Origin of the sequence: Streptococcus dysgalactiae subsp. dysgalactiae, assembly GCF_900459225.1 — a bacterium.
In the GTDB taxonomy this organism is placed as follows: domain Bacteria; phylum Bacillota; class Bacilli; order Lactobacillales; family Streptococcaceae; genus Streptococcus; species Streptococcus dysgalactiae.
On record NZ_UHFH01000003.1, the window covers coordinates 1,591,960 to 1,649,630 of the forward strand.

General features: G+C 36.2%; 42 protein-coding genes and 9 pseudogenes (1 of these 51 running past the window's edge). 14 read left to right on the plus strand and 37 right to left on the minus strand.

The features are described 5' to 3' along the window. The 4 genes from DYD17_RS08220 to DYD17_RS08235 all read right to left on the minus strand — a co-directional run. Positions 1-253, minus strand: partial view of a cytoplasmic protein gene (locus DYD17_RS08220; RefSeq protein ID WP_115276454.1) — the 5' portion only. The gene continues 53 nt to the left of window position 1, outside the view; only the first 253 of its 306 coding nucleotides appear in the window; its start codon is at positions 251-253; its stop codon lies beyond the left edge, outside the window. 270 nt (positions 254-523) lie between these two features. Further along, a complete protein-coding gene (locus DYD17_RS08225; RefSeq protein ID WP_115253038.1) occupies positions 524-4,579 on the minus strand; it encodes an SspB-related isopeptide-forming adhesin in 4,056 nt (1,351 codons plus the stop codon). A 169-nt stretch (positions 4,580-4,748) separates the two neighbouring features. Beyond that, positions 4,749-7,031 (minus strand): C39 family peptidase, encoded by a 2,283-nt coding sequence (locus DYD17_RS08230; RefSeq protein WP_115253039.1) that lies wholly within the window; start codon positions 7,029-7,031, stop codon positions 4,749-4,751. A gap of 79 nt (positions 7,032-7,110) precedes the next feature. Further along, positions 7,111-7,404 (minus strand): hypothetical protein, encoded by a 294-nt coding sequence (locus DYD17_RS08235; protein WP_115253262.1) that lies wholly within the window; start codon positions 7,402-7,404, stop codon positions 7,111-7,113. Positions 7,405-7,473: 69 nt separating this feature from the next. On the opposite strand from DYD17_RS08235, the gene DYD17_RS08240 reads away from it, so the two are divergent. Then, positions 7,474-8,579 (plus strand): IS3 family transposase gene (locus DYD17_RS08240; RefSeq protein ID WP_115252702.1). Its coding sequence is split into 2 segments (ribosomal slippage): positions 7,474-7,750 and positions 7,750-8,579, totalling 1,107 coding nucleotides; the frame shifts between segments, so codons are not numbered across the junction. Positions 8,580-8,824: 245 nt separating this feature from the next. Here DYD17_RS08240 and DYD17_RS08245 read toward each other — a convergent pair. The 3 genes from DYD17_RS08245 to DYD17_RS08255 all read right to left on the minus strand — a co-directional run bounded on the left by DYD17_RS08245 (position 8,825) and on the right by DYD17_RS08255 (position 11,192). Beyond that, the gene (locus tag DYD17_RS08245) at positions 8,825-9,265 is read right to left on the minus strand and encodes a thioredoxin family protein (protein ID WP_115246288.1); all 441 of its coding nucleotides are present in this window, start codon (positions 9,263-9,265) and stop codon (positions 8,825-8,827) included. A gap of 157 nt (positions 9,266-9,422) precedes the next feature. Beyond that, positions 9,423-9,857: a helix-turn-helix domain-containing protein gene (locus tag DYD17_RS08250; RefSeq protein WP_115246289.1), complete on the minus strand. Its 435-nt coding sequence runs from the start codon at positions 9,855-9,857 to the stop codon at positions 9,423-9,425. 229 nt (positions 9,858-10,086) lie between these two features. Next, a protein-coding gene (locus DYD17_RS08255) for an IS3 family transposase (RefSeq protein ID WP_115276455.1) occupies positions 10,087-11,192 on the minus strand; the annotation gives its coding sequence in 2 pieces (ribosomal slippage) (positions 10,087-10,916 and positions 10,916-11,192; 1,107 coding nt in all). Between the two features lie 1,016 nt (positions 11,193-12,208). Here DYD17_RS08255 and DYD17_RS08260 point away from each other — a divergent pair. Next, entirely contained in the window at positions 12,209-12,574 is a 366-nt protein-coding gene (locus tag DYD17_RS08260) for a helix-turn-helix domain-containing protein (RefSeq protein WP_018366732.1), read from the plus strand. Beyond that, positions 12,571-13,455 (plus strand): ImmA/IrrE family metallo-endopeptidase, encoded by an 885-nt coding sequence (locus tag DYD17_RS10965; protein WP_176579753.1) that lies wholly within the window; start codon positions 12,571-12,573, stop codon positions 13,453-13,455. The genes DYD17_RS08260 and DYD17_RS10965 overlap by 4 nt, the downstream gene beginning before the upstream one ends. Positions 13,456-13,477: 22 nt before the next feature. Here the strand turns inward: DYD17_RS10965 and DYD17_RS08270 are convergent, their stop codons facing one another. The 17 genes and pseudogenes from DYD17_RS08270 to DYD17_RS08355 all read right to left on the minus strand — a co-directional run bounded on the left by DYD17_RS08270 (position 13,478) and on the right by DYD17_RS08355 (position 28,385). Further along, on the minus strand, positions 13,478-13,816 hold the full coding sequence (locus tag DYD17_RS08270) for a hypothetical protein (protein WP_115246290.1): 339 nt from the start codon (positions 13,814-13,816) through the stop codon (positions 13,478-13,480). Positions 13,817-13,818: 2 nt separating this feature from the next. Continuing rightward, a pseudogene (locus DYD17_RS11360) lies at positions 13,819-14,157 on the minus strand (hypothetical protein). Positions 14,158-14,176: 19 nt separating this feature from the next. Further along, positions 14,177-15,754 (minus strand): ATP-binding cassette domain-containing protein, encoded by a 1,578-nt coding sequence (locus DYD17_RS08280; RefSeq protein ID WP_115253040.1) that lies wholly within the window; start codon positions 15,752-15,754, stop codon positions 14,177-14,179. Between the two features lie 156 nt (positions 15,755-15,910). Beyond that, complete coding sequence (locus DYD17_RS08285) at positions 15,911-17,200, minus strand: radical SAM/SPASM domain-containing protein (RefSeq protein ID WP_018366728.1); 1,290 nt, start codon at positions 17,198-17,200, stop codon at positions 15,911-15,913. Positions 17,201-18,055: 855 nt separating this feature from the next. Beyond that, the gene (locus DYD17_RS08290; protein WP_003060484.1) at positions 18,056-18,784 is read right to left on the minus strand and encodes a hypothetical protein; all 729 of its coding nucleotides are present in this window, start codon (positions 18,782-18,784) and stop codon (positions 18,056-18,058) included. Between the two features lie 524 nt (positions 18,785-19,308). Then, the gene (locus DYD17_RS08295; RefSeq protein WP_115253041.1) at positions 19,309-19,821 is read right to left on the minus strand and encodes a GNAT family N-acetyltransferase; all 513 of its coding nucleotides are present in this window, start codon (positions 19,819-19,821) and stop codon (positions 19,309-19,311) included. 17 nt (positions 19,822-19,838) lie between these two features. After that, positions 19,839-20,225 (minus strand): annotated as a pseudogene (locus DYD17_RS08300) (histidine phosphatase family protein); the annotation flags it as partial. Further along, positions 20,216-20,296, minus strand: a pseudogene (locus DYD17_RS10950) (aminoglycoside 6-adenylyltransferase); the annotation flags it as partial. The pseudogenes DYD17_RS08300 and DYD17_RS10950, both read right to left, overlap by 10 nt. A gap of 338 nt (positions 20,297-20,634) precedes the next feature. After that, on the minus strand, positions 20,635-20,964 hold the full coding sequence (locus DYD17_RS08310; RefSeq protein WP_115253043.1) for a DUF1648 domain-containing protein: 330 nt from the start codon (positions 20,962-20,964) through the stop codon (positions 20,635-20,637). 416 nt (positions 20,965-21,380) lie between these two features. Further along, the gene (locus DYD17_RS08320; protein ID WP_115253045.1) at positions 21,381-21,800 is read right to left on the minus strand and encodes a hypothetical protein; all 420 of its coding nucleotides are present in this window, start codon (positions 21,798-21,800) and stop codon (positions 21,381-21,383) included. Positions 21,801-22,461: 661 nt separating this feature from the next. Beyond that, a complete protein-coding gene (locus DYD17_RS08325) occupies positions 22,462-23,805 on the minus strand; it encodes a sensor histidine kinase (RefSeq protein ID WP_115253046.1) in 1,344 nt (447 codons plus the stop codon). Next, positions 23,784-24,452 carry a response regulator transcription factor gene (locus DYD17_RS08330; RefSeq protein WP_115253047.1) on the minus strand — a complete coding sequence of 223 codons (669 nt, stop codon included), beginning with the start codon at positions 24,450-24,452 and terminating at the stop codon, positions 23,784-23,786. Before DYD17_RS08330 ends, DYD17_RS08325 begins: the two co-directional genes overlap by 22 nt. Before the next feature lies 1 nt (position 24,453). Next, positions 24,454-25,188, minus strand: coding sequence for an ABC-2 family transporter permease (locus DYD17_RS08335; RefSeq protein ID WP_115253048.1), 735 nt, complete (start codon positions 25,186-25,188; stop codon positions 24,454-24,456). Continuing rightward, entirely contained in the window at positions 25,181-25,936 is a 756-nt protein-coding gene (locus tag DYD17_RS08340; protein ID WP_115253049.1) for an ABC transporter permease, read from the minus strand. The genes DYD17_RS08335 and DYD17_RS08340 overlap by 8 nt, the downstream gene beginning before the upstream one ends. A 1-nt stretch (position 25,937) precedes the next feature. After that, positions 25,938-26,636 (minus strand): lantibiotic protection ABC transporter ATP-binding protein, encoded by a 699-nt coding sequence (locus DYD17_RS08345; protein ID WP_115253050.1) that lies wholly within the window; start codon positions 26,634-26,636, stop codon positions 25,938-25,940. Positions 26,637-27,006: 370 nt separating this feature from the next. Then, positions 27,007-27,981 (minus strand): tyrosine-type recombinase/integrase, encoded by a 975-nt coding sequence (locus tag DYD17_RS08350; RefSeq protein ID WP_232009579.1) that lies wholly within the window; start codon positions 27,979-27,981, stop codon positions 27,007-27,009. Positions 27,982-28,070: 89 nt separating this feature from the next. Next, on the minus strand, positions 28,071-28,385 hold the full coding sequence (locus DYD17_RS08355) for a hypothetical protein (protein ID WP_231871997.1): 315 nt from the start codon (positions 28,383-28,385) through the stop codon (positions 28,071-28,073). A 334-nt stretch (positions 28,386-28,719) separates the two neighbouring features. Between DYD17_RS08355 and DYD17_RS11330 the strand changes: the two genes are divergently transcribed. Continuing rightward, on the plus strand, positions 28,720-28,866 hold the full coding sequence (locus DYD17_RS11330; protein ID WP_115276456.1) for a putative holin-like toxin: 147 nt from the start codon (positions 28,720-28,722) through the stop codon (positions 28,864-28,866). A gap of 165 nt (positions 28,867-29,031) precedes the next feature. Here the strand turns inward: DYD17_RS11330 and DYD17_RS08365 are convergent, their stop codons facing one another. Genes DYD17_RS08365 through DYD17_RS08375 form a run of 3 tightly spaced genes read right to left on the minus strand, consistent with a single transcriptional unit; the run spans position 29,032 to position 30,019 of the window. After that, a complete protein-coding gene (locus DYD17_RS08365) occupies positions 29,032-29,388 on the minus strand; it encodes a hypothetical protein (RefSeq protein WP_115246292.1) in 357 nt (118 codons plus the stop codon). Positions 29,389-29,390: 2 nt separating this feature from the next. Next, entirely contained in the window at positions 29,391-29,729 is a 339-nt protein-coding gene (locus DYD17_RS08370; RefSeq protein WP_011285018.1) for a hypothetical protein, read from the minus strand. Then, positions 29,726-30,019, minus strand: a complete 294-nt coding sequence (locus DYD17_RS08375) for a type II toxin-antitoxin system RelB/DinJ family antitoxin (protein WP_000108711.1) — start codon at positions 30,017-30,019, stop codon at positions 29,726-29,728. Before DYD17_RS08375 ends, DYD17_RS08370 begins: the two co-directional genes overlap by 4 nt. Before the next feature lie 57 nt (positions 30,020-30,076). Here DYD17_RS08375 and DYD17_RS08380 point away from each other — a divergent pair. Beyond that, positions 30,077-30,226: pseudogene (locus DYD17_RS08380) on the plus strand (IS256 family transposase); the annotation flags it as partial. Between the two features lie 505 nt (positions 30,227-30,731). On the opposite strand, the gene DYD17_RS11250 reads toward DYD17_RS08380, so the two are convergent. Together DYD17_RS11250 and DYD17_RS11405 are read right to left on the minus strand one after the other, a co-directional pair. Next, complete coding sequence (locus tag DYD17_RS11250) at positions 30,732-34,937, minus strand: LPXTG cell wall anchor domain-containing protein (protein ID WP_374188673.1); 4,206 nt, start codon at positions 34,935-34,937, stop codon at positions 30,732-30,734. 81 nt (positions 34,938-35,018) lie between these two features. After that, a pseudogene (locus DYD17_RS11405) lies at positions 35,019-35,663 on the minus strand (alpha-like surface protein); the annotation flags it as partial. A gap of 243 nt (positions 35,664-35,906) precedes the next feature. Between DYD17_RS11405 and DYD17_RS08390 the strand changes: the two are divergent. From DYD17_RS08390 to aroB, 5 genes are all read left to right on the plus strand, one after another. Next, a complete protein-coding gene (locus DYD17_RS08390; RefSeq protein ID WP_115253052.1) occupies positions 35,907-37,100 on the plus strand; it encodes a YSIRK-targeted surface antigen transcriptional regulator in 1,194 nt (397 codons plus the stop codon). 682 nt (positions 37,101-37,782) lie between these two features. After that, complete coding sequence (locus DYD17_RS08395) at positions 37,783-38,739, plus strand: metal ABC transporter solute-binding protein, Zn/Mn family (protein ID WP_017643205.1); 957 nt, start codon at positions 37,783-37,785, stop codon at positions 38,737-38,739. A gap of 11 nt (positions 38,740-38,750) precedes the next feature. Continuing rightward, positions 38,751-41,258: a pneumococcal-type histidine triad protein gene (locus DYD17_RS08400; protein WP_115253053.1), complete on the plus strand. Its 2,508-nt coding sequence runs from the start codon at positions 38,751-38,753 to the stop codon at positions 41,256-41,258. Between the two features lie 689 nt (positions 41,259-41,947). Beyond that, positions 41,948-42,700 (plus strand): bifunctional 3-deoxy-7-phosphoheptulonate synthase/chorismate mutase, encoded by a 753-nt coding sequence (locus DYD17_RS08405; protein WP_115253054.1) that lies wholly within the window; start codon positions 41,948-41,950, stop codon positions 42,698-42,700. A 55-nt stretch (positions 42,701-42,755) separates the two neighbouring features. After that, positions 42,756-43,829 (plus strand): 3-dehydroquinate synthase, encoded by a 1,074-nt coding sequence (gene aroB, locus DYD17_RS08410; protein ID WP_115276458.1) that lies wholly within the window; start codon positions 42,756-42,758, stop codon positions 43,827-43,829. A gap of 657 nt (positions 43,830-44,486) precedes the next feature. Here aroB and DYD17_RS08415 read toward each other — a convergent pair. From DYD17_RS08415 to DYD17_RS08425, 3 genes and pseudogenes are all read right to left on the minus strand, one after another. After that, positions 44,487-45,383: a shikimate dehydrogenase gene (locus DYD17_RS08415; protein ID WP_003051980.1), complete on the minus strand. Its 897-nt coding sequence runs from the start codon at positions 45,381-45,383 to the stop codon at positions 44,487-44,489. Positions 45,384-45,505: 122 nt separating this feature from the next. Further along, positions 45,506-48,916, minus strand: a pseudogene (locus tag DYD17_RS08420) (glycoside hydrolase family 2 TIM barrel-domain containing protein). A 19-nt stretch (positions 48,917-48,935) separates the two neighbouring features. Then, a pseudogene (locus DYD17_RS08425) lies at positions 48,936-49,715 on the minus strand (helix-turn-helix transcriptional regulator); the annotation flags it as partial. Here DYD17_RS08425 and DYD17_RS08430 point away from each other — a divergent pair. Further along, positions 49,713-50,321: pseudogene (locus DYD17_RS08430) on the plus strand (glycoside hydrolase domain-containing protein); the annotation flags it as partial. The pseudogenes DYD17_RS08425 and DYD17_RS08430 sit on opposite strands and share 3 nt — an antisense overlap. A gap of 160 nt (positions 50,322-50,481) precedes the next feature. Here DYD17_RS08430 and DYD17_RS08435 read toward each other — a convergent pair. The 3 genes from DYD17_RS08435 to DYD17_RS08445 all read right to left on the minus strand — a co-directional run bounded on the left by DYD17_RS08435 (position 50,482) and on the right by DYD17_RS08445 (position 53,484). Then, the gene (locus tag DYD17_RS08435; protein ID WP_115276459.1) at positions 50,482-51,174 is read right to left on the minus strand and encodes a regulator; all 693 of its coding nucleotides are present in this window, start codon (positions 51,172-51,174) and stop codon (positions 50,482-50,484) included. A 385-nt stretch (positions 51,175-51,559) separates the two neighbouring features. After that, a complete protein-coding gene (locus DYD17_RS08440) occupies positions 51,560-52,702 on the minus strand; it encodes a glycoside hydrolase family 1 protein (protein WP_309543647.1) in 1,143 nt (380 codons plus the stop codon). Positions 52,703-52,749: 47 nt separating this feature from the next. Further along, complete coding sequence (locus tag DYD17_RS08445) at positions 52,750-53,484, minus strand: GntR family transcriptional regulator (protein ID WP_309543648.1); 735 nt, start codon at positions 53,482-53,484, stop codon at positions 52,750-52,752. Between DYD17_RS08445 and DYD17_RS08450 the strand changes: the two are divergent. The 3 genes and pseudogenes from DYD17_RS08450 to DYD17_RS11415 form a co-directional block, all read left to right on the plus strand. Next, positions 53,484-53,926, plus strand: a pseudogene (locus DYD17_RS08450) (glycoside hydrolase family 125 protein); the annotation flags it as partial. The gene DYD17_RS08445 and the pseudogene DYD17_RS08450 sit on opposite strands and share 1 nt — an antisense overlap. Positions 53,927-53,940: 14 nt before the next feature. Next, positions 53,941-55,374, plus strand: a complete 1,434-nt coding sequence (locus DYD17_RS08455) for a glycoside hydrolase family 38 N-terminal domain-containing protein (RefSeq protein ID WP_423247681.1) — start codon at positions 53,941-53,943, stop codon at positions 55,372-55,374. Then, positions 55,371-55,913: an alpha-mannosidase gene (locus DYD17_RS11415; protein WP_457922448.1), complete on the plus strand. Its 543-nt coding sequence runs from the start codon at positions 55,371-55,373 to the stop codon at positions 55,911-55,913. Before DYD17_RS08455 ends, DYD17_RS11415 begins: the two co-directional genes overlap by 4 nt. A gap of 109 nt (positions 55,914-56,022) precedes the next feature. Here the strand turns inward: DYD17_RS11415 and DYD17_RS08460 are convergent, their stop codons facing one another. Continuing rightward, positions 56,023-56,298 (minus strand): ParB N-terminal domain-containing protein, encoded by a 276-nt coding sequence (locus tag DYD17_RS08460; RefSeq protein ID WP_236593273.1) that lies wholly within the window; start codon positions 56,296-56,298, stop codon positions 56,023-56,025. After that, on the minus strand, positions 56,295-56,999 hold the full coding sequence (locus tag DYD17_RS08465; protein WP_115253058.1) for a GNAT family N-acetyltransferase: 705 nt from the start codon (positions 56,997-56,999) through the stop codon (positions 56,295-56,297). The genes DYD17_RS08460 and DYD17_RS08465 overlap by 4 nt, the downstream gene beginning before the upstream one ends. Between the last annotated feature and the right edge of the window lie 672 nt (positions 57,000-57,671).

Consider the following 57,671-nt stretch of genomic DNA (forward strand, 5'->3'; position numbering starts at 1 on the left):
CTACACTATTATCATTCAAAGCTCTATCTTCAAAAAAGATAGCTTCACCATCAATTTCAACCACATCATCTGTTTTAAATACTTGAGCTAAAGCTGGCGTAATAACATGAAACACCCCATGCTTTTCGTTTGAAACAATATGGCGTTGAAACTGCCCTGCTTCGCCGTCAATTCGACGGGGAGCATCTCCTAATTTTTCATACCATGCTTTACCAATAAAATCTGGTTTTAACTTTAATGTTGATTTATCCATAATCTGCCTCTTTTCATTTCATTTAAAATAAAAAGGCTAGAATTGTCTTATCACACTTATTTCCTAGCCTTTCTGCTTAGTTTTATGACTTTTCGGTCATTATTCTAGCAATAAGCCAAGGCCTACCCACTCACGCTAACAAGCAACCAGTCATTCATCTAGGCTTTTTGAGGGGAAAGGAGACCCCTAACGATTACTTGTAATGGTTACTTATTAGAGAGAATGGATAGACCAAAAGCAAGTTGCTTTTATGGCTTATCCATTAAATTTTTAATGTTTACGACGTTTAATCCCTACAACACCTAAAGTTGATAGTAAGGCTGCACCAATCACAGTCAATAAAGAAGCTCCCTGCTCACCTGTTGATGGTAAAGCTGGTGCTTTAGGTGTCACAGGTTTTGATGGTTCTGGCGTATGAGTGATAACTTTATTAGACTTCACAGGATTACCGTTGACATACAAAGTGTACTCATTTGCCACATCACCTGCTTTGATGCGCTTGACAACCACAAAAGCATCTGCCCCAAATTCACTAGTACGTGGAAGTTGTGCGAGGAAGTCTGCCTTAAAGGCCAACTCATAGCGACCTGTTTCCTTATTATAGATTGTCTCAGTATATTTTGCTAAGTCAGTCCCTTTAGTAATGACAGTGCCATCTGATAAAGTGATGTCAACTGTCGCAAGCACCTTATCTTTTTGATAAAGGTCATGCGTGTGCTGAAGTTGATCCACAAATTTGTATTCTGTTAGGTCATAGCCACGACCTGCTGGGATGACCCAACCTTCCAAACGATAGGTAACTTCATCATCGATTTTCACTGTGCTATTATTGATAGACTTACCATCTTGGTCAAGCACCTCTTTATGAACAGCTAATTCAGGCAGGTGGTTAATCACAACATTGCCATAATAGCCATTTCCCATATCTAATTGATAGGTTTGGTTAGTGATGTCACCTTTCTTGAAATCCTTCTTGAGCTTAAAGGACAAGTTGTAGGTAATGTCTAGTCCTTTTTGAACATAAGCTTGATAAAAGGCTGCTGGGTCTTTAGCTACCCACATATAAAACTCACCCACTGGGCTTATACCTGATGTTTTAATAAGCGCTTTAAGCTTGTCATCAAGGGTATCTTTTGACAAGACATGGCGCATCTCTAAGAGGTGTGAGACATCATCACCGTTAGCAGCCTTAATCCCATTAACAACGAGTGACTGGCCATCTAAGGCTTCATCCTTATAATCATCCACGTAGATAAAGCCTTTCATGACACTGTCTTTGGAAGCTGTCATGCCTTTGTACTGATCAAAATCTTGCTTAGCCACGTAAGTCAACGTGCTGTTTGGTAAGACTGACTTCCCATCAATAGACTGACCCTTGTCATCCACAATTGTTTTAGTTGGCTTAATCAGATTGTCATGTGGTGTTGGATTATCTCCTCCTGGGTTACGAGGTGTTTTAGGATCATTGCCTGGTGTATAGATAACCGGAGTATTAGACGTTACCGTATAGCTACCATTTGGAGTAGTTATCACCGTCTTAAAGGTATTATAGTAAGTTCCTGCATCATTCAGTAAACGACCAACAAGGGATACCTTAGGCACTTCTACCTCTTGGTCACGTTTGGCATTGAAGTCATCTAAAAGGGATTGAGAAGCCTTAAGGCTAACCTTGCCTGCTTTATCTGTTGTCATTACCCAATCAGGCGAAAGCTTTTGTGTCGCCTTAACATCTAACTCAAATCCAGCTGGTAGTGGATCGGTTAGCATATAGCTTGTGATGTTCTGGCGACCAGCTTTGAGAGGCGTATTAACAAGCTCCCACGTCACCGTTGATCCTTTTGGTACCAGTTGTCCCTCGACATTAACCTGATCACTATTTGTAACAGTCTTAACATTGGTTGGTGTTTGTTTAACAGCAACAGGGTAAACCGTAACGTCATAGACAACTTTTTCAGGAACAGTGACATAAGGTTTCACAATTGGCTTAATCGGATGATAAATATCTGGGGTAAAGCTTTTGAGCTCTGGTTTAACCTCTTCAGGTTTAACTGGCGTTGGTGGTACTGGTTTTTCTTTCTCTAAGTTTGGAACACCATCTGTTGGCTCTTCTGGTGTTGGTGGGACTGGCTTTTCTTGCTCCAAGACTGGTTTTACTGCTTCAGGTTTAACCGGGGTCGGAGGAACCGGTTTTTCCTTCTCTAAATTTGGAACACCATCTGTCGGCTTTTCTGGTGTTGGTGGAACTGGTTTTGCTTGCTCTAAAACTGGGTTGACTGCTTCAGGTTTAACTGGAGTTGGTGGAACCAGTTTTTCCTTCTCTAAATTTGGAACATCATCTGTGGGTTTTTTAGGAGCCTCTGGAACTGGTTTTTCGTGCTCAACGTTTGGTTTAACCATATCAGGCTCTACTGGCTTTTCTGGTACTTCCACATGTGGCACAGCATCATTATTATTGACATAAGATACTAAAGCAGAACCGTGCGTATCGTGTATCCAATCATCATGTAACTGAAAAACATTAATATTTTTAATTGCTTCGTGAGGCTTCAGTTGATATTTAAGATTTAACGCAACTGTTTTATTTAATGAATTGTTAAAGGTTTGATCACCATCATGCGCCTTAACAAAGATCTCTTCACCAGTTGCCGTCAAAATACGAAAAGCAATATTCTTATCAACCGCTTCATTTTTGGCGACATTTTGATACTCATACTTATCGAACGTCACACTATCAATATAGGCTGTGATACTACCATCTTTGTTAGCCTCATAATGATGATTAATTTTACCAGTTAAAGTCCCATGACCAATTGTTTTTTTACCATCAATCATGTCATGCTTAAAAACAAACGAACCATCTGGTTGCGTTGTAACAGTCATGATCGAATTTCCATATTCTGCATTATCAACACCATTGGCTTTTGCATCAATGCCAAAGACAACTTGGTCGATAGCTTTGTTTTCAGCTTCCTTTTTAGCTTGTACAGCTTTTTGGTAGGCTGATAATTGAGCTTCATAAGCAGTTCTCAACTGTTGATTTTTCTGATCAACTGCTGCTTGGGCTTGTTCATTGCGCTGACGAATAACCGCATTCTCAGCTTTAATGCGTTCAATCTCTGCTAGTTTCTCTTGATAGGCAGCTTGAGTCTCCTGATTTGCCTGATGAGTGGCTTGACCCGCTTGTTCATTACGCTTGCGGATAGCGGCATTCTCGGCTTCAATCTGTTTAATTTCTGCTAGCTTAGCTTCATAAGCTGCTTGTAGCGCTTGGTTTTGACGCTCTGCTTCTTGTTGAGCCTTAGCATTACGATCGCGAATGGCAGCATTTCCAGCTTTAATGCGCTCAATCTCTGCTAGCTTTTCTTGATAGGCAGCTTGAGCTGCTTGATTGGTTTGATTCGTCGCTTGACCTGCTTGTTCATTACGCTGACGGATAGCAGCATTCTCTGCTTCAATCTGCTTGATTTCTGCCAATTTTGCTTCATAAGCTGCTTGGAGCGCTTGGTTTTGACGCTCTGCTTCTTGTTGAGCCTTAGCATTACGATCGCGAATGGCAGCATTTTCGGCTTTGATGCGCTCAATCTCTGCTAGCTTTTCTTGATAGGCAGCTTGGGCTGCTTGATTGGCTTGATGAGTCGCTTGACTAGCTTGTTGGTTGCGCTGACGGATAGCTTCATTTTCTGATTCAATCTGCTTGATTTCTGTTAACTTGGCCTCATAGTCTGCCTTTAATTTGGCATTCATGGCATCAGCTGCTGCTTGGGCTTGTTTATTTTGTGCATCTACTTGGGCTTGACCAGCTTCATTTTTAGCTTTGGTATCAGCTTCCCCTTTAGTATTAAGAGCGTCAACTCTAGCTTTTTCATCACGATTAGCTTGATCAATCGCTTTATTTTCCGAAACTGCTTGATTAATAGCTGTTGTGTTAGCTTCTTGTTTAGTTGTCGCTTCTGTGACAGCTTGAGTTTGTTTCTCTAAATCGGCTTGCGCAGATGATAAGCTATCATGTGTGACCTTCTCAGACTGTTTGACAGTAACACCTGCTTTTTGAGCTGTTGTGACAGCATTGTCCCATTCGGTATTGCTCACCTCTGATACCAACTCCCCTGACTGCTGCCCAGCTTGATGAGCTAGCTGTGTTTGATCAGCTGTTGGAGGTGTTTGTAGCTTTGTTAAGTTAGTCGCTGGGTTTAAAGTAGTTACGTCATCCGCAGAAACACTTGTTGTACCCAACGTCAACACTCCCGCTAAAGTAATACCACAAACAAGACCATAGGCCTTTGTTTTTCTAAAATAACCATAACCCTTAGTTTCCATTTGTTTCATGTTATTTTCTCATCTCTCTTCTAGGTTGCTTTTTGTGACGATCCCAGGTCTTATATGTTTTACTAAAAAGAAAAGGAAGGTAATCTTGCCTTCCAATTAAAAACTATTTTCATCATAACTCCAATCAAAAAGCCATTCTCTAAAGAATGACCTCTTGTTCTATATTTTATTACTTTTCCTCTTGCTTCCTAAGCCCCAAAAAACTACTTAAGCCTAAAAAATTCAAACCTACTAAGCTCAAAATAGAGACAACTTGCTCACCTGTCTGAGGAAGGCTACTTTGTGAAGTAACGATAGTTTCAAGAGCCTTTTGATGACCTTGCTTGGCCATCAATTTCACACTAACAGGAGAAGTGTTCTTTGTTTTTGATGATGTTTCTTCTGTTCTCACTGCTACAGCATCAGCCAACTGTGTTGGCCCAGACACATAATCCGTTACGTGTCCCACTTCATTCACCACAGGAACAGCTTCTTCTCCCTTAGCTTCAAGCTTAGCTTTGCTTTCAGCCAATTGTGAGTGGTGTTTCGCAGCTAAAACAGCTTGATAGGCTTTAAAGATAGCTTGATACTGTGCTGTTAGGTTAGCCTCTTTGGCTTGTAAGGTTTTTAAGGTCTCAAGTTCTTGTTCTAAACGAGCACTTGCTTCACCGAGAACCGCCTTAGCTTGGTTTACTTTGTCTTGACTTTCTTGTCTCAGTTTTGTCACTTGCTTAAGATTCGTCACATAAGCCTGTTTTTGGGTAAAGTCAGCCTTAGCCTGTTCAACTGCTTTTGTAGCACGGCCAAGATTTTCTTGAGCTAATGAAAGCACTTGAGTTAACTGTTCCAAGCTTTTCTCTTGAGCTGCTAGCTCCGTTTGAGCTTTAGCTAGGTCATCTTGTTTAAGGGTTAGATGTTCTTGGGCTTGCTTAAGATTAACTGTTTTCGTTTCTAGGTCTTGTTCTGTTAATTTAGCCGTTTGTTTAGTCTTATCCAGCATATCTTTGGCTGTGACTAAGTTAGCCTTAGCTGCAGCTAATTGTTCTTTGGCTTGTGAGGTTTGAGAAATAACTTGTTCTAAGGCTGTCACATTTGCTTCCGCTTGTTTAACAGCTTGCTTAGCTTCATCTAAGCCTTCATTAGCTACTGCTTTTGCCCTTTCGAGCTGTGCCATTTTTTGTGTTGTAATTTTGAAAAATGGTACGCCTACACTAGATGTGTCAATTGCGTCTCTACTTTGTTCATTCCATAAATTAGCAACAGGGTACCAACCAATGTTAGCTCGATTATAAGGATCGTAAACATAAGTATTGCCATTTGAGTAACCACGCAAGACAATTTCATGACTATATTGTGATCCCCAAGGACTAAATTTATTATTCTGTACTGCAGCCAAAACATGATGACCTGCTTGTAAAGCTGCAATAATAGTTGATTGACTATCTAAATGTGTTGAAGCAAAGCCATAATGATTAGTAGCAGCTACAAGTCCTTTACCACTTGTACCACCATAATGTTTATTAAACTCATCTGTGTTATGCCATAAGTAATCAGCAATCTCAGTCGGTGTCACATCTCTTTTAGCCAGATCTGAAAAAACCATAGCCAAGGCACTAGGTACACAACCTGTCGCCGCAAAGGTTTGATTACCATAAGCTTTTTGCCACTCGTTATCTCTTTGGTTAAAGTAAGTGCCATTTTCAACCGACTTAGTAAGACGCTCTGCTTCAATCGCAGCCATGACTTGTTCTAGAGTTGTTTGTTTTTCTGTTAATTTTTGAGACTTAAGGTCAAGCTCTTCTTTAGCATGGCTTACATCAGACTCATGTTTTGCATCTGCTTCCTGAGCCTGACTAACTTGTGTTTCTACTTTCGTAACCGCTTCTTGAGCCTCTAACACTTTTTCTTCCGCTGCACTAACGTCAACTACTTGATTACTTGTCGTGAGAGCTGCTTTGGCTTGATTAACAGCTTGAGTAGCACTTGTCACTGTAGCTTCTTTCTCAACAACTGCTTGAGACGCTTTGGCGACTGTTTCTTTCTGATGGTCAACTGCTGTTTGGGCTGTTGATTCAGCCTCTTGAGCTGCTTCAAGCTGTTCTTGTGCATCAGTAACAGCGCTTTGGCTAGCCTCAGCCTCTTCTTGAGCTTTCATTAGACCTTCTGGCGTTGCTTCACTGGCTAGTTTTTCGGCATCATTAACCGCTGTTGTCGCATCAACTAAAGATTGTTGGGCTTGTGTTTTTTCTGCTTCAGCAGCTTTCACCGTAGCTTCCTGATCCTTAACGGCTTTCGTTGCCTCATCAGCTTTTGTTTTAGCGTCCGCCACTTGATTTTCTGTCACTTCCGTATGTGTCACAACTTCAGCTACTTTAGCTGGTCTTGTGTTTGATAAATCATCTGCCTGCACAAGACCTGTGCCTGTAGATAAAGCGGCGACTGCGATTCCTGTTAATACTTTTGTTTGTTTCATAAGTAATTCCCCTTCCTGTAACTTCCTTTATTAAAATTATTATACTACTTTAATGTTGCCTTGGTTCATTTTTTAAATTTCAATAGAAGATGACTCCTTCTTTAAACCATTTATCACGGAACTTATCTTTTCCGTCATTTCCTATACCATAAATAAAACAGCCAAAGTCATAATTATGACCATGTGTATAAAAAGTTAACAAATCTGTCTCATATAAGTTAATAAAATCTTTTAAGCTATCTAAATCTTCTTCACTTCTAACAAATGGATAAGTAGGTCTATAAAATTCTCTAGTCCCTTCGCAGATAGCTATTCCATAAAAATAAATTGGCTTAAAACCTGTTCCTTCATCATACATAGCTTTCTTAATTATTGAATAGGTTACACTAAACTAGACAGAATTTATAAAGTGTTCTACACTAAAGAAAATAGGAGAACAGATATGTCTAGAAAAATACGTCGCCACTTCACCGATGATTTTAAGCAACAAATTGTTGACCTTTACAATGCTGGTAGAAAGCGTAGCAGTCTCATCAAGGAATATGAGCTAACCCCTTCCACCTTCGATAAGTGGGTTAGACAAGCCAAAACAACAGGTTCATTCAAGTCTGTTGATAATCTGACAGATGAACAGCGGGAGCTGATTGAACTCAGGAAACGCAATAAAGAACTCGAAATGCAATTAGATATCCTAAAGCAAGCGGCGGTGATTATGGCACAAAAAGGGAAATAATCACTGCTAATAAGGATAACTATAGCATTTCAGCCATGTGTCGTTGGTTGAACATTCCTCGTTCAAGTTATTACTACCAAGCTGTAGAACAAGGGGCCGAGGCGGTTTTCGAGGAAACTATTAAAACGATTTTCCATGAAAGCAAGTCCAGATATGGGGTTAGAAAAATCAAGAAGTGTTTGGAAAAAGATGGTATAACGCTATCTCGTCGTCGGATTCGACGCATTATGAAGCGACTCAATTTGGTTTCTGTTTATCAGAAAGCCACCTTCAAACCACATTCCAGAGGCAAGAATGAAGCCCCTATTCCCAACCATTTAGACAGGCAATTTAAGCAAGAAAGACCACTACAAGCCTTAGTCACTGACTTAACCTATGTTCGTGTAGGCAATCGTTGGGCTTATGTTTGCCTTATTATTGACCTATACAACCGTGAAATCATCGGCCTGTCTCTTGGTTGGCACAAGACCGCTGAACTCGTTAAGCAAGCCATTCAAAGCATTCCTTACGCCCTGACCAAAGTCAAGATGTTCCATTCAGATCGTGGCAAAGAGTTTGATAATCAGTTAATTGATGAAATATTGGAAGCCTTTGGAATCACACGTTCGCTTAGTCAGGCTGGTTGTCCTTATGACAATGCCGTAGCTGAAAGTACGTATCGTGCTTTCAAAATTGAATTTGTTTATCAAGAAACCTTTCAATCGCTGGAAGAACTAGCTCTTAAGACTAAAGACTATGTTCATTGGTGGAATTACCACCGCATTCATGGTAGTCTCAACTACCAAACACCAATGACTAAAAGATTAATTGCCTAGAAAACACTTTATAAATGTTGTACAGAAAAGTGTTGCCTTTTCACATTTGTTACATCGTATTCTTGTACTCCTTTCCTAGACATCATAATACCTTTCTTTTCTATAAATAAATTATTAAGCATACTTGCTCAAAACAAGAGTAAAATCTTTTCGGTTTTAAAATGGAGAATGAAGAATGGAGGTTTACTGTATTTTACCCTTGTTTTCAACAAATATAAAAAAGCTATGATACATAAAGTCATAGCTTACTGACTAAATACTTCTTTTATCTTTTCTTTTTCTACTATAATGTTGTTGCCTCTATCTCGAGCATACAAAAATGATTGAATATTTCCTTTTCTAATTGACACTATTGTAGGTGCGTACTTAACATGGTATTTTTTAACCAATTTTTGTCCTTCTCCTGTACTAGTATCAATATAATAAGTAATAACTTTACTATCCTTAGCTTGAGTAGCAATTTCTTTTTTAGCTACTTTGCAATAGGGACATGACTTTTTATAAAACACTAAATTAACCGTTTGGTTGACCACTGTTTCATAGTATTGCTTTTGCGTTAGTCGACCATCATCTTGATTGCTAGAAACATAGCCCCACATAATCAATAAAATAAGTGGACTCAATAATAATACCCAAAAAATTTCTTTTTTCACTTGAAAATAGTGCATACTCAATCGAGGTTCCATGTTTCAATTAACCTCCACTTTTTCCTGTTATCTAAACTATAGGAGAGTCCAGTTGTCATTACAGTACCTATTCGTAACAACCTGGTTAGCTGATAACACAAAATCTTTTGTTTAATAAATTCATAAACTAACATTCATTACCTCCAAAATCTTTTAACTAGATACTATTCTTCTCTTCTTGTATTTTTGACACGATACTTTCAAGTAAAGTAACCAAATCTTCTTTATAGATAAACTTAATCCTATTATCATCAGACATTTTAGGAACCTTCTCAAATTCATAAGTATCATAAACCTGCTTCACTAGCCCATGAGCCAATTTATCATTCAATCCCTTATCTTTAAGGTCTCTATATGAGACAACTAATGCCCTATCAACAAGCGTATCCTTTGTGTTCCCTTTAACCAATTCATCAAGCGAGCATTGATAAAAATCCGATAATTTCATTAACGTTACTAAATCAGGAGTACGACTACCATCTTCATATCTGTCATAAGTTCTTAAAGTTATCGATAAATAAGTGACCAACCGCGATTTAGCAATCCCTCCATCAATTCTTAGTTGTTTTAGTTTTTTTGATACATCAATCATTATTTAGCTCCCTTTCAATCATTCTAAATTTTTACCTTTAAAAAAGATACTATTCTTAATACCCTTTCCAAAAATAAAAAAATATAGCTTAGAGAAAGGACGATACCTCATAATATCTAAACTATATTTCTATTTTTATTTTTTAACAAAAAAGCCGACTTGTGAAAGAAGTCGACATAGAAAAAATGAAAAGGCAACACTTTTCTGTACAACATTTATAAAGTGTTTTCTAGGCAATTAATCTTTTAGTCATTGGTGTTTGGTAGTTGAGACTACCATGAATGCGGTGGTAATTCCACCAATGAACATAGTCTTTAGTCTTAAGAGCTAGTTCTTCCAGCGATTGAAAGGTTTCTTGATAAACAAATTCAATTTTGAAAGCACGATACGTACTTTCAGCTACGGCATTGTCATAAGGAAAACCAGCCTGACTAAGCGAACGTGTGATTCCAAAGGCTTCCAATATTTCATCAATTAACTGATTATCAAACTCTTTGCCACGATCTGAATGGAACATCTTGACTTTGGTCAGGGCGTAAGGAATGCTTTGAATGGCTTGCTTAACGAGTTCAGCGGTCTTGTGCCAACCAAGAGACAGGCCGATGATTTCACGGTTGTATAGGTCAATAATAAGGCAAACATAAGCCCAACGATTGCCTACACGAACATAGGTTAAGTCAGTGACTAAGGCTTGTAGTGGTCTTTCTTGCTTAAATTGCCTGTCTAAATGGTTGGGAATAGGGGCTTCATTCTTGCCTCTGGAATGTGGTTTGAAGGTGGCTTTCTGATAAACAGAAACCAAATTGAGTCGCTTCATAATGCGTCGAATCCGACGACGAGATAGCGTTATACCATCTTTTTCCAAACACTTCTTGATTTTTCTAACCCCATATCTGGACTTGCTTTCATGGAAAATCGTTTTAATAGTTTCCTCGAAAACCGCCTCGGCCCCTTGTTCTACAGCTTGGTAGTAATAACTTGAACGAGGAATGTTCAACCAACGACACATGGCTGAAATGCTATAGTTATCCTTATTAGCAGTGATTATTTCCCTTTTTGTGCCATAATCACCGCCGCTTGCTTTAGGATATCTAATTGCATTTCGAGTTCTTTATTGCGTTTCCTGAGTTCAATCAGCTCCCGCTGTTCATCTGTCAGATTATCAACAGACTTGAATGAACCTGTTGTTTTGGCTTGTCTAACCCACTTATCGAAGGTGGAAGGGGTTAGCTCATATTCCTTGATGAGACTGCTACGCTTTCTACCAGCATTGTAAAGGTCAACAATTTGTTGCTTAAAATCATCGGTGAAGTGGCGACGTATTTTTCTAGACATATCTGTTCTCCTATTTTCTTTAGTGTAGAACACTTTATAAATTCTGTCTAGTTTAGTGTAACCTATTCAAAATATTATCACTATATTTCAATTTAAATTGCATGCTCATATCTTCGCACACTCCTTTCACTATGTTTCTCAACATGAGCTACTCAGTCGAATAAGTCCACCTTATCCCTTAGCTAGACAAAGTCTAACACACCGCCCACAATACCATACCTAATCCGCCTCACCACGTTTTCAGTAATCATTGTCAACACCCCTTGCAGAGTAGCAGTTTTAGTTTTTTGTTCAACACAGGCTAACTAACATAAACCTTAGTGTGCTTTTGAGGTCTGAACTTTACTTGTTTAGTCATCACTAGAATGATAAAATATATATGGTGATTCTACATCATGCCCATCTCCTATTAGATCTACCTGAAAGCAAACTTTGAACAGAATTGACTCTTCAGAGTTAGTCTAATAAGGAGGTAGGGTATGATAGAAATTATCACCGAAGTGATGTTCGCTATCATGAAAGCATTTTTCCAATTACTTGGATTATACTTTCATTGCTTAGTTGAACACACAGTAATTACTATAATCATGATCGCAATTATTTTGCATCAATTTTTATAGTAAAACTAAGCTAGGTAGGAATAACTATCTAGCTTTTTTGCTTAAACAAGCAAAATTCAAACTTCAAAAGTTGTCAGACATTACCTCTGGTATCGTAATTGAAACCAAGCTTTACTTTTGAAGAATTTCACGTTATAATAAAGGTGCTTAAATTTTATTAAGGTGTGTTATTCATCTCAAGTTCTGAGTTGTCTGACGCACTTTTTATTCTATTATCAATGATCTTAAAGTAACTCTTGTCTCAAATCAGTGTAACTTTTTGATTATTTATGAAATACGACTACACTTTTTTGAAAGAGTTTTATAAGCTAAGCTTATATTTATATTATAAGTTAAGCTTATATTTCTGTCAACACTTTTTTCAAAAATATTAATATATTTTTTTAAGGAGTTATTATGCTTAATGAAAGACTTAAGGAACTACGTAAAAGTTTTAAACTAACTCAAGTAGAGATAGCAAAAGAACTTAATATCTCTCAACCTGCGTATGGAGACTGGGAAAGAGGTAAGTTTGAACCATCACCAGAAAAACTTAAAACACTCGCCAATTTCTTCAACGTCTCAACTGATTATCTATTAGGTAATACCAATATTAAGAATCCTGACGAAATAAATTTATCTGACTTTGAAATCCTCTTTAGAAAGACTTCTGATAACTTAACTGATGAAGAAAAAATTGAACTTGAACAGGATTTAAAGAGAGTTTTAGCTGAACGACAAAAAATCATTGATGAAAGAAAGAATAAGAAAGGTAATCAGTGACACCTTATACTTACGCAATTCAAACCGCTAAAGAACTGGTTTATACATATATGAAATTGAATGATATTAAAAGTAAATACTATAATTATCATTCTTTTTTTGAGCATTTCTGCGAAAAGTTTAATATCATAACTGTCGAATCGAAACTACATCAAAGTATTTCTGGGTTTTCAATTATTAATAGAAATGATTTTCCCAGTATCTTCTACCAAAAAGAACATCCTAAAACAAGACAAAATTTTACAAAATGTCATGAATTAGGACATATTCTACTTAATCATGAAGGTCATATTTTCACAGAAAATAACGAAAATACAAACCAAGAACATGAGGCTAATTATTTTGCTGGCTTTATATTAGCCCCAGATATTGTTATACTTTATAAAATTGTTTACGAAAATAAACTATTTAAAGAAATAACCATTGATTTAGAAATTTCAAAAGAGTGTTTAGAAATAAGACTCTTCCATCTACTTAAAGATCATTCCAATTTGAACAATAAAGAAATAAGTACAATCGTTAGTGACTTTCAAGGAAACAAAAATCAAGACATGAATTTGGCTCTTTATGATGTCAAACATAATATTATTTTTGAATATGAACAAATAACCCCAAACATTTTTGAGAAAGCATTTCATCAATTAAATAAAAACTATATGATTTCCTCGCTTGAATTCGATGATTTATCAGATAACACTTTCCAAGAAAAATTAAGACAGAGCGATCCTAATCTTCTTTTTGATTCTTATTTTGATTTTGGTAAAAACATTTTTTATTGTTGGGATACAACTTATTTAACTAAAAGTCAGGTATTGAGCAAGGTTAAGACTTTACATTTTGAAGTTCATTTTTTAAATAAAAAAAATAAGTTAGGAAAATAGTCCTAACTTTATTCTTTATTTCTTAGTGCTTTTCTAAACTCTTGCTGCCTTCTTTATAAAGAATATCTTTCCCAGCAATATCTCCAAAATATGAAAATTCTCCATCTCTTGAAATCTCATATTTTAAAGTTCTAACACCATAGTCTTCATAAAAGATAATTTTTGATTCCTTATCAATTTTTGTAATAACCTTTTTACCATCTAAATTTATATAAGCATCTTTACCATTAATTTCTAAAACTAATGTTTTTTCACCATCATATACTTTATAATACTTTCCATTTAACGAATTAGTCGAACAAGCAACTAAAAATACTGTAGATATAGCTAGAACAATCAAACCAACTAATTTCCTTTTCATACCTAAATTTCTCTTTCTCTAAGAAAATCTTTTAATCTTTCAATATCTCTATCACTTAACTTACCAATAATTTTAATATTGAATCCCTTGTTCTCTAAATCATAATACTGAATTGTATCAATCCAAGAACGCTTTTTTTAATTTGCTTTTGCCCAATCAATAACTTCTAAATACTGGCCTTTTATATAGTCAGACTCATTTTCATATTTAGTAGTTAATCTTAAAGTTTTTATTACTTCATCATTAAATTTGACTACTACAGCGGGACGAACCTTTAAACCTGTACCATCAGAATATTCAATACGAGAAACTAAAATAGAATATATCTCAATATCATTCATTTAAAGTATTCCTACTAACTTATTTAGTTAAATAGATAGTCTTGTCGTAACGACCATCATCATCCACATAATGGGCAATTTCTAATACTAAAATAGGTAAGCTTAACAGAATATCTCTGACTTTTTGACTATTAGTAGCATCAAGAGAAGCTGTAACCTCATCTGCCAATAGGATATCTTTTTTCCTAAGTAAAAATCTCGCAATCTCTAGTCGAACGCGCTGACCACCTGAAATGTTAGTCCCGTTATCGACAATCATAACATCCAAGATATGATCCATTTCATCAACTAACCCAACGGCTTCTAGGACCTCTAGCAGTTCCTCATCTGAGAAAGATTGACCTAAGGCTAAGTTATATCGGATAGTATCATTAAACAAAAATGGACTTTGAGTAATATGACTAATATTACCTCTAAAATTATTAAAGGTTAAGCCATCTCTTGTCTTAACAAAAATTTCTCCATTGTCAGGACTGTCAAGTTGAGAGATGACTCTAAATAAGGTTGACTTACCAGATCCACTGGCTCCCTTAATTAATACCTTATCACCCATTTTGCAAGTGAAGCTTAATTGTGAGAAAAGCTTTTTGCTACCATAAGATTTAGTCACATCCGCTACCACAAGTTGCTCAATATTAGCTACGGTAGCTTTAGAGACAGCTGTTCCTTCCATTTCTTCTTCATTTAGAATGCTAAATATCTTATCTGCTAGCGGTTTTGAGCCTTGGATCGATGCAACATTGTACATAATGGTTTGAATCGGATTAACTAACTGATTAGAAGCGATATACATCGCAATTAATTTTGCAACACTGACAACATTTCCTTGAAGAGTAAAGTAAAAACCTAAAGCCAAAGGTACAACTTGACTCAAAAAAAGCATAAAGCCATTGAAAAAATAAATAATATTGTGTGTAAAGGCATATTTTTGAAGGGATTCTTGATAAGTTGTATGGGTCTGATGAAAGTGACCTATTGCTTCACCTACGACCTGATTATTAATAATTGTCTGACTTCCTCTCATATTATCGCTCACCACAGTATAAAGATGCCCCCTATCTGTATTCATTTTTTCACCATTATCTGTTAGTTTATGGCTTAGAATAAATTGGGGGATTGGACGTATAATACTAAACAAGACAAACATACTTCCCAGCACATAATCTTGTAAGATAATATAAGAAGCTGTAACCAAACATAAAATACCCCAAGTAAGCATAGTCACAAAGCAAATCAGATAATTATCTCCTAGGTATTCCATATCTTGAGTCAATATAGAGATTTTCTCATCATCTGTGAAGCGCTTGTTAACAAGTAACTTTTTAAAGAGCGCCAATCTCATATTTTTATGAATTTCCCTACGAAAAACATTTGTGGTATGATTGGCAAAGAGCATTAAAGCATACAAGGTCATATAGACTGAAAATCCGTAAATCGTGAACTGAAGAATCACGTTAAAATCAAAGATTTTTTCCTTTAAATCCAATGCTTTTGAAAGAACAAAGGGTTGACCTAAGGCAGCAAAACTATTAGCTAAACTTCCTGTAATCACTAGCCATTTAGTTTTTTTATCAAGATAGTTAAAGATTGATTTCATTGTTTCCTCGCAATCTTAAAAAAAGGAGGCTAGCACTCCTCCCTAATTTCTTAATGACATGCAATATTATTTTGTTCACATTTTGCATTTACACTTCTGTCACGTTTAGAGTGAGACTTTTTGTTTTCTTTAACTACCATATATTATCACCTCTTTTCATTCAACATCTAATATATCATTATACTGTCCGTCTAAGGCGAATAGTGCTAGATTTTCATATATGGTATTTTTCATTGATTCACAAATCCTCTTGAAAGAAACACCATTTATTCGCTTAACCATCGGACAATTACCTGATTTACATATTAACAAGTATGGACAGTCTGAACATGAATCATCAACATTAATAACCCATTTATCTATCTTATTTTGATTAACAAAACCAGTATTGATATTACCAAAAATATTTTTTTTATCATATAAAGCAACTGTACAAGATTGAACTATCCCATTGACATTAAAAGCGTAATGATTTTTCTTATTGGCATAACAACTAAAAAAATGACTAGTATTATATCTAGAGGCAAATAAAGAGTAACCCTCCTTTACTGCTCGTTTTGAAAGTTCAAAAGCAGTACTACGATTTACTAAAGTCAAAGAATCCTCTACCCTATCTCCTTTCCCCCAATCTCCTACATTACGGTAAAAAAGTAAAAATCTTTCATCTTCTTTAAAAATCAATCCATCGTGTTTCAAAAAACTACATATATTGGGATAATTTTCTTTAGTTATATTGAATCTTATAATGCATTCAAAATCTAATTTTGTCTGTCTCATACCAATCAGATTTTTTAAAATTCTATCATATGTCCCCTTTCCAGTTCGTGAAATCCTCTGACAATCATGACTTTCCTGATTTCCATCTAAAGTAATCTGATAAGAAGTAACTCTTAAATCTGTAACTAGAGTTACAAATTTCTTTTTGTCTAACAAGAATCCATTTGTCGTAAGTGAAGAATCATAATTAACATTATACTTATTACATAAAGAAATTAACCTTTTACCCAAACTAACTATAGTTTTAAAGCCTAGCAATGGCTCTCCACCAAACCAAGCTACTGTTAAATATTTGAATTGTCCTGTTTTAATTTTCTCTTCAACAAAATTAAAAATGGCATTTTCTGTTTCCAAAGACATTGAAATATTGGTAAAGTGCTCATAGCAATACTTACATCTAAAATTACAATCTCCATGAGTTAAAACTGTTAGTCCTAATCTTTCTTTATCTGCTTCCAAGATTTGAGTTAAATATTTATCGACTTCATCTTCTTCCAAAAAATAATTATGTTGTTCTAAATAACTTTCATATTGTTTTTCAGTTTCTTCATCTTCATCTACTTTTTTAATTAGTTCATTAGTTATTAAAAATGAGTCATTGGTTTTTGTATTAAAAAATACAGTTCCTTCACTAATATCATAGCTAATAATACGTGGTGACATCTTCATTGCAACACCTCTTTGTCTCATCAATAATTACACTCACATTATAATCCGCTTTCATTTTAGTGTCAAGATAATTTTTAATTTTTTGAAATATTATTTAATTTCGCAAGTTGTCAAGTCAAGTGCAACCAGTTCATAGATAACTAGAGTTCCAAATGTATACTTCTTTTTTACAATGATCAATAGATTGAATATTCTAAAAAAGAAGTATATCTTTTTTTCATAACTTCATTTTTGTTCTAGATTTGTTCTAAAAAGTCATACTTTCTATATTTATTTTTAAAAACATAAAATGATAAATCCCTTGATAATACTAGCTATTCTTGTCTATAAATTTTCTTTATTATGCTTTTTCTACCTGTAGGGGGCATATAACTATATAAGAAAAAGCCTTTAAATAAAGGCTTTTTTGCTTGTTTAAGGGGGATTTGTCCCATCATTTGTCCCCGGAATTTTTTAAAATTTCAATACTAACTTAGAATTAAAATATTCTTAATATATATTACTGTCTATTTATAAACCTTTATATTCAAATCTTGATTTCTTGAAAAGGCAACACTTTTCACTTCCTATATTTTTATTATAACACCAATACTATATAAGTAACACAAATAATATCATTTTAAGATTGCATACAAAAAAGCTTGCATTTTGAAAATGCAAGCCCATTAAATCAGAAAGTGATATTTTAATTTAAAAAGTAAATCTCTTTTAATCTAATTATTTTTTTGCAAGTAATTTATATATTTTTATAAGACAAATTACTGCCGTAATAGCAAGTCCTAAGTACAACAAATTCAATAGTATTCCTAAATATAGCATAAACTCTGCCATAATAACCTCCTGACTAATCTCTAATTAAAAATTAGTATCCAACCAAAAAGTATCATTACCAACTCTGAAATACAGATGTTTTGTAGAAGTTCCTGAAGGAAGTCCTAATCCTGGAGAGACAGTCCATTGACCTTTTATACCACCATACGCTGAAGCTCCAGGTGCCTCACTAGCTCTAAATACACCATTAGCTAAAAAAGCCCAACTTCCTGCTCCATTAACTGTGGCACCATATACTCTATCAAGCCTGTCATACCCACCTTGAACCTTCTGAAAATCTACGTAATAAGTTGCTTGTAAACCTACTAATCCTGCATTCCCTGAAACAAGCATTCCTTTACATACACTGTAACCAGATCCTGAAGACCATGTTCCACCACTTGTACCTGCAGATCTAGCAAGAAGTTTCTCTGGTCTTATAGTTTCCATAATAGTATCTTTATCAAGCAAATTTCCATTATCATCATAAAATTCTGCTTGCGAAAAGTCAAATCTGACCGTAGTATAATTTTCATCATTATGAGATGATAAAGAACGTGCATAGGAAGCAATATTATTCGTTTCCTGTTGAGTGACAAACTCTATAACATATGGAGATATTTTTTCGGATGAAATAACTATATTTGAAGTTTGAGAGCTATCGTTAGAATTTACCACTTCATTAGCGTTTACTGAATGAATACTTGAATTCTCTGTAACTAAGAAGCTCATCCCAACTATACAAGCAGCCAGTATAACTTTTGTCTTTTTCATAATTATCCTTCTTCTCCAAAATAAAAATTAAAATATTACTTTAATATAATTATACACCATATCTCCTCTGAAAGGAAGCGCTTTCTTTATAGCTCCATATACTCTTCGTTTGAAAATCCTACATAATTTTCACAATAAAATAATTTAACTTAAGTAACCTATTTTATTCAAAAAACTATTCTAAATTTAGATAATAGTATAGAATTATTAAGCCATTAATTACAATTTCTTTTAGCATCTAAACTCTATAAATATACAAGAATAGCAATTATTTACTAATAATTATGTTCCCGAATTTTTATTATTTTGCCCACCTTTTGCCCACCAAAATTTTATTTTATGACTTTACTTAACATTAATTATTGACTTAGAACACCCTTAAATATCTGGTAACATCACTTATCACATTTTATCTTACCTTAGTTTTATCCTGTAGGGGGCATATAACTATATAAGAAAAAGCCTTTAAATAAAGGCTTTTTTGCTTGTTTAAGGGGGATTTGTCCCATCATTTGTCCCCGGAATTATTTATTATATTTTTTGATGTCAAATTGAAAATCTGATATTTTCTGACGTTCAATTACTTCAAAATTTTCTTTTTGAAAATCTTTACGAATGGTAATTGAGTTTAAGCAATCAAAGCCTAACTCTCTATATAATTTCATTGCTTTCAAATTTCTTGAAGCCACTTCTAGATACAAAGATTCCGAGTATTGTTTTACTTTATCTTCTAATATATTGATGACTTGTGTTCCTAGTCCTCTATTTTGAAATTGCTCATCTATAAACAAATCTTCTAACCAATCAATTTTAGCACCTCTATTTCCTAATCTTGCAAAACCAATATAGTGATTTTGAAATTTAACTAGATAGAAAAGATTTCCTTCACTTTGCCAATCCTTGAAGTCTTCCTTACCCTCTTCGTCCGTTTGAATATAGTTACTATGAATCTTCCAAAAACTTTTTATCAGTTCACAGGCATGATCAATAAAACCTTGATTAGATTGAAGATTTACTTCAATTAATTCAAGTGACATGTGAGCACCTCTCTGTATTATATGATGATTTCTATATTTTTCTTTCCACTTTCATTAAACTCAATTTTAACGACCCACGGAAATTCATGTTTGTATTTATCAAACATATCAAACTTAAAGTCTTCTTGATAATAATTAATTATTGTTGATAAAGCTGTTCCATGTGTTCCTATTACAACTGTTTCATTTCTTGAAGTTGCTAAAATAGAATTTAATGCTTCAATATTTCTTTCTTGAACTTCTCTTAAACTTTCACCATTCGGCAACTTAAAATTAAAGTCTTCCCATTGTTTTCGTGCCATTTCATTGAAATTATCAATCCATCCATTAGAGAGTTTTCGCTCTCTTAATCCATCAGTTCTTATGATTTGTTTATTCTTACTAACTGCTAATGGTTCAATAGTACATCTTCGATTCTTTTATCTCGATTTGCTATGTTTAAAACCAAATTATATATTTCTTGCTCATCTCTCATAATGGCTACCTCCTACTTCACTTTATATTACCATATTTTTTCTAATATCTTTATACTATCCTTGTATTTTTCTACAAGTATGTAGTCACAAACTTAAATTAACATTGAAATACCTTTATGCCCACCAAAGAATCAAATTTTTTATATTTCTGAACATCAGATTACGATTCAAAAATTTTTTTAAAAAACTAATATCATAATTTTCCATACTTTAAAGATCTTTGGTTTCATCTTGTAGAGGATATCCGTACTATAAAAAAAAAGCCTTTGTTAAGGCTTTTTTGATTATCTAAAGAGAATTTGTCCCCCAAATGAATACAATGCTATTAATATGTTTTTTAATAAATTAATTGATGAATCATAGCAATTAAAAATACAAGGACTATCAATGCTACTATTTGAAAAAATCTAATTTCTTGCCAACTTAAAATAGGTGAATCTTCTAATCCATTTTTCTTCCTTTTAAATTTAAAAAATGAAATCCCAATTTCTCCTACTATGATAGTAAAAATTGAAAATACAAATAAAGATATTTTATTACCATATCTATCAGGCAAACCATTATTAAAATGAACAATGATCTTCTTCGGTGAAAAAATATATAAAATGAGTGTTAGGGAGATAATAAATATATATATCGCTCTAATATATAACCTTAACTTTTTCATTAATAGTCCTCTTTCTTAATTAACTTTCTTAATTAACTTGCAAGAAACCATTTTTTGATTTGGATTTGAACCATTGGATCTTTTCACTAAACTCATTATCAATTTCTTTATTAATTTTCAAGTAATTTTCACTTATTATTTTTCTTACCCGCTCATTATTATATAAGTATGCACAATACATACAGCTATGAGAAAACTTGGGGATTTCAATTGAGAAAATCATTATATTGCTTAAAATATGATTCGCTTAAGGAAATGCTATTTATATTTCCTAAATGCATAGATGGTATATATCTCATTGTTAACCCACAACAACCTATGTATTCACCCTTGGGATCTACTCCAATAAAAGTAAATAAATTATCACAACCCTTCTGTAAATCAGGATTATTTAACACAAAGTATTATTCTTTTAATTACATAACTAATATAACTTTTTTACATTCTAAATAATCTTCATAAAGTTTTGTTGAAATTACACCATCTTTTAAGAGTTCGTGTAACATTGCTTCGTTTTGGAATGGTTGGTGAACCAGATTATAAAAATATCTATCTTCATTTAATACTTTATTAAAGTCACATTTTGGAGCGATATATTTTTCTATTATTTCATCAGTATATAGATCTATATTTTCGAGGCAACTTTCATAAATACCTTTTAATACTAATTTGAAAGTTTCAATTTTATTTTTTTCTTTTTCAAGTTGTTCATGATCGATAAGAATAAATGTAGTTACATATAAAACAATTATAATTAGTATACTTAGCACATCTAAATTTATTTTATTTATATTTAAACCTATTTTTGATAGTAAATTCAAGTAATCTAAAAGCAAATAGATTACTAATGTAACTAATAAACATAAAAATTTTTTCTATTACCCATTTCTACCTTTTCCTAAATGCAAAAATAATAGTTAATACCTACTTTAAAAATATTTTTTAATCCCCGCAAATTATACTTCTAAGTAATATCAGATAAAAGCATGTCTACTTCTTTGATAGTCTCAATTAATTTTCACCTTCACCACGTAAATCAAAATGATAGTATCTTAGAACTAACTATTCCTCTGTCTGACATTTTTACTTAATTATAGCATCCAATTATATATAATCATATAATTTATAAAAATTTGTCCCCATTTTGTTCCACATTATTTTTCTATAATTTTTCAAAATTTTAGCAAAATAAAAAACCTTTAAACTCAGCATTCTTGATTATTTTTATCACAAAAATTTGTAGGAAATCGTTGTAGGGGGCATTAAACTATACAAGAAAAAGCCTTTAAATAAAGGCTTTTTTGCTTGTCTGGTGGGGATTTGTCCCTACACTTGTTCTCGAAAGATGAAAACTTTTTATTTGACCAAATTAGTCAAATCTCGTAAATATTTTAATCATTTAACTTCGTTATCTTATCATACTTTATCAGCAGTTCAAACGATCAGTTTTCAAAAAATTAACTCAAATTATATAAACCGTTCTAAATGAGATACCTGTTATTTTTTGAAAATCATTTTAACAACAGCACCTGTCTTCAAATTTTCATTTAAATTGTTAATTCTTAAGATTCCATTATTTTCTTCAACGATATTATTTACAATGTATAAACCAACTCCATTTACTGAACAATTGCTATTTTTACTTGTTACATATTTTTGTGTTGCACTAGCTAAAATATTATCGTCAAAACCAGGTCCCTCATCTGAAATGGTAATTGTATATTTGTCTTTAGAATCAGAAAATGAAGCTATAATTTTAGATCTTTCTTGTGAATTCTCAACTGCATTAACGATAATATTTTGTAATGCCACTGAAATTTCTTCTTTATCCAGTTTAATGGAACTAATATCTTTATTTATAATATAAAGTTGTCTATTATAGGCTAAACAAATATTTTTAAGTATCGAAAGCCAATAATCTAAAGTTCCATCATCTAATGCTTGTTTTTCTGTTTTAGTGTTTTCAGAGTACTGACTTAGTTTATCAATATATTTTTCAAGCCTATTCACTCCACTCTCTATTTGCAGGATATACTCATTAGAATGGTAATTGGTTTCTTCCTTAAAAAGTTCAATATTTCCTTTTATTAAAGTAATCGGAGTGCGAACATCATGTGTGACGGAATCGATTAAATCTTTTTGTTTTTCTTGCATATCCCACTGAATTTGTAGTGACGACTTGAAACTATTTGCTAGTCTATCTAAAGACTCCAATACATTATTTATTTCTTTATATCTGGAACTTTCTCTAGGAAAATCCAATTTCATCTCTTGTATATATGAGTTAGCAGATGAAATTTTTTGTATCTCTCTAAGTAATAAATTATAAAATCTACTGATAATAATCATAAAACCTATTCCCCAGATAACTAATAGAGCGAATAAGTAGAATATTTCGAAGTTGCCAACGATACTATATAGCCTCTCGGAGACTGGGATTACTGTTATTCTATAACTAATGATAAGTTCTTGATTTCCTGTTGAAAAATATCTAAAAATTTTGTTACCAATAATATCATTAGTTCTTGATTCACCATTCTTTTTAGCACTTTTTTCTAAGTGTTTGTACTTTTTAGCGATGGTTGACTTAATCACTCTATGATCTTCAATAAATGTATAGTCATAATAATATGGTATATCCTCAATATTTAATTTAGATTGTTTAAACTTTTTCTCAATTTGTATTGAATTTTTTTCTGAATAATTAGCAGGATATAATATCTTATTATATATAAGACTATTAAGCAGTAAATAAGCAAATATAATAATGAAAAATGTGTAAATTAATTCATAAATAGAAAATTTAGCTATTAAATATTTTAACCCTTTTCTATTTCCCACTTATAACCTACTCCCCAAATTGTTTTTATTGGATTTATTCCCAAACTTGTAAATTTTTTTCTAATTAGTTTAATTCTCTCAGTTATGGAAGTATTGCTATCCCCGTTTCCATCATAACCATATAGCTTTATATAAATTTTTTCTTTTGAAAAAACCTGTCCTTTATTTTTAAGTAACAATTCACAGATAGCATATTCACTTGATGTAAGGTTAACTTCACTGTCAAAACAAAATAATTGCCTAGATTGAAGATCACAAGAAACCATTGAGTCAATAATCCGAACACGTTTTTCTCGACGTTCTCTTCTAATATGGGCTTCGACTCTTGCTCGAAGCTCATTGATTGAAAACGGCTTTGTTATGTAATCATCAGCACCTAATGCAAAACCTTCGATTTTATCTTTTTCAAAATCTTTTGCAGTCAATAATAATATAGGTGAATCAATAATATCCCTGTATTTCTTTAGAAATTCAAAACCACTCATTTCTGGCATTGTAATATCTAAAATAATCAAATCATATGCTTTTAGTTTATTTGGATCAATAGGGTTAGGCATCAGAAATGTATCAACTTGATAATACTTACATAGTATTGTTCTTATCATTTTCAATAAGTCAATATCATCATCAATTACTAATATCTTCATACTATTCCTCCAAATAATTGATTCCTGCCCACTTATTATACCATTGTGTAGTAACAAAAAGTAAAACTAATGTTAATAGTATAGACAATGAGGAATACAGTATGATGACATCCGTGCCAATTTGACCTTTTCCATAATCCAAAACTAATTTTATGGACCAAACGAAAGGTAAATATTTCCAAATGATCATACCTAAGTCTGTTGTTCCCAGTAAAATAGAAGCCAAAGTAGTAAAACAGCCAATTAATATGCTACCTGTATAATTGTATTTTAAAGCAATAAACTGATAACAAACAATCATTGGACATAATGATACATTAATTAATAGAAAGTATATCAAAAATGGTGTCAAACTAATATGAACAGAACTAAAAATCATTAAAAATGTAATAAATAAAGAAATAGCTATAATTTCAATAATTAATACAAATAATAACATCAAAAAAAATTTACTAAGAAATATTAATTTTCTGTTTACTCCAATTCTTAATTCATTTGCATAATAACAAGCATCTTTATCAGCATCATATAACATCGGAACAAAAAAGCTAATTGCAAAAGTGGCAACAATAATAAATAGTCCGAAAAATGAAAATACTTCAACTCCTTTAAGACCATTTCCAACTAATAGATAGCTACAAAAAATTAAGGTAAAAGCTATTGGACAAATTAAGAAAAAAATTCTTATAGGCATTCTTTTTGTTCTAAGCCATTGAGAATACATTAGTTTAATCATAAGTCTTACTCCTTTTTAAGATAAGGAGTATTACTAGTGACATCATATAAACACCAATGCTTAGAGCTATTCCTATATAAACAGTATTCATTTCTAAAAAGGATGAGCCATTTTCTAAAAAGGTTCCATTTGGATGAACTTTTATTATTGGCGTTAATATACGTAAGTTATATGACCAAGGGAAAAGTACCCATGTTTTTTTTACGGCAAGTATCGCTGATGGAAAAGTTAAAAGAAAATTGATAAGGAGAAGAAAAAATTTCTTACCAACGAATCTATTAATAATGAAAGATAGACCAATTACAGGTAGACTCCCTATGAAGAGGACCAAAGTCGCTAAGATGATATTATTTAAACTTATCTCTTCTTGTAAAATAGAAGTGCCAAAGATAAAAATGACTATTGAAGAAAGTAGTAAAATAATAAACAGTTCCATTATGACAACTAAATTTTTTGCAATAAGCATTTTTTGTTCATTTAATCCCAAACTACGCTGTAAAATATAGTGGTAACTTTTCTCTTTATTATTAATATTGATGACGAGTAAACTTAATATGATAGGTAAAACCATGATTGGATACCAATTAAAGGCTGTAGCCATTAAATAGCTTTTTCCTTCTGGACTTTCACCCATAAGCATTCCCATCATAATATTGAAGATAATAAAAATCGGAGGCACTAGTAACAGTAATTTGGAATTAGCTGAACGCTTTTCTTTAATAATTTCTGATTTGATTTCATTGATCATTTTATACCCTTTCTTTCTTTATTATTTCCATAAACAAATCTTCCAAATGAGACTCTCTCATATTGTTTGGACCTTCATAACAAAGTCGCCCTTTATTGATTATTCCAACTTTATCAGCAACTTGTTGAACCTCACTTAAAATATGACTTGATAAGATGATTGTTATTCCTTGTTCTGCAAATTTTCTGATTAATACTCTTAACTCCTGTATCCCTATTGGATCTAGACCATTTGTCGGTTCATCAAGAATCAGAAGTTGAGGATTATTAATTAAAGCCATCGCTATCCCAAGCCTTTGTTTCATCCCTAGAGAGAACTCCTTTGCTTTTTTATTTCCTGTATCTTGAAGAGAAACAATACGTAATACTTCATCGATTTTTGACTTATCAATACCCAATAATGTTGTTAATACTTCCAAATTTTCAGTAGCCGTTAGATTTGGATAGATGGCAGGATTTTCAATAATGGCTCCTATTTTCCTTAAATCCTTACCGCTTAATGTATTTCCATCAAATAAAATTTCTCCAGAGTTAGGTTGAATGACTTTAGTAATTAATTTTAGTAACGTTGACTTTCCTGCTCCGTTTGGTCCGAGTAAGCCGTAAACACTACCCTTTTCAACATTTATAGATACTTTATCTAAAACAGTCTGTTTTCGATATATCTTTGTTAAGTTTTTTGTCTCAATAATGTTACTCATAATATAGCCTCCTATTTTAGTAGGTATAGTATAAATAAAAAAAATAACTAAATTATAACTAAGAAGTTGTTCCGAAAAATTTTTTAACACCTATAAAATTATTCTTAAAGCTTTAATGAGTTTTTCCACTATTTTATTTTTTCTACAGCTATGTTTTTGTTCGAGATTTGTTCTAGAACATGTTACCTTCTAAGTTAATTCATAAAAATAAAAATCGATAAATTCCTTGATGATACAAGTTCTTTTTAATTAATAAATAAACTTTAATGAGCTATTATTACTTGTAGGGGGTATAAATAACATGTCGAAAACCTTGTTTTATCAAGGTTTTTTGATTTTTGGTCAACTTTTGGTCAACCTTTTGATAAGTCTAACTTGTTTTTAGAAAATTCCTTATCTTATTATTTTCATTTTCTGCTTTTTCTTTAATAAGATGTCCATATGTCTCAGTGATTTGCTTTATATCCTTATGTCCCATATTTTCTGCAACTACCCAAATATCTATACCATACGCTAATAAAATACTCGCGTACGTATGCCTTATTCCTGTTGAACTCAGATTATAAGGTTCAATTTTCAGACTGTGTAATAGTTGTCTCAAATGCTTATTAACACTGTTATTGGTAGGAACACCAGAGTGAATATTATAGAATAAAAACTGTTCCCTATTTTCAATTTCTTTCTGATTAAAGATTTCTTTTTGTTCAATCTTCAACTTTTTAAGAACTGTGAGGGTGGCATCATCAATAGGTATAGACCTTACTGAGGTCTCAGTTTTAGGTGGCTTCCATTCATAGGAAATACTATCGTAACGTCTATAAGTTCTGATTTCCTTATCTCTCCAGTCAATACGGTCCCATGTTAATCCTAGAACCTCACCAAACCGAAGGCCTGTTTTTAGTTGTATATATAGTAGATAAGGGATTACAGATTTTTTGTAGTCTAAACAATTGACTAGAAAATTCAGTAACTTTTGATAAACAGCTAAACTTTGTAGTGACTTTTCTTTTTTAGTTTTTGAATTATCAATACCACTAATAATAACACCATTAGTAAAATCATAAATTTCTATCCTGTCTCTTTTGGCAAAATTAATAACTTTTCTAACTTCTGAGTTCAATCGTCTAACAGTATTAGCTGATACTTTCTCTGCGTACAAATTTATAAAAGCTTGATATTGACTTGCCTTTATAGACATAGCAGGTGCGTTACCAAAGAAATCTTTAATTTTCTGTCCTCTTAGTTTGTGTTTATAAAAAGTTGTCTCGGCTTTATTTGTAGGTAAAATATTGGACCCAAACCATGCCTCCCATAAGTTATAAAGAGAAACAGTTTTATCAATCACATTATTGCTAACAGATATGTGCTTGCATCTTTATAAAAGACTTTTTTGAATTTTTGTGACTGCTTGTTATAAATGTGTCTCGTACTCATTTACTTTGTTTTAATTTCAACGCGATCAGCAGCGTACCAACCACCCTTAGCGGTTTCTCCACCGCGAACATTGAAAAATGTAAGTTGCGTTCCCAGCTTCACATCTACTTTATTAGTTGTTTTGATAGCGTATTCCATATTTCCTGCTCCATTTGAATCGATGGTATCAATAATATAATATCTATATTTATTATCATCAGTTTGCTCTATCGATCCCGTAGATACGACTGCCATTTTTTCAATAACTAATGTAGTATAAGCATTACCTGTTTTTTCGCTAATATACTCTTTTTTTATTGCTAAACGCTTTTTCACTCCGCTCGACCTTAATTTATGAATTAAAGACATTTCGTTAGTTGAAGGTGCTCGTTTAGCCGATGATCCTCTTCAAGTCATTTCTTCACTTGAATACCAACTTGCAAAAGGACGGTTAGATGCACCTAACAAATGTCACTATTATAGTTGTAAAAAAGATAATTCTTAAATAAAGAATCAAAAAGCAGATAGGACAATTAGTTTTTATATTTCCCAAATTGTCAAATTAAGCTAGACATTTTACGTAACTCAGAAAAACCTGATATGGTATGTTATAATAAAAAGGCAGAAAAGTTAAGACGGTGGCTCTTATTTCTGAAAGGTGGTGGTGCTTATGAATGTAGGTACTAAAATCCAAAGGGAAAGGAGCGAGTTGTTGTCGGTTTACGAGACAATGCAACTCATGCTTGGGTTTGGTAGTTTTATACTCTCACTCATTGGCTTAGTTGTTATTATCGTAAAACTAAGCAATAAAAAATAACCGTCTCAACTTTGGTCGGTTGACGGTTATTCTTAACCAATAAACATGCCACCGTCTTAAACGGTTCTGCATTGGGTAGTTGTTTCGAACAACTGCCCTTTTCTATTTTCATTATAACCCTTATCTCCAAATTAAGCAACTATTTGATAATGTCACAATAAAATACTATTCTTTTCCTACTTCTTTATAACCATATTTTTTCAATGCTTCCTCACAAGCTTTTGATCCCTTTTTATAAAAATCACTTTCTACACCAGTAAAATTTGTTGTCAATTTTCCATCCTTATAACTATATTTTTCAGAACCAAATTTACTTTCAATAATTTTTAACTCTGAATCAATTTTTATGGAATAACCGCCTTCTGATTCAACATAACCCTTATCGCCTTTAATTGTAGCCATATGCTGATTTCTAGCATCATTAATCCAATAATATTTACCTTCAAGTGAATCATTAGAACATGCTACCAAAATTATTGTAGATAAAGCTAGAACAATAAAACCAACTAATTTCTTTTTCATAACTAAACTTCCTTTGCTCTGAGAAAATCTTTTAATCTTTCAATATCTCTATCACTTAACTTACCAATAATTTTAATATTGAATCCCTTGTCCTCTAAATCATAGTACTGAATTGTATCAATCCATGAACGCCTTTTTAAATTTGCTTTTGCCCAGTCAATAACTTCTAAATACTGACTTTTTATATTGTCAGACTTATTTTCATATTTAGTAGTTAATCTTAAAGTTTTTATTACTTCATCATTAAATTTGACTACTACAGCAGGACGAACCTTTGAACCTGTACCATCAGAATATTCAATACGTGAAACTAATACAGAATATACCTCAATATCACTCATTTAAAATATTCCTCATATTCTGAAAAATCTTCATCTCCAAAAAACGCATTTACACTTTCTGGATCACTAGCCTTAACTCGTATTCCTTTTAATTTTGTTTCTACCAAATTTTGAAATTCTTCATCAGAAACAGATGATTGATTTTTTATTTCAAAAGGAATACTTTGAGTTTTAACAGACTGAATCAAAAACATTTTTACTGCTGTACTCATATCCAACCCTAAGGATTGAAAAAGTTCTGTAGCATCATCTTTTAATTGATCATCAACTCTTACTGCTACTGTTGACATAATATCACCTCAAATCATTTTTTGTATAACCATTGTATCACTAACTGCAATACAACGCAAACAAAAAAGAAAATCGTATTTCCCAGTGAAGAGACCCTAGAACACTGTCTAGTCACACTATTTAATGATTACAACTTCAAGCAAGAACAACGAGTCCACAAAGGTTTTGGTCATTGTACAGACACACTTGAAAGCCTATTTGATTAACAATCCCAGCTTTGCCAGTGTGTTTACACAACATTATTGACACACTCCTTTTATTTTTATAAATTCCCCTTAAATACATTTAATTACTTGAAAAGACAAACAGTCATTTTAGAAAATTTTGCATCTAACCTTACATTTGATTACACCTAAAAATTTTAAATCAACAAAAGAGAGCCTAGGATTAACATCTTAGGCTCTAATGATACACTTCATTTACAAATTTCAACTAAATAGGATCATTTCTTCAGTTTTATAGTAAGCGTCCAATAACAAGGTATATTGGATGCTTACGGAATAGGGAAGAAAATGGAAGATACCTCGTTATTGGACGCTTACACAAAATCAAAAGCCTATCGAAATTAATAATCTCGATAGGCTTTTTCAAGAATTAAACTCGAAAAATTGAAACACTTTAATTAAGTTTGTTGGAGAGAGATACATAACTTTATTAATGTGTTCACACCAATAAATGGTGAAAAGTTTAGTGACATTTTAGGTCAAAAGATTAATCCTCTTTTTTCTTAGAAACAGATAATAAACCAACTGATGATATAATTGTCAAAGCTGCAACATTAAAGAATGGAGTTGCATTCTCACCTGTTGCTGGTAGTTTATTTCCTTTACCATTGACTTGCTGAGATTTACCTGTTGGATCATATTTATCTTTATCTGGTGTTGGTGTCACATGGATAGTTACTGTTACAGTATCTTTTGAGCCATCTGGATAAGTTACATCAACCGTTACTTTATGATCTCCAGGAACGTTAGTATCTGGACGCTCACCTACAATTGCTGGCACACCTTTAGAACCATCTGGAATTTTCACTAGGTCTGTAATTTCTTTGTCTGACACTGGAGTTCCTTGTGGCACTGTAGTCTCACCACCCGTCGGATCATACTTATCTTTATCTGGAGTTGGAGTTACATGGATAGTTACTGTCACTGTATCCTTAGTCCCATCTGGGTATGTGACCTCCACAGTAACTGGATAGTCTCCTGGCTGATCCGTATTTGGTCGCTCACCTACAATTGCTGGCACACCTTTAGAACCATCTGGAATTTTCACTAGGTCTGTAATTTCTTTGTCTGACACTGGAGTTCCTTGTGGCACTGTAGTCTCACCACCTGTCGGATCATACTTATCTTTATCTGGAGTTGGAGTTACATGGATAGTTACTGTCACTGTATCCTTAGTCCCATCTGGGTATGTGACCTCCACAGTAACTGGATAGTCTCCTGGCTGATCCGTATTTGGTCGCTCACCTACAATTGCTGGCACACCTTTAGAACCATCTGGAATTTTCACTAGGTCTGTAATTTCTTTGTCTGACACTGGAGTTCCTTGTGGCACTGTAGTCTCACCACCTGTCGGATCATACTTATCTTTATCTGGAGTTGGAGTTACATGGATAGTTACTGTCACTGTATCCTTAGTCCCATCTGGGTATGTGACCTCCACAGTAACTGGATAGTCTCCTGGCTGATCCGTATTTGGTCGCTCACCTACAATTGCTGGCACACCTTTAGAACCATCTGGAATTTTCACTAGGTCTGTAATTTCTTTGTCTGACACTGGAGTTCCTTGTGGCACTGTAGTCTCACCACCTGTCGGATCATACTTATCTTTATCTGGAGTTGGAGTTACATGGATAGTTACTGTCACTGTATCCTTAGTCCCATCTGGGTATGTGACCTCCACAGTAACTGGATAGTCTCCTGGCTGATCCGTATTTGGTCGCTCACCTACAATTGCTGGCACACCTTTAGAACCATCTGGAATTTTCACTAGGTCTGTAATTTCTTTGTCTGACACTGGAGTTCCTTGTGGCACTGTAGTCTCACCACCTGTCGGATCATACTTATCTTTATCTGGAGTTGGAGTTACATGGATAGTTACTGTCACTGTATCCTTAGTCCCATCTGGGTATGTGACCTCCACAGTAACTGGATAGTCTCCTGGCTGATCCGTATTTGGTCGCTCACCTACAATTGCTGGCACACCTTTAGAACCATCTGGAATTTTCACTAGGTCTGTAATTTCTTTGTCTGACACTGGAGTTCCTTGTGGCACTGTAGTCTCACCACCTGTCGGATCATACTTATCTTTATCTGGAGTTGGAGTTACATGGATAGTTACTGTCACTGTATCCTTAGTCCCATCTGGGTATGTGACCTCCACAGTAACTGGATAGTCTCCTGGCTGATCCGTATTTGGTCGCTCACCTACAATTGCTGGCACACCTTTAGAACCATCTGGAATTTTCACTAGGTCTGTAATTTCTTTGTCTGACACTGGAGTTCCTTGTGGCACTGTAGTCTCACCACCTGTCGGATCATACTTATCTTTATCTGGAGTTGGAGTTACATGGATAGTTACTGTCACTGTATCCTTAGTCCCATCTGGGTATGTGACCTCCACAGTAACTGGATAGTCTCCTGGCTGATCCGTATTTGGTCGCTCACCTACAATTGCTGGCACACCTTTAGAACCATCTGGAATTTTCACTAGGTCTGTAATTTCTTTGTCTGACACTGGAGTTCCTTGTGGCACTGTAGTCTCACCACCCGTCGGATCATACTTATCTTTATCTGGAGTTGGAGTTACATGGATAGTTACTGTCACTGTATCCTTAGTCCCATCTGGGTATGTGACCTCCACAGTAACTGGATAGTCTCCTGGCTGATCCGTATTTGGTCGCTCACCTACAATTGCTGGCACACCTTTAGAACCATCTGGAATTTTCACTAGGTCTGTAATTTCTTTGTCTGACACTGGAGTTCCTTGTGGCACTGTAGTCTCACCACCCGTCGGATCATACTTATCTTTATCTGGAGTTGGAGTTACATGGATAGTTACTGTCACTGTATCCTTAGTCCCATCTGGGTATGTGACCTCCACAGTAACTGGATAGTCTCCTGGCTGATCCGTATTTGGTCGCTCACCTACAATTGCTGGCACACCTTTAGAACCATCTGGAATTTTCACTAGGTCTGTAATTTCTTTGTCTGACACTGGAGTTCCTTGTGGCACTGTAGTCTCACCACCTGTCGGATCATACTTATCTTTATCTGGAGTTGGAGTTACATGGATAGTTACTGTCACTGTATCCTTAGTCCCATCTGGGTATGTGACCTCCACAGTAACTGGATAGTCTCCTGGCTGATCCGTATTTGGTCGCTCACCTACAATTGCTGGCACACCTTTAGAACCATCTGGAATTTTCACTAGGTCTGTAATTTCTTTGTCTGACACTGGAGTTCCTTGTGGCACTGTAGTCTCACCACCCGTCGGATCATACTTATCTTTATCTGGAGTTGGAGTTACATGGATAGTTACTGTCACTGTATCCTTAGTCCCATCTGGGTATGTGACCTCCACAGTAACTGGATAGTCTCCTGGCTGATCCGTATTTGGTCGCTCACCTACAATTGCTGGCACACCTTTAGAACCATCTGGAATTTTCACTAGGTCTGTAATTTCTTTGTCTGACACTGGAGTTCCTTGTGGCACTGTAGTCTCACCACCTGTCGGATCATACTTATCTTTATCTGGAGTTGGAGTTACATGGATAGTTACTGTCACTGTATCCTTAGTCCCATCTGGGTATGTGACCTCCACAGTAACTGGATAGTCTCCTGGCTGATCCGTATTTGGTCGCTCACCTACAATTGCTGGCACACCTTTAGAACCATCTGGAATTTTCACTAGGTCTGTAATTTCTTTGTCTGACACTGGAGTTCCTTGTGGCACTGTAGTCTCACCACCTGTCGGATCATACTTATCTTTATCTGGAGTTGGAGTTACATGGATAGTTACTGTCACTGTATCCTTAGTCCCATCTGGGTATGTGACCTCCACAGTAACTGGATAGTCTCCTGGCTGATCCGTATTTGGTCGCTCACCTACAATTGCTGGCACACCTTTAGAACCATCTGGAATTTTCACTAGGTCTGTAATTTCTTTGTCTGACACTGGAGTTCCTTGTGGCACTGTAGTCTCACCACCCGTCGGATCATACTTATCTTTATCTGGAGTTGGAGTTACATGGATAGTTACTGTCACTGTATCCTTAGTCCCATCTGGGTATGTGACCTCCACAGTAACTGGATAGTCTCCTGGCTGATCCGTATTTGGTCGCTCACCTACAATTGCTGGCACACCTTTAGAACCATCTGGAATTTTCACTAGGTCTGTAATTTCTTTGTCTGACACTGGAGTTCCTTGTGGCACTGTAGTCTCACCACCCGTCGGATCATACTTATCTTTATCTGGAGTTGGAGTTACATGGATAGTTACTGTCACTGTATCCTTAGTCCCATCTGGGTATGTGACCTCCACAGTAACTGGATAGTCTCCTGGCTGATCCGTATTTGGTCGCTCACCTACAATTGCTGGCACACCTTTAGAACCATCTGGAATTTTCACTAGGTCTGTAATTTCTTTGTCTGACACTGGAGTTCCTTGTGGCACTGTAGTCTCACCACCTGTCGGATCATACTTATCTTTATCTGGAGTTGGAGTTACATGGATAGTTACTGTCACTGTATCCTTAGTCCCATCTGGGTATGTGACCTCCACAGTAACTGGATAGTCTCCTGGCTGATCCGTATTTGGTCGCTCACCTACAATTGCTGGCACACCTTTAGAACCATCTGGAATTTTCACTAGGTCTGTAATTTCTTTGTCTGACACTGGAGTTCCTTGTGGCACTGTAGTCTCACCACCCGTCGGATCATACTTATCTTTATCTGGAGTTGGAGTTACTAATTTCTTTTCTAAAGCATTAACCTCAATTATTTTATTATCAACATCAGGCTGCCTCTTAGGATTATTATCAATATCTTTTTTTATTGCTTCTAATCCAGTTAAGACTTCATCACGACTCCCATCACTCCACTTAGGATCATTTGCATTATTTATTACTTCATCTATCCTATTTCTTAAAGCTGTAGAATCATATATAGTTAAATTCACACTAACTATATCAATTTGTCCATCAGCTTTTTTATATGGATTTCCAGTTTCATCAAGTATATGAAAAGTGATAGTTGCTGAACCAGTTGTTGTAATTTCACTCGGATTACTATAATATTTAGCACCTTGTTTGATATAATAATTTGCTGAATAGCTTGATGGATTTAATACAATGAGGTTTTGAGGATCAATCAATCCATTCTTTACATCATATAAATCTATATAGGCATTTCCATTTTGCATATTTTTAGTGATACTTGTATTTAATGTAGCGGCACTTCCTGGAATTACCTCAGCTGCAAATACAGTATCTGTGGAGATATTAAATTGACCTTGAGTAAAACCTCCTAAAAAACTAATACCAATTAGTACAGAAGCTGCACCAAACTTAAACTTCTTAATTGAAAACCGTTGTTTCGTCTGTGAAGTATCATAACTGTTATTTTTAGACCTTCTAAACATAATATTCTCCCTTACTTTTTCTGTATAACTCTATACATAGTAAAGTATAGGATTAAATAACAAACATTAGAATATCTATACTTTTTTATCTAATCTAATCTGTCTTTTTTTTTTTTTTAATTTGACTTTTTTGGTTTTTTGAATCATACTTGGTTAAAATCACCGACTACCTAATTATTCTGTTGACTTTAATGAAATCTTCTCTAAAATAGATAACATATTAAATCAAAGGTGGTAACTCATATGATTGATTTTTTATTGTTGAAATCATTACACAGTCTTCTAGGTCTAACTATTACTATTTGTGATCAAAATTTTTCTGTTATCAGAGAGTATAAATCCGATAAAACTATTTCACTTTTTTACAATCATTACCTTATTTTAAGTAACTTTAGTAAAACTCAACATGATTTTTTATTTCATTATGGCTCTTTAGGAGAACTTTTTCTTGTCCACCATATTCAACAATATTATATTATCATCGGTCCCTGGCGTAGCAATGCTATTGACCCTTTACTTCTTAAGAAAAAGCTGACTGAAACACAAATCAATTCTAGTGAACAAGACTACTTTATTGATAGACTATCCCAATTACCTTTCTTCTCACTTAGTCAAATCCGAGAATTACTAATAGTAACCAATTATTGTCTAACTGGGGTTGTGAAAGATAAATTATCAGAGCCCTTACATTACTACACGAGAGGGTGGAGCAACTCCTTTGATCTAGATAAAATTAAGCAATTTTCTAAACAGAATATGAGTTCTTACAAATATCAGTATCATTTTGAAAATAAGATTCTAAAGGCTGTTAAATCAGGTAGTGAATTTCTTTTGAAAGAAACAGTGGAACACTTTAGCAATTCTATCGTACCTATAATCAGTGGAGATGAATTGCGATCTGAAAAAAACTACTCCATCATTATTTATGATCGTCTCTCACAGGCTACCATTCAAGCAGGACTTGATATCGAAACAGCTTATCGAGCACGAGATCGTTTTATAAAAGAAACTGAGTCAACTATAAGTCTAAATGAAGTTTTAAAATTACGTGATACTGCTATCTTATTCTATACTCAACAAGTTCATTCTTTAAAAAGACATCTCGGAACCCCTCATTCTCAAACTATTGTCGCAGTGATTCGATATCTTGAAAATAATCTAAATCGCTTTATTAAAACAGAAGAAATAGCTAAAGAATGTCACATGAGTGAATCGAAGTTACGAAAACTATTTAAGCAAGAAAAACATGTCACTATTCAACAATATTTTCTAAACTTAAAAATCGAAGCTGCTAAGCAGTTACTAGACGAAAATAAGAAAGTAGAAGAAGTTTCCAATTTACTTGGATTTTCCACCTCTTCTAATTTTTCAAGGACATTTAAAAAAATAGTGGGAATTAGCCCACTAGAATATAAGCAAAAGCTTAAGAGAATATAGTAATCGAAAAATATTCATTTTGCTTAATATTCCATTCATAATAGACTATTTTAGAAATTACCATTATAGCAAATATACTTTATACAACAATCAAAATTTATTAATTACTTTACAAAATATACTAACTGAATAAGTCAATTTTTGTTCTAAAATTGTTCTTAAAAATAGAAATCACTCTATTAATTTTTACAATAAAAAATGATAAATCCCTTGATATTATTGGTTATTTTATGTTTAAAAACTATAAGAAAATTTCTAATTATTCTCGGTGGTGGCAGAAAATATATGAGTGAAACCTTATTATAATAGGGTTTCTTTTATTTTTGTTCATGACAATCATTTTAACAACAGCACCTGTCTTCAGGTGTCATTTATCGTTTCAACAGTTGAACTACCATTATCGTGTTCGACCTTATTGTTCATTATGTATAACTGTATCCCACCTATAGAACTATCGTTCTTTTTGCTATTCTATATTTTTGTGTCGCACTTGCTAGAAGTTCATGATCAAAACCAGTACCTTTATCAGAAATTATAATCATATAGTTGTCTTCGATATTTTAGAATGAAGTTTTGCTTGTGTAGGACGTGACCTTTCTCAAATAGTATTGACAAAGATGTGAAAGAGGTCTATACTTAACTGGTTAAGGTGAGGATTCTTTACCTGAAACTTAATGGTTTAATGAATTTTTTAATTAGAAAGGAACCAATCGTGAAAAGAAAATATCTTGCACTAGGTTTTGCTTTACTGTGCTGTTTATTAGTCCCTTTTATGACAGCCTGCCAAAAGCAGCCCAAGCAAACAAAAGATGGTTTACACATTGTGACAAGCTTTTATCCCATCTATGCCATGACCAAATACATCTCTGGTGATTTGAATGATGTTAAAATGATTCAATCTAGAGCAGGGATTCACTCTTTTGAACCTTCTCCAAATGATGTGGCAGCCATATATGACGCAGATTTATTTGTTTACCATTCCCATACACTGGAAGCTTGGGCAGGGAAATTGGATGCGAGCAAACATCATTCAAAAGTTAAGATTGTTGAAGCTTCAAAAGGTTTGACACTAGATAAGGTTGAAGGCTTGGAAGATATGCCTGTGACAGATGGTGTTGATCCGGCTAGATTGTATGATCCTCATACTTGGTCTGACCCCTTATTAGCGGCAGATGAAGCAGATATTATTGCTAAACAATTGGCAAAGATTGATCCTAAACATCGTTCAGTTTATGAGAAAAATGCCAAGTCTTTTAGAGAAGAGGCTGAGAACATTGATCATACTTTTCAAGCTAAATTTAAAAAGGTTAAGTCACGAACCTTCGTTACTCAACACACAGCTTTTTCTTATCTCGCTAAACGTTATAAGCTTAAACAGATCGGCATTGCAGGAATTTCACCGGAGCAAGAGCCAACTCCTAGACAGTTGACAGAAATTAGGGATTTTATCAAAACTTATCAGGTAAAAACCATTTTTGTGGAGAAAAATGTCTCTCAAAAATTAGCAAAAACAGTCGCTCATACAACTGGTGTCAAACTTAAACTATTGAGTCCTCTAGAAGCGGATCCAGAAAATAATAAGTCCTATTTGGAAAATGTCAAAGAAAATTTGACCATTTTGTATAACGAATTACGTTAAAGGAGAATACAATGAAACAGAAAAAAATAATTGGTACAGCGGCAGCTTTGGTTGTTTTATGTAGTTCTTGCGGTTATGCTCTCGGAAAATATCAAGCAGAGAAGGCACAAAATAATGCCGTTTCTTATGTCAAAGACAGTGGTCGAGACAAATCTGACAAAACTTCATTAGCAGCAGATAAAACACCTGACCAAATTAGTCAGGAAGAAGGCATTTCGGCAGAGCAAATTGTGGTTAAAATCACTGATCAAGGGTACGTGACGTCACACGGTGATCACTACCATTACTACAATGGTAAAGTTCCTTACAATGCCATTATCAGCGAAGAATTGTTGATGACAGATCCGAATTACCATTTCAAACAATCTGATGTTGTGAATGAGATTTTAGATGGTTATGTGATTAAAGTGGATGGTAAGTATTACGTTTACCTCAAACCAGGAAGCAAACGTAAAAACATTCGGACAAAAAAAGAAATTGCAGAGCAGGTTGCCAAAGGAACTAAAGAAGCTAAAGAAAAAGGATTGACCAAGGTTGCCCATCTAAGCAAGTCAGAAGCTGCAGCTGTTAGCCAGGCTAAAAAAGAAGGCCGATATACTACTGATGATGGTTATGTTTTTAGCCCAACAGATGTGATTGATGATATGGGAGATGCTTACTTAGTACCTCATGGCAACCATTTCCACTATATTCCTAAAAAAGATTTGTCTCCAAGTGAATTAGCAGCAGCACAGGCCTATTGGAGCCAAAAACAAGGCGGAGCTGCTAGGCCAGCTGGTTACCGTCCAGCTCCGATGTCAAATCCAGGGATTACACCAAATCCTGGTCCTTTGCCAACAATTGGTGGTGACCATCCAGTAATTCCTATTCCAAATGAGGCTTCACCAGTTGCAGGTAACCCAAGCGCAGCCTTTCATGGGAAATCCTTTACAGAACTATTAAACCAATTGCATGGTTTGGACAAAGAATATCGTCATGTTGAAGAAGACGGACTTATTTTTGAACCAACTCAGGTGACAAAGGCCAATGAATTTGGTTATGTGATTCCTCATGGTGATCACTATCATATTATTCCAAGGAGTCAATTATCAGCCCTTGAAATCACCTTGGCTGATCGTTACCTTGCAGGAGAAACCCAAGACGATACTGCTAACAAACCAAAACCAGCAGAACAATCACATTCTGATAAAGAAGTGATTCATCATTTCCTCGGACATGACATCAAAGCTTATGGCAAAGGGTTAGATGGCAAACCTTATGATACTAGCGATGCTTATGTCTTTAGCAAGGAATCGATTGATTCCGTTGATAAATCTGGTGTGACAGCTAAACACGGCAATCATTTCCACTACATGGGATTTGGGGAACTTGAGCAAAGTGAATTGGACCAAGTTGCTGATTGGTTGAAAGATAGAGGACAAGCAGATGCGATTGCAGCATCTCTAAGCCGAGCAGGAAATAAAGAAAAAGTTATTCTCAAGAAAGATAATGTAGAGCAAACTGTCTCCAAACCAGCTTTTGAGACTAAAAACGTTATCAACAAGCAAGATGGATCGTTTATTCTACTTAAGGATGGCAAAGAATATACCTATGATGAAAAACAATTAGATAATACACAACGTGCATTTGCAGAATTAAGACTCGCTGAACTAAAAAAAGGAAACTATAAATATGATATTGTTCCACCAAAAGAAGGTGAATTAGAGCCTGGACTATATGTCAATCTCGATGATATTCCGCTGCATGCAGAAAATGCAACGGTTGATTTGGGAGATCGTTTTATCATTCCTCATATTGATCATATACATATTGCCTTTTATAAAGATATGAAGAAGGAACAACTGGCAACAGTTAAATACCTCATGCAACATCCTGAAGTTCGCCCTGAAGCTTGGACCGATCCTGGTCATAGTAATAAAAAAGCTTCCAATACTAACAAAATTAAATATATTGCTGGATCAACACCTAAGGAACAGCGTGCAGGTATGAAAAACTGGCAAATTATTCATACTATTGAAGAAGTACAACAAGCACTCAAGGAAGGTCGTTATGCAACAAGTGATGGCTATATCTTTGATCCAGAAGACATTCGTGATCCACAAACTAAGATTTGGAATGATTCTTACACCATTCCACGTGCAAAAGGTGGATCTTTGCGTGATATCCCATTTACGAAACTATCTGAGTCTGAATTAGCACAGGCGAAGAAGGTTGCTGAAGAAGTCAAGGCCGAACGCGATAAGAAAATCAAGGCAGATGAAGATAATGATGATAAATCTAAGGAAGATCAGAAACAATCTGACGAAAAGAAAGAAGACAAGAAATTAATCAATCAAGTAAACTTCCCACTCTTTAAACCAGAATCTTCAACTGACAGCATTTCAGATAGTCAAGATAAGAAGAAGTCATCAGAAGTGCAATCAAGTAAACTTCAAACTGAACTCAATGTCGACAAACAGGAACTGGAACCAACAAATGATGATGGTAGATTAAAAAAAGATGAAAAGGCAATAGAATAAGCTTCTTCAGATTTAAAACAAAGTCTCTAAAAATGAATTCCCATAAACTTTTGTTGCTTCATTATCAACTATATGGTTAGCTGATAATGAAGCAAGAGAGAAGATGAGTATCGTCTTCTTTCTTTGCAGTAAGACGGGTATGACGTTTATCTGAGATACAAGTCTAACATGATTTGAAAGGGCAATACTAACGTTAAAAAGGCCTCAACATTTCGTTGAGGTCTTTTGAGTGATCCAGTAGTTACTCATAAGTTTTCCTATCTGCTACTCTTTATCTTTAATCCATCACCAGTAAACGGTAAATTTTTATCAACTAATATGCAACGGTGATTCCTAAGCCTAAATAAAGGGCATTTAACACTAGTCGTAACATCCACGTGAGGTCAGTCATAACTTTTCCTCCTAAAATGGTTGATGATAGCATTTGTTATTTCTGTTATTCTAACATTTTCCATTTGTTTTAACAAATCCTCCAAGAGTCATGACAAGCTCTCAACCCCCCTGTCGTTACTTGCTATTTCACCTTGTTTATGGTATCATTTCACAGGTTGTAGGTACGTATTTTGAACATAAAGAGCCTTCTATGAATCAGCTCATAACTTGTTTACCTCACTTCTTAGTTAGACATTAAACCAAAGCAGTTTGCTATGGCTATAAATCACGTTAGTATTAGTAAAGGAATCAACTGAATGAAAGACATCATGTCAGATTTTCGGAAACAGGGATGCTCAAAGAGAAACTTTATCGTAGGACCCTGCTCCATTGAATCTTATGATCACATTAGATTGGCAGCTTCAAGCGCTAAAAAATTAGGATACACCTATTTTAGAGGAGGTGCTTATAAACCGAGAACCTCACCTACTTCTTTCCAAGGGTTAGGCCTTGAAGGGATTAAATATTTACATGACGTTTGTCAGGAATTTGATTTAACCTCTGTTAGCGAAATCATGTCTGACAGTCAGTTAGAAGAAGCCTATGATTACTTGGATGTGATTCAAGTTGGCGCTCGAAACATGCAAAACTTTGAGTTTTTAAAAACGTTAGCTCATGTTGATAAACCAATCCTGTTTAAACGTGGCTTGATGGCTACCATTGAGGAATTTATGGGCGCGCTCTCCTATCTTCAAGAAGCAGGAAAAACAAATATCATTTTGTGTGAACGTGGTATCCGTGGTTACGATGTGGAAACCCGAAACATGCTTGATATTATGGCTGTGCCTATTATTCAGCAAAAAACCGATTTGCCCATTATTGTGGATGTGTCTCACTCTACAGGTAGGCGTGATCTTCTATTGCCTGCCGCTAAGGTGGCTAAGGCTGTCGGAGCTAATGGCATTATGATGGAGGTCCATCCTGACCCTGATCACGCCTTGTCAGATGCTGCGCAGCAAATTAATTACGATCAATTAGACCAACTTGGGCGTGATCTCTGGCAAGATTAATCCATAAGCTGCGCTCTATTATTACTGTTGGTTAGCAACAAGGAAAGGAATGATTATGCCACAAACACTTCATGTCCATTCTCGGGTTAAGGACTATGATATTCTATTTACCGATGATGTCTTAACTACCTTGGGTGATTGCCTTGGTGAGCGCAAACAACGCAAACTGTTGTTTCTCACTGACCAAACCGTCTATGACTTGTATCACCCCCTCTTCCAAGACCTATGTCATCGCTATACCGCCTTTGTTCACGTCTGTCCACCAGGTGGTCAATCCAAATCCTTGGACCGCGCCAGTGCTATCTATGAACAGCTCATCACTGAGAACTTTTCAAAAAAAGACATGATTATCACAGTTGGTGGCGGCGTTATTGGAGATCTGGGAGGCTTTGTTGCGGCTACTTTTTACCGTGGTATTCCCTACATTCAAATCCCAACCACCTTGCTAAGCCAAGTAGACAGTAGCATCGGTGGCAAGGTTGGTGTTCACTTTAAAGGATTGACCAATATGATTGGGAGTATCTACCCTCCTGAATCCATTATTATTTCAACTCGTTTTTTAGAGACCTTACCTCAGCGAGAATTCTCCTGCGGCATCAGTGAGATGCTGAAAATTGGTTTTATCCATAATCGAGCACTTTTTCAGCAATTACTTGCTCGTCCCAAAATAGGTCCTTATCAGGGACTTGAAGACCTCATTTGTCAATCGATTGCCAACAAAAAACGCATTGTTGAACAGGACGAGTTCGAAAATGGCTTGCGCATGTCCTTAAATTTTGGGCATACCCTGGGCCATGCTATTGAATCGCTCTGCCATCATGATTTTTACCATCATGGTGAAGCCATCGCCATTGGTATGGTAGTGGAAGCCAAATTAGCTGTTTTAAAAGGTCACTTATCTCAAGAAGACTTAGATAATCTCCTTCAGGCCTTTGAATGTTGCCAGTTACCAACCAGTCTCGAGAAAAATGAGGTATCCGCTCAAGCTCTTTTTGACGTTTTTAAAACTGACAAGAAAAATTCTGACCAGCATATCCTCTTTATATTGCCTACAGAAACAGGTTTTACCACCCTAGCCATTGCCAAGGATGACCAAGCATTTGTTAAGACTTTAGAAGATTTGCTTTAAGATATTAAAATAACCTTCACAGCCAATTGGCTGTGAAGGTTATTTTGAGTTATTTTTATTTCCAATAGAGATATAAATCTTCTTTCGTGGTAATATTGAAATTACCCGATTGAGCTATCTCATAAATAAGCATTTCCTCGACCATCTCCTAGCAAGATTCCGTTAAAAACAGTGATTTTATTCTTCTAAGTAATCCCGCCTGCAAAGATGCCAGTCCCAAATAGACTATCGACAGATAAGCTAACTAATTGATTATTATCATCTATTAAGATTATTTAAGTATCTGGAGGATGATTAACATAAAAATTAATTGAATATTTTTCCAAAAATAGCTAAATAAGGTATCTCCAAAACAATAAGGACTATGTACTGTATTTTTTCAAAATACAGCAGCAGCTACCAAATAATTATAGCAGAAAAGTTCTTATTATGCTCAGGTGCGAAAATATCTTTGTTAACAAATAAGTCAGCAAAATAACTAGCATAACATTATTGCGCTTTACAATAATAGGTAACACGATTTTCTCCTTTATCTTTTTAGGATGCCATGATGTGACTCCTCCTTAACACAGTCCTTTTTTAATCATCCCAAAACCCTCTAGTGATTATAGCACTTGTTGGCAAACCCTTAAGGGAATTGACAATCTTGTTGACTAGTTACGATGTTTTGTCGATGTTATCCTTAAGCAGCAACATTTTGATGTCATCAACGGGCATTTCCTTACCGGTAATTAAGGTAAAGGCCTCTGCTCCTTGATAAAGAACCATTCCTAAACCATTAATAGTTTTTTTTGCACCATGCTGACGAGCAAAAGAGAGAAGCTTGGTCTCGGTCGGGTTATAGACAATATCAAAAACTACTAAATCTGGACGAATCAGCTCAGGATCTGTAATCAGACTTTTATCTTCTAAGGGTTTCATTCCCACACTTGTGGCATCAATATAAATGTGAGATTGCTTAATAGACTGATGGAAAGCCACCTGATCTTCCAAATCTTTCAGGGTTACCTGAGTTGTCGTTGTGTCATTAAGGGTTGTTACCAGTTCTTGAACACCATGCAGACGACTGGCTTGTCGGTTAAATAGGTGTACCTCTTTGGCACCCTCAAAGGCGAGTTGGACAGCAATAGCTTTTCCTGCGCCGCCTACGCCTGCAAGGGTAATGACCTGGTCTTTCACAGATACCCCTTCTTCAGCTAAAGCCCTTATAGCTCCAGTGCCATCCGTTATATGCCCTACCAAGTAGCCTTTGCCATCCTGATTGACCACAGTGTTGACAGCCCCCACAAGTTTGGCGGCTGGAGACACCTCATCTAATAAGGGCACAATGGCTTCTTTATTTGGCATAGAGACATTGGAACCACGGATACCCAAGGCACGAATCCCTTGGACAGCATCCGCAAGTTGTTCGGTCCCCACTTCAAAAGCAAGGTAAGCATAATCCAAGCCCAGCTTCACATAAGCTTCATTGTGCATTTTGGGAGATAGGCTATGACGGATGGGAGTAGCAAGTAAAGAGACCAGCAAGGTGTGGCCCGATAGTCGTTGTGACATTTGGAATCTCACTTTCCATTTCAAACTTGTAAAGGCGTCTTCTTTTGAAAAAGACGCCTGCTTTTTATATTATACCTTATTTTTAGAAATCTATCAGTCCCCTTAACAGAGGTTTACTTGATTTAGACCAAATCCCAGAGACCAATCTGAAAGCCAGTTTGCTCCAAATCACCCTTTGTTCCTGCAGCCAGTTCAAGGGTAATCTCTAATTGCAAGACATCCATCACCTCTTCTAAGAAAATAACAGTTTCTTGCTCCGTCACTTGAACCTGCTGTTGTTCCAAGCTAATCCGGCTAACCGACGATTGACTAGCAGAGCGAAGACTTATGTTCAGAGGGAGAGGATGAGTGGTCCTTTGCCGTAAACTAATGGCACCAAGAGCTTGGATGGTAGCGTACTGATACCGATAAATCAGACGGTCCCGAGACGAGGCAATCAGGGATTGTTTAGCCACCAAGCTAATATCCTGATGTCGTCTTTTTTCCTCTTGACGTGGGCTAAGCCTTGCTTCTACTGGGATGAGATGACCGTAACAGTTTGCTTGTCCTCTTATCACTACTGACTGGGTAAAAGTTTTTGTCGTAAAATCCCAAGTGATGGGAAAAGCTTTTTTCACCAAATGTCCTTGAGCATCTTCGGCTTGAAGCCATTCTGGTAAGATAATATCTTGCCCTAAATCACCATAAGCCTTATAAGGTGTGAAAGATAGGGGTCAAGCCAGAGCATGCCAATAGGTCATGACTGAAAAATGCCCTTTTTCAAACCGCAACTCTTTCTCTTGAACCCTATTGTCAGTATGCGTTTTACTAACGTCTGTAGTGAGTTGCCCAAAAGAAATCGTCTTTTCCATCGGGATTTCCAGAAGAGGGTATTTGTCTAAGAATGTCATCAAGAGGTATTCCTGTGAGACACGTTTAGAGATCTCTTTTTGAATTAAGGCTCGCAAATCTCCTGGACCATAGGCACTTATCTTCACTTTTCCTGCTTATCCTGTTAGAGCGAGAATAACCAATAACTTCCCTCCGTAAGTTTGTCGAGATGACAAATGATACAGGGTATGGTCAACAGAATTGCCATTATCCAAGGCCAGTAACTGTGCTGGTCCTTCGACTTCAATCCGAATCAACTCTTGAGCATGACTAACCAATTCGCCTGCTTTATCTAGAAGCGATAATTCCAGATAAAGCAATTCCTGTGTGGTCTCAAAAGGTGCTTCAAAGGCTTGCCACGTAAGCTGTGCCACTGCTCCATAGGTTCTGACCTGAGAACGTCCACTAGTCTTTTGAATTTGTTTCCCAGACGCATCATAGGCCACTGCTCTTAACAGACCTTTTTGATAAGGAATCCGCCAGGTCAGGTAAAGATTCTCGTGAGGAGTTTTAGACGCGTCATCTCCTTGATAAAGCTGATAAGCATGTTCCACTGGAGTGGTCATGGTATCAAATGCCTTCGTCCCATAATTCTTTAAACCACCCTGCTCATCTTCAAACAGAAGCTGAACACTGGTAGCATTGCTATAAACCACAACTTCTACTAACCCCTGCTCGTCAAGGTAAAGACAGTCTTCTCGCCAGGCTTGCAGGAGGTGGAGGGTAGTCTGATTGTTTGCCCACTGGCTCTGGTAAAAATAATAACTGTCTTTTGGAAAGCCAGCAGTATCTAAAATACCAAAGTAAGCGTTCTCGGGAGACGCCCAAGTGTCCGCAGCACCGCTATCAATTTTATTCCAAGGCGTTGGCTCACCTAGATAATCAAAACCCGTCCAAACGCATTCTCCTGCAACAAAATCACGGGTAATGGTATCATACCAAGCTTGACTAGCGACAGCTCCCCAATCTACTGTGGCGTGATCGTAAGAGGTCAAGCCATAGGTATCATGAACGATCTTCTTCGTCTGCTGATAATAGGAACGACTGTTAATGGCAGATGCTATCTCTGAACCATATATTATCCAATGGGGGTGTTGTTGGTGAAGTCGGTCATAATCGTCTCCATTGACATAATTGAGACCGACTACTCCTTGAAGCGACTCTAATTGACTAAGCAGCTCTGCCATTTGTGTCGCCTGCTTGTTCCAATAGAAATCACTTTCCTTTAGCTTATTGTCACCAAAGGTAATGGGCCTAGAGGTATCAATCACAGCAAGCCACTGGCAAATGAATCTCATCACGTCAGGATAGTGGCTAACATCTGCCGAAAAACCTTCCATCAATTCATTACCGACAGACCACATCAAGACCGATGGGGCATGTTTGGCAGACCAGACCATGGCCTCTGTACTATACTGAGCCCAACTGGTTGCCTGAGAATGAACCCTTTTTAAGTGGGCAGCATTCTCCTCTCCGACGGCTTGATGAAAATAACGTGATAAATCATTGACATTGCCATTTTTAGCATAGGTCCAGGTGTCAAAGGCTTCTTCAATGACAAAAAAACCGAGACGATTAGCCAGTTGACGTAACTTTGGAGTGCTGGGATTATGAGTGCTACGAATGGTATTCACTCCCATAGCTTTTAGTAAGGTTAACTGCCTTGCGATAGCATCTTGATAGGCACAGGCTCCTAACCCACCTTGGTCATGATGAAGACAGACCCCCTTGATTTTTGTAGCTTTGCCATTCACTAGCAGACCCTGGTTGGCATCAAAAACAATCTGTCGAAAACCGGTTTCCCGATGAAAAACATCACACGTTTGACCCTGATGCCAAAGGGTCAATTCGAGGTCATACAAGTGAGGCTGATCAGGTGACCACAGATTAACTCTAGGCAAGGTGATGGTCATACCATATGGTTCTACCTCAGCCAAGTCCTGCAAAGACTGCTCAGCTTGTTGATAAACAAGTTGACGATTTTGACTTCCGAGCGTTTGTTTCCACAGCCTCAGACTAACCTGATAGTCAGCTGGTGAAACCAGCTGACTAAGGTCAAATTGCAAGGCAAGTGCGGCTAATCTCTGATTGATATCATCAGTTGGTTCGATTAAGCTAAGGTTGACTTGGTCGTCCTCAAAGTGAACCTTGGGAAGCACAGACAAGCTCACTTCTCGATAAAGGCCGCTACCCGAGTACCAACGTGAACTGGGAACCTTATTGTCTACCCTGACAGCCAGAAGGTTCTCAGCTCCAAAAGTCACAGCATCAGAGATATCATGGGTAAATTCCTGGTAGCCATTTAAGTGTTTACCAATGAATTGTCCATTAACATAAACTTCCGTTTCCATATAGGACCCCTCAAAAGTGAGGGCAACATGACAATCCGCTAACTCCTCATCTAACACAAGGTAATGCCGATACCAACCCACTCCACCTAATTTATAAGCACTTTCTGCTTCTCCATTTCGCGTATAGGGTTGAGCAAGGCTAAAATCATGCGGCAGATTGATACATGACCAATTGGAATCATCAAATGAAGGGTCTTGGGCCAATTGCACATCTGCCCTTAGAAAGCGCCAGCCCTTGTTAAAGGGCTGCTTTCTTCCTTCTTGATCAATATAGTGGTATTGGTATGCCTGCTCCTTGCTATCTGGTGTCATATCAGTCTCCTGCTCTTCGTTACTGTTCACCCTTAATGGCCTGGTAGCTGTCCTTGTAACGTTCTCTGAACTCTTTTGGCGACAAGCCATTTAGTTTCTTAAACATTTTAATAAAATAATGGTTCGTATTGTACCCTTTTTTGTAGGCAATTTCATTGATGGATTGGTTGGTGTAAAGCAATAATTGCTGAGCTTTTTGAATGCGTACTTGATTTAAATACTGGGCAAAACTACGTTCCATTTCGTTTTTAAAACATTGCCCCAAATAAACCCCATTAACATGCAACCGATTAGCAATATCCTTGAGGGTTAATTCCTGATGATATTCTTGACGGATACAGTCAATGGTTTCACTGACCAAATCAGAATACCGTTTTTCAGGTGCACGACTTTTATTGGTCAAGTTCAAGACTTTTTGCAACTCGCTTAAGATTCGGTCAATCGATTGGCTCTCATGGATGGTTTTCACCATGGACAAGTAAGTCATCTTGTCTAAAATAGGAAATTGACGATAAATGTCAGAGAACAACAAGAATGACACATGCTTCACATCCTCTGGTGAGAAGTTCAAGGCCTTCATTTCATGAAAAATGGCTTCTAATTTGGCCAAAATGTTTGGCTCATCACCACTCATTAATGCTTTGTTAAAGGCAAAAAATTGCAACCGAGATTCTGGCATCTCAAGCTTACTGTTGCCTTTGTCAGTTGGTTGTGACATTTGGCTATTGTAAAAAAGACTCTGGCGCACCTGATTGTAGCTCTCATAAACATTCTCCCAGTCATCAACCGTTTCTCCTATTTCCGCTCCCTTAACTACCGTCAGTTGGTTGACAAAACCAGTGGTTTTCTCAGAAGTAAAGATGCCAAAGGACATTTTCGTCCAAACATTGATGCACTTAACTGGGGAGAAGATTATACCGAAGGCTCCAGTTACCAAAACAGCTTTGCCTGTTACCATGATATTTTGGGGTATATTCGATTGATTGGAGGCAAAGATGTTTTCGCCAAACGCTTGGAGAACCTCTGTAATCAGGATCCGCAATTTCAAGTGCATGGCTATCCTGGAGACGAAGACAATGGTAGCATGAGTTCTTCGTATCTTCTCAATAGCCTTGGTTTTTACCCAGTCACTCCTGGAACGGGACAATACCTTATTGGCATTCCAAATCTTGACAAGGCCTGCCTTTATCTTCCAAATGGCAAACACATCACCATTAACTGCAAAGGAAATGTTCCTCAATATCAGTTTGTCAATCACGTCGATTATAATTAGCAAGCTTACCATAAACTCTACTTAACTCATGAAGACCTTATCCAAGGCTGCCAGCTGGATTTTCAACTAGGTCTTATTCCTCCTCATCACCATTATAGCTCTTCTGACCTTCCTTATTCCCTAACCACTTAATAAGTTCATCTAAACAAATTCCCCACTCGGTGATTAACCAAGTGGGGAATTTATTTAAATATCAGAAAGATGTTAGTTAACTCTCACAACCAGTCTTAAGCAGTAATATCTGATTAAGACAATCAAAAGCCATTACGAACATCAAACTTGGACGTAATGGTTAGTCATCCTTAAAAAGTGCATTTTTAGTCACTGTTCGTTTGGCCCAGCGGTCTAAAATAGTCACTAAAACAAACAGTAAGAAGAGATACCCAAGCACAATCCGTTGCTTTAATGTTTGACTGGTCACCCCTATGTAGGAAATATCAAGCAAGCTATAATAAGCAAGCATCGAAAGTGTTGTCATCACTAGCAAGCATCGATAACCTAAAGATTGAAGTTTAGTTTTCCAATGATTAAAGTTGTATCTCAGAAGCTTTATCATAGCATAGGTTAAGAAGATACCAATATACACTAAACCATAAACCAAAAAATAATTAGCAGCAGCTTTATCAGACGTTAGTTTCAACAAAGGAATCACAAATAGAGTAATAAACCGTAAAAAGAGATTGGGAGCGATAAAGGTAAAAAGAGCATAAAATAGCAGTAGTAGATTTGTTCGTGACTTACCATAATAAAAAGCTATGCCTAAAAAGAAAATGAGACGACCAACAGAGATAACATCTATATTCAAATTATCTGTGTAAAAGGTCAAAAATATCGTTTCAACGGTAATAATACCAAGAGATAAGTAAAAAATTCTTTTGAGGGGAACGCTAATGGTACTAATCCTACTAAATAATGTTAGTAGTAACATTATTTCAATAATATCTAAAAAGATAAAGCTTAAAAATTGAAGAAACTCAATAATCATTCCTCATCCTCCTTTCTTCGGTCTTGTTTTTAAGGTTATGCCATCCTATCTAAACCTAGATAACTAATTCTTTGTCAAGAAATTTGATGCCATTTCCCCTGTCAACTATCATTATTTTTTCATGTTGACTTTTTTATTTTAATCGTAGCCTCTATTTTATCATAAATTTTGTCGTTCTGACGGCTAAATTTTAAAAGATTCCTGTCTAAAGTTTCAATTATAAAATAGACTCTATTTCTCCAATTAACAGCAATAAAAAAGAGTAAGAAGATCGTTCACCGTAACGAATTCTTCATTTACTCTCTAGTTGTTACTACTCACAAGCTATATTTTTTCTATAAAGATCTAAATGATATGACAGGACCCTTATCAGTTCACGTTTGGCTTAAGTTAAGCGATTATGATTAGCCACTTCCTTGAACCAATAAGCTGAAGCTTTGGGGCGTCGCACTTGGGTATGGATATTATTTTCCACAAGGCCATAGCGGTTTTTGTAGGCATTGAGCCAAGACCAGCCATCAATTGGTGTCCATACATGGTATCCAAAACAATTCGAACCTGCTTCTATTCCTTTGTGGAGGTGGGTCAGATGTTCTTTCAAAAATTGGATACGATAGTCATCTTGAATCTGGCCAGTTTCATCACGGTAACGCTCTTCTCCTGAAATCCCTACACCATTCTCAGATAAGAACCAAGGGATATTGTCGTAATGGTCTCGCATCTTGACGGCAATATCATAGACAGCCTCAGGATAGATCTCCCACCCCTTATCCACGTTCATGCGGCGGCCAGGCATCAGGTAGGGATCATAATACCATTCAGGACTCCAAGATGGGCTAATCACTGGAATGACATCCGGAGCCTTCACGCGCTTAGGATGGTAAAAATTCAATCCCAAATAATCCAATCTATTCTCAGCAATAAGAGCCAATTCTTCTGGCGTTGATTGCCACAGAACCCCATCTTTTTTCAATACCGCAACCAATTCTTCTGGGAATTTCCCATGAACAGCAGCTTCCATAAACAAGTCATTGTTCCAAAGTTCTGCTGGACCTCGTCTGTAAGCTTGAATAACCTTGGCTGTGACTAGGGCTAGATTATAGGCGACCTGGACTGCTTTTTTCCCATCCACGATAGCAGGGTAATGAAATTGCATTAAATAGGAGCCTTCCACAACGACCATAGGTTCATTGTGGACAAACCAATCCTTAACCCGATCACCAAATTCTTGAAAGCAAACCTTGCTAAAGGCCACAAATAAGTCCACAACATGTTTGGATTCCCAGTCACCATAGGTTTGATAGAGTTCAATTGACAGGTCAAAATGATGCAAATTGATAAAGTGACTACTTTCTCTAATAAATAATTGGACAGGTAACTGGCAAGAATTTACAGCTTTCTGAGGACTTTCAATTTTTTGCAGTAGTAATCTTGCTGCTTCTTGCCCCATTTGGTAAAAATCTTGAGCTGCTGTGCTTAATTTGGGATTCAACAAACGGGAGGCTTGACTATTATCAAAATCTACAATAGCAACTTGATCAGGAATAGATAAGCCCGCCTGTATGCTTTTTTGAATCAGCTAAATAGCCAACAATCATTTTCCACTACCAGGCCTGTCTTAGGGTCTGTCATCTCCGATAAAACGGTCGCCAAGCGGTTCAGATAAGCATCAGAGGTTTCAGCTTTTTCCTTGGGAAAATACGAGGATGGCAAAGAAGTTTCTGCCATTGCCTCTAAATAACCCAAATAACGGTCTCTGAACGATGACACTTCCCCAAAGGATTCGGTTGCCACAAACAAAATCTGGTCGCAGCCTTGGTCAATCAAATGCTGAGTCAATTGATAGGCACCTCCTTTATTATCCGCCACAACAGCCGGAAACTGAAAAGGGTCCAGAGATTTATCCAACAAGACTAGCGGAATGTGATGATGGTCGCAGTAAAACAGGAAATCAATACTGTGATTGACATCTTCTGGGTAATAAATAATACCAGCATAGTCTGACAGGGTGTCTAACCTTACCGTACTGGCCAATTGAACCAAGAGACGGTAACCTGTTTCAGCAATGGAGGTCATAATTCCCTTAGCATAATCCCCCAATTCATCCTCAGAAGCAAAAGGAAGAATCAACAATAAATCCTTATTCGCTCCAGGGGACTTCACTTGCTTTTCAGCTACGAAGCTTCCTTTTCCACGACTTCTCGTGATTAGGCCTTCTTGCTCCAGTTCTACAAGCGCTCGCTTAGAAGTAATACAGCTTACCGAAAATTGTTCTGACAATTCTTTTTCAGTAGGTAGACGGTCACCAATTTGCAAACGACCTGGATAGTCTGGGACAGTTTTCTATCATGGATGATGCTAATATTCCAAGCCTCCTCGCTGCACCTTACCTTGGTTTTTGTGCTAAAGATGACCCTATCTATTTGGCAACGCGCCGCACCATTCTCAGCCAAGGAAACTCTTATTATTATCAGGGAAATGCAGCAGCAAACATCGGTTCTTCCCATACACCAGAAAATTATATCTGACATATCGCCCTTGCCTTACAAGGATTGACCGCTCTTGACCAAGACAGTAAAAAAGAAATGCTTGATTTGCTTGTGGCAACAGATGCTGGCACCTACTTGATGCACGAGGGTTTCGATGTCAATGATCCTTATCAATACACCCGTGACGTGAGTGGTTCTCTTGGGCTAACATGATGTTCTGTGAACTACTTCTTGACTATCTTGGCTTTAGCATTGCTCCTTAGAAAGTGAGGCCACTATGGTAACCAAAAAAGTACATATTATTTCACACAGTCACTGGGATCGCGAGTGGTACATGGCTTACGAGCAACACCACATGCGTCTGATTAACTTAATAGATGACCTGTTAGAACTTTTTCAAACGGATCCTGATTTTCATAGTTTTCATTTGGATGGTCAAACCATTATCCTAGATGATTATTTGCAAGTACGCCCCGAACGAGAACCTGAGATTAAACAAGCCATTGCTACGGGAAAACTCCGTATCGGTCCCTTCTATATCTTACAGGACGATTTTTTGACCAGCAGCGAGTCCAATATGCACAACATGCTCATTGGCAAGGAGGATTGTGACAAATGGGGCGCTAGTGTTCATCGGGAAATGATACCCCGTTTTGAAAAAGCCTATGAAGTCGGACACTATTTAGCAAAAGAAGCTGCCCAACAAATTGCTGGCGCAGTTAACACGAGTGATTTCCCAACTGATAGCCAGCCCTTCCTCTTATTTAATACCAGTGGCCATTCCAAAACAAGTGTTACTGAGCTCAGCCTGACCTGGAAAAAATATTATTTTGGCCAACGCTTTCCTAAAGAGGTTTACCAAGAAGCTCAAGAGTATTTGACAGGACTCTCCCAATCTTTCCAAGTCATTGATGTATCAGGAAATACTATCTCAGAAGCAGACATTTTGGACACAAGCATCGCCTTTGACTACGATTTGCCCAAGAGAACCTTCCGAGAACCTTATTTCGCCATCAAAGTGAGATTACGGCTACCAATAACTCTCCCAGCCATGTCTTGGAAAGCCTTAGCATTACAACTAGGAAACGAGACAGCTCCTTCAGCAAGGGTCCCACTCTACGACGATAGTAATCAGTGCCTTGAAAATGAGTTTCTAAAAGTTATGATACAAACCGATGGCCGTCTAACCATCACCGATAAACAGTCAGGGGGGAGCTATCAAGATCTCCTACGGTTTGAAGATTGTGGCGATATTGGAAATGAATACATTTCTCGCCAACCAACTCATGACCAACCTTTCTATGCGGACCAAGGGAGCACCAAGCTTAACATCATTAGCAACACCGCTCAAGTTGCTGAACTTGAAATCCAGCAAACCTTTGCCATTCCTGTCTCCGCAGATAAGCTCTTACAGGCTGAAATGGAGGCTGTCATTGACATCACGGAACGCCAATCAGGACGTTCACAAGAAGAAGCTGAACTGACCTTAACAACCCTTATCCGAATGGAGAAAAACAATCCTCGCCTCCAATTCACCACAAGTTTTGATAACCAAATGACTAATCATCGCTTGCGCGTCCTATTCCCAACACACCTTAAGACAGACCGTCATCTAGCTGACAGTATTTTTGAAACTGTCAGACGTCCAAATTATCCAGATGCTGCCTTTTGGAAGAATCCAAGTAACCCACCGCACAAGAATGCTTTGTGAGTCTCTTTGATGGTGAAAAGGGGATCACTATTGGTAACTACGGCCTCAACGAATATGAGATTTTACCAGATAGCAACACCATTGCCATCACTCTCTTACGTTCTGTTGGTGAGATGGGGGACTGGGGTTACTTCCCAACACCTGAAGCCCAGTGTCTTGGCCAGCATAGCTTATCTTATAGTTTTGAAAGCATCAATAGGCAAACACAATTTTCCAGCTATTGGCGGGCACAAGAAGCCCAAGGTCCTATCCTAGTCGAACAAACCAGCCATCATACGGGAAGCTTAAGAGCGGAGCATAACTATGTCACTGGTGCAGACGATCAAGCCGCTCTAACGGCTTTCAAACATCGCCCATCAGACAATGCCCTTATCACGCGCAGCTATAATCTCTCAAACGATAAAACTTGTGACTTTAGCCTAAACCTGCCAAACCACAAAGCCAGGGTCACTAATTTGTTAGAAAAAGATAGCAACCAAACCTTGCCCAACCAACTTGGCAAAGCGGAAATCCTGACCCTAGTCTGGAAAAAAGGATAAACTCCCTTTTACTCCTGACAATGCAATATACTCAAAAAAGGAATAGGTTCTAAATCCTATTCCTTTTCACCTTCTCTATCATTTTCTAACTCTATACCGTTCAAGGCTACTAACTCTTTTCCAAATCACTCTCATCAGTATTACTCCGGGACTCGGTTTTACATTGACTTAGTTGCTGACAAAAGCCAATCCAGGCATTCTGATACGTTTTCTGATTAACAATAGCCTCTTTTAAATCTAGTACACTGCTAATCCCTCGTTCTTGACAGGCTAACACACAAACGCCATAATGCGGCCAGTCATCAGCATCGTCATAAATCACTGGAATCCTTTTCCAGCCTAACTCTAGAGCACAAAAAGCTCTACTATGACCATCTAAAATCATATCTTGCCATCCATTTTCCTAATGATAATGGGTTGCATCACCGCTTCATCCTTAGGTAACCAATCTCTGACAGCTCTTAATTTATCTTCTGATAGGTAGTATTGACTCGGCTGCAAACTAGCAATCATTTTTGTCATCCCTAATACCTCTTGAATGGATTTTGGCTTCGTAATAGCCAGGTTATGGTCACCCAGCATTTTTTCCATCCAAATCATATCAAACCATTGGTCAAATTTATAACCCACCTGATGGAATTTTCCTGCGAGCTGATAACCCATTTTTTCATGAAACAGCTGACTGTGGTTCGCTAAATAAGGAGATTCACATGCTGTGCTAGCAATACAGGCATTGCAATTCAAAATACCCATCTTAGTCAAGTACCTTTCTAACGCTTGATACAATTTGGTGCCAACCCCTTTTCCCTTATTCTCCATAGCAAGGTAGATGGTCACTTCAGCTGACCAGGCATAGGCCGCTCGTGCATGAAAAGCACTGGCATAAGCATAGCCCAAGATAGAGCCTGCTTCTTCTGCCACCAAGTATGGGTAAAAAGCCATTATCTGTACCATACACTTTTTGAAAGCTTCTAAGTTCGGTACTTCATAATCAAAAGTTACCGCAGTATCGGTCACATAGGGGGCATAAATAGCTAAGAGTGTTTCTGCATCCTCTAAGGTCGCCAAACGAATGCTTACGCTCATCACATCTCCTCCTCTTTTATTTATCCTAGTCTCCAATGCTTAGTTATCTCATTCTAACATGTTTTTCATCAGCCCGAAATGGTTTCTTCTCAAAAAAGCATCTATTATCCTGCTAAATCCGCTATACCCAATTGATTAAGACAAGCAATCCATAGTATCATATCACCAAAGACAGTTTATACTTTTCTGACCATGCTTAAATTATCAGACCAGAGAAAATAAAGGAAACAACACCATGCTAAATCCATTCAAACTAACTAATCAACAATTTACTCACCTGGAAACCCTTAGAAAATACCTCAATTTTCAAGGCTCTTTAATTGCAGTCCGAGGTTTTATATTGGCTTATTTTTTCATCTCTATACAAGTTGTGGTAGCCTATCTAATCGGGCGGGACTAACTCGTGTATCCTATCATTCCTTAGGATTATTGTTGAAACCTACTATCAATGGTATTGGTATCAATTTAGAAAAAAGTATAAGAACAAGCAAAAAGATAGCTAGCCTTGTTATCTCCATGGTGACAGCTCGTTTTCTCAGCAGTTACCTTATTCATAAAAACAAGAGAACACTGATGACAATGTTCTCGTTTACTTTGAACGCTCTAGCTATTGTGTCTCCCATAGAAAGGTCAGATAACATTACTCCCTTTTACCCCTTTTCAGACTTTTTT

What these genes read in the sequence shown, in the direction of transcription:
- DYD17_RS08225 (WP_115253038.1), bottom strand. Translation starts at nt 4,579, where the DNA reads ATGAAACAAATGGAAACTAAGGGTTATGGTTATTTTAGAAAAACAAAG.
- DYD17_RS08230 (WP_115253039.1), bottom strand. Translation starts at nt 7,031, where the DNA reads ATGAAACAAACAAAAGTATTAACAGGAATCGCAGTCGCCGCTTTATCT.
- DYD17_RS08245 (WP_115246288.1), bottom strand. Translation starts at nt 9,265, where the DNA reads ATGGAACCTCGATTGAGTATGCACTATTTTCAAGTGAAAAAAGAAATT.
- DYD17_RS08250 (WP_115246289.1), bottom strand. Translation starts at nt 9,857, where the DNA reads ATGATTGATGTATCAAAAAAACTAAAACAACTAAGAATTGATGGAGGG.
- DYD17_RS08260 (WP_018366732.1), top strand. Translation starts at nt 12,209, where the DNA reads ATGCTTAATGAAAGACTTAAGGAACTACGTAAAAGTTTTAAACTAACT.
- DYD17_RS08270 (WP_115246290.1), bottom strand. Translation starts at nt 13,816, where the DNA reads ATGAAAAGGAAATTAGTTGGTTTGATTGTTCTAGCTATATCTACAGTA.
- DYD17_RS08280 (WP_115253040.1), bottom strand. Translation starts at nt 15,754, where the DNA reads ATGAAATCAATCTTTAACTATCTTGATAAAAAAACTAAATGGCTAGTG.
- DYD17_RS08285 (WP_018366728.1), bottom strand. Translation starts at nt 17,200, where the DNA reads ATGAAGATGTCACCACGTATTATTAGCTATGATATTAGTGAAGGAACT.
- DYD17_RS08290 (WP_003060484.1), bottom strand. Translation starts at nt 18,784, where the DNA reads ATGAAAAAGACAAAAGTTATACTGGCTGCTTGTATAGTTGGGATGAGC.
- DYD17_RS08295 (WP_115253041.1), bottom strand. Translation starts at nt 19,821, where the DNA reads ATGTCACTTGAATTAATTGAAGTAAATCTTCAATCTAATCAAGGTTTT.
- DYD17_RS08310 (WP_115253043.1), bottom strand. Translation starts at nt 20,964, where the DNA reads ATGAAAAAGTTAAGGTTATATATTAGAGCGATATATATATTTATTATC.
- DYD17_RS08330 (WP_115253047.1), bottom strand. Translation starts at nt 24,452, where the DNA reads ATGAAGATATTAGTAATTGATGATGATATTGACTTATTGAAAATGATA.
- DYD17_RS08335 (WP_115253048.1), bottom strand. Translation starts at nt 25,188, where the DNA reads ATGATTAAACTAATGTATTCTCAATGGCTTAGAACAAAAAGAATGCCT.
- DYD17_RS08340 (WP_115253049.1), bottom strand. Translation starts at nt 25,936, where the DNA reads ATGATCAATGAAATCAAATCAGAAATTATTAAAGAAAAGCGTTCAGCT.
- DYD17_RS08345 (WP_115253050.1), bottom strand. Translation starts at nt 26,636, where the DNA reads ATGAGTAACATTATTGAGACAAAAAACTTAACAAAGATATATCGAAAA.
- DYD17_RS11330 (WP_115276456.1), top strand. Translation starts at nt 28,720, where the DNA reads ATGAATGTAGGTACTAAAATCCAAAGGGAAAGGAGCGAGTTGTTGTCG.
- DYD17_RS08365 (WP_115246292.1), bottom strand. Translation starts at nt 29,388, where the DNA reads ATGAAAAAGAAATTAGTTGGTTTTATTGTTCTAGCTTTATCTACAATA.
- DYD17_RS08370 (WP_011285018.1), bottom strand. Translation starts at nt 29,729, where the DNA reads ATGAGTGATATTGAGGTATATTCTGTATTAGTTTCACGTATTGAATAT.
- DYD17_RS08375 (WP_000108711.1), bottom strand. Translation starts at nt 30,019, where the DNA reads ATGTCAACAGTAGCAGTAAGAGTTGATGATCAATTAAAAGATGATGCT.
- DYD17_RS08390 (WP_115253052.1), top strand. Translation starts at nt 35,907, where the DNA reads ATGATTGATTTTTTATTGTTGAAATCATTACACAGTCTTCTAGGTCTA.
- DYD17_RS08395 (WP_017643205.1), top strand. Translation starts at nt 37,783, where the DNA reads ATGAATTTTTTAATTAGAAAGGAACCAATCGTGAAAAGAAAATATCTT.
- DYD17_RS08400 (WP_115253053.1), top strand. Translation starts at nt 38,751, where the DNA reads ATGAAACAGAAAAAAATAATTGGTACAGCGGCAGCTTTGGTTGTTTTA.
- DYD17_RS08405 (WP_115253054.1), top strand. Translation starts at nt 41,948, where the DNA reads ATGAAAGACATCATGTCAGATTTTCGGAAACAGGGATGCTCAAAGAGA.
- aroB (WP_115276458.1), top strand. Translation starts at nt 42,756, where the DNA reads ATGCCACAAACACTTCATGTCCATTCTCGGGTTAAGGACTATGATATT.
- DYD17_RS08415 (WP_003051980.1), bottom strand. Translation starts at nt 45,383, where the DNA reads ATGTCACAACGACTATCGGGCCACACCTTGCTGGTCTCTTTACTTGCT.
- DYD17_RS08435 (WP_115276459.1), bottom strand. Translation starts at nt 51,174, where the DNA reads ATGATTATTGAGTTTCTTCAATTTTTAAGCTTTATCTTTTTAGATATT.
- DYD17_RS08455 (WP_423247681.1), top strand. Translation starts at nt 53,941, where the DNA reads ATGGTAACCAAAAAAGTACATATTATTTCACACAGTCACTGGGATCGC.
- DYD17_RS08460 (WP_236593273.1), bottom strand. Translation starts at nt 56,298, where the DNA reads ATGATTTTAGATGGTCATAGTAGAGCTTTTTGTGCTCTAGAGTTAGGC.
- DYD17_RS08465 (WP_115253058.1), bottom strand. Translation starts at nt 56,999, where the DNA reads ATGAGCGTAAGCATTCGTTTGGCGACCTTAGAGGATGCAGAAACACTC.